Genomic DNA, 57,288 nt, shown 5'->3' on the forward strand with positions numbered 1-57,288 from the left:
CTCTTTCTCATCGATTCTCCCTTCAGTGACAGCCGGTGAGCGTTGTGCATCAGCCGGTCCAGGATCGCATCTGCCAGGGGTGTTGTCCCCCAAGCTCGCGTACCACTCTTCCGTTGGTAGTTGACTGACCACTACCGTCGAGTATTTTCCATACCGATCATCCATGATCTGCCTGCTGGAGGCGTGATCCAAGCCAACATCCTGGCGGTAGTCCGGCCCACACTCAGCGTTTGAGCATTTGCAGCAATGGCGGTAAGGGAGACCGGAGTCGTCAGATATCTGCTTGAAAAAACGACATGTAGAAGTATCCAGTATTGTTGCCAGCTGGGTTGCTTTCTATGCTCTTGTGGTCAAATGACGCCAGCCGTCCATCGTATGATTCTTTGGACTGGGGCCAAGGGAGCGAACAAGGATACCGAATGGCAAATCCCAAAAGTCTGATATTCCAACTGCATAAACATTGGGACGTCATCGAAGCATTGGTTCGGGCTTCGCGGGAATGGCCTGCTTTCGATGAGGCGATGGTGCTGAGGCTAATTGGCAAGTCCAGCCGGGGCAGTGACAGCGAGCCTGAGTGTGGAGAAATCTTGCGCAGCCTATGTAGCAGCGATGTCCTGCAGTGGCTTGAGCGAACCGATACCCTGCAGGTCAACCCCTTGGTGCAAGAGTTTGCGCGGGGGCTGTTACGTGAGCATGAGTTAGGGCTTTCTGCCGTGCTCAAGGCGCGTATCGAGGCCATCAAACAAGCGACAGCACAAATACTGGAAGGTTCTGAACCACTCAATCCCGATTATTTGCGTCAGGGCTCAGCCAAGATGTCAGACCTGTTGCGGCAGATCAGTTTGCAATTGGATCAGGATCGCCATGCCATATTGGAGCTGGCCGAACAGGCTAAATCCGCGGATGCAGCCATGCCAATAGCGCAACGTTATCGCTCAGTGCTTGAAGCCTATGACCAGTATGTGGAGCCCATGAACGAGATGATGGACTCCGGGCTTGCGGGCAACTTCTATCCCTTTCTGGAGCAGGCGGAGAGGGCTCTGGATCGGGCTGTAGAGGCCATCACCATACAAGGTGGGCTTTATACCCACCAGTTACAGTTGCGTCAGGTTTCTTATCAAGCCAAGGAGTTGCAGCGGTTGGGAAGATTGGTAGCCCAGCAATGTGCCGCCACCTTGCTGCCGCTGCGTGAAGAGCTGCGCGAGCATAATGGCCTGTCTGCCGCCATCAGCCAGTTGTTGGGGCGTGTGCGCAAACGTGGCCTCACGCGAGCTCTGCCGTTGCGCAATACGAAGGGGGCCTTGCCTGTCTGGCGGCAGGAGCGACCGCGACGCGTTAGTGTAGGCTTCGAGGTCAAGGATTTTATGGCCAGCGCCCTGGCGTACATACCGGAACTCATCCGTTTCCCGACGGAGGTCCCCTTCGACGCCTCACTGGTAGAGCCCATTGATGACGAGACCCTCAAACAACACCTGCAAGAGAGCCTGCCAGTGGAGAACCTGATGCTCTGGTTGCTACAGCATTATGGCGAGCAGCCGGATGCCACCTTGTTGCGACTCTACCACGAACTGGTGCGTGAGCCTCTTTGGCTGGCGAGCCTTCACCCAGATAGCACCACAACGGATTTGCAAGAGGTGCTGGTCAGTTATCACCCCAACAGGATCCAGAGATCATGATTACCTCTATTTCGCATCTGGAGTCGCTCGGTGCCCTGAGTGAGCTGTTTCGCCTGTTCAACAGCGGCAAGCACCTCAACCGGGTGGCGGAGCCTGCCCTGTGGGCCGAGCTGGAGCGGTGTCAGGAAAGCTATCAGGCTATTTTTGCCGCCCTGGGGTTTGAGCTTAAAGTCGAGCCACGTGGCTATGCCTGGTTTCATATCGAGGAGTCCGGCAGCCAAGCCAGCAAGACTAGCAAGCGCCTGGCGTTGTTATGGATGTGCTTGTTTGATACCCAGGCTGATGAGGGCAGACCCTTGTCCCGCTTTACGGAGTGGCGGGTAGACAAGGCCTTGCTGGCCAAGGCTCACGAGCATCATCAGGAGATCCTTGAGGCCGAGGGGTTGGAGCTGGATGGCTTCATCGCGTTGCTGGACAGCGCGGTCAAGCTCGGATTTGCGTTGTCACTTAACGGTTATTGGCAGTTATTGCCGGCGGTCTATCGCTATCTGGAACACTTCGAATCGTTGAGCGCATCTGGCCAAGACGATTCATTCGATGAGCCGCAGGGTGGCGAGGAAGATGAATCGGCAGAGGTGGGTTTGGATGAGGAGGAGGAAGCATGATCCAGTACGGGTTTGAGCGTCTGGTATTGTTGGGCAGTGCCGGGTATCAGAGAGCCGAGTTGCCGCTGGATGCTGCCGTCTCACTCATCGCCCCCAATAACACAGGTAAAACCAGCCTCATCAACGCGCTGCAGTTTTTATTGATCATCGACCAGCGACGCATGGACTTTGGCGCCCACGATCTGGAGAAGTCCAAACGATTCTACTTCCCCAACAACAGCGCCTACATACTGCTGGAAGCCTGTCTGCCAGAAACGGGGACCGTGGTGCTGGGATGTGTCGGCAAGGGGGTTAGCCATGACTATCAGTACTTTGCCTACAAGGGAGCGTTGGATCTGGATGATTATCGGTTGGACGGCGGCGCTCTGGTGGCGGAGCCCCAACTGGTAAACCACCTGGCCACGCGCCAGCGGCTGGTGTTTGTCTACAAGAGTCCCAATGATTTTCGCGATGCCCTGTATGGTGGTCGTCGCAAGCGGGCCGCCAGCGAGCCCGATTTCACCCTCTTTCATCTGGAGCATCAATCGGATGCTGCTGCCTATCGACAGGTCCTCACTCGTACCTTACGGCTGGATAGGCTCACCTCGGCCGATGTCAAAAATTATCTGTTGGAAATCTTCAAACGGGACTTGTCGGATGCGGCCATCGACTTTCGGCAAGAGTGGGAAAAGGCATTTAGCGAGGTCAATAGTGAACGGGCTCAGTATCAGGCGGCGGTCAATCAGTCTGCACGGATCCTGAGCTTGGCCAAACAAGTGCAAGAGCGTTTGACGCTCAGAGGCAAGCTCATCGTCTGGTGCCCACAGATAGAAGAAGACCTCAAGCAGTGGCACTCCTACTATGAGTCCACAGCAGAGGAATTGGCAGCCAAGGTGTTGCAATGCGAGACGGCACAAAAGCAATCGGGGAGCCGTATTCAGGAGCTGAGTGTCGAACGGCTCGTAAAACAGCAGTCCCATACTCAGCTGCTGGCGCTCAATCAGCAGCAAGCGGAGCTGGAGCGTCGGTTTACCCTGCTTTCGGGACGTGAGCAACTTGAAACACAGCTGGCGGCGGTCAAGGAGAATTTGGAGGCTCAGATCACCCTGCTGGGGCAGGTCAAGAGCCGCAGCGTAGAGGACATAAGGCGAGATTTACGTCGGCAACAGCAGTTGTCGATGAGCCTGCATCGGCAGCAGGAGACTTTGGCCGACAATCTCTATCGACACATGGCTGAGCATCTGAGTGAAGAGGAGTTACTGCGACTAAACCGGGTGCTCCAGGCCGGAGTGATGCAGTTGGGACCGGCAGATTTCGAACTTGATATGCCCCGGTTGAAACAACAGTTGTCACAGGCGCCGAGCGAGACGCTGATGCTGGCTGGCCTGCGCATTAACCTTCATCGGTTGCATCCCCAGTTTCAGCAACTCAGTGAAGCCGAGCTGGAGGAGCAGATCAGGGATACCGACAGGCATATCGCCAGTTTGGAGGAGCAGCGGCAAACAGCCGAGCAGCGCCATCAGGCCGAGGCACACAAGCAACGATTAGAGCAGGAGCAGCAACAACTGCGGCAGGAGCTGGCCGACTTCGACACCTGGCAGCATCTATTGGCCCAGAGTGACCAGCGAGCAGAGCAATTGATAGCCCATAAACAAGAGCTGGATAGGCTACAGGCCGAGCTGGCAGCGATTAACCAGCAGCAATTGAGCTTGGTTGATCAACTCAATGCTTTGCGACAAGCGCAGATGCGACTGAATGATGAGCATAACGGCATCGTCACCATGCGTAACCAGCGCGAGGATCAGGGGCCAGAATTCGGTTATCTGGAATCTCTTTCCTACCATCCCTGGCTCGGGGGCGCCACCAGCACGCTGGATACCCTATATACCCGTTTGCAGGAATTCCAGGCTGATAGTCGTCAATTGTCGGCGTTGAACAGCGCGTTGCAGCGCGGTTTGCAGGATTTGCACGCTGGCGGACTCACCAAGTATGAACACTGTCCGAATCAGGACGAGGAGTGGAGCCGGATCCTCGATTTCCATCAGATGTTGCCAAAAGAAGCCGAGGCATTGGAGAAGAAGGCCCGCAGTGCCGTGATCAATGTCACCGCCAGCCTTAAACAGCTCAGACAGGGGCTGAATGCTTTCAAGGCGCAGATGCGAGGCTTCAACCGGCTGGTGAGTCAGCGCCAACTGTCCGACCTCAGGGTTTTCAAAATCGAGCCCAGGGATGAAGCACACTTGGTGGAAGCCATCGAAACTCTGCTCGATAAGTCCGCTCAGGTGGAGACGGGGGAGAGCTTCGATCTGTTTAATCAGCAAAGCGTGCTGGATGATGTGCGATTGGATCGCGCCAAACAGACCTTGTTTGATGAGGGCAATGCCCGGCAAGGGCTCCGTGTCGCCGATCTGTTTCGCCTGGAGTTTGTGATAGGTAAGCAGGATCAGCAGGAGGAGTCCTTCACCGAGATAGACAGTGCGGCCTCCAACGGCACCGTATTGATGGCCAAGCTGGTGACCGGGCTGGCCATGCTCCACCTGATGCATCACAAGAACAAGCGCATCCGCACCATCTGTTATCTGGATGAGGCGCTGGCGCTGGATACCCGCAACCAGAAAAATCTGATCGATGTGGCGGCAGAATTCGGTTTTGCCCTGATCTGCGCCTCGCCAGCTCCGTTGACCACGGCACGCTATTGCGTACCTATCCATCACCATGCCGGCAAGAACCATATCAATCGGCAGAGCTGGCTGGTGCTTGCTCCCAAGGAGCGACCATGAGCCGTAGTTTGATCGCCGCCTTGCGCAAATTGCGCCAAGCCCCTGGAGGAGGGCTTGCCAGCTCTCAATTGAGCGAGGGGCAACGACGTGAGCTGAGCAGCTTTGCCCGCGCTACCGGCAGCATACAGATGCGGCCCGAGGGCAGGGGAGTCGTATTTGAGATAAGGCTGCCCGCCGTGGTGGAACACCAGTGGCGACAACTGGTGCCGATAGAGCAAGCCGAATTGGTCGATGGTCTGCCACGCCGAGCGCGTAACATCGCCGCCACTCGCCGTAGCAAGGGGGCAGATCATGGGCATGAGTTCAGCTATCTGCTGTTAAAGGCCGGTCCCGGTCAGGTGGCGTGGCGAGACGATAAAGACAACCGGCTGGACTTGCGACTGAGCACCGATCAACTGGGCGTCGCCGCTCTGACTGTGCACGCCGACAGCACCTGGTATACCGAACATCCGCTATGGCTTGTGGAAAATCAGGCGCTGTTTGACCAGCTGGACTGGCTACCCTGCGCCCAGCCCGCCAGTGTTGCTTATTACAGTGGCCAATTGCCCAACACATTGTTGGATTGGCTCGCCTTGCACCAGCGGGCGCCTGCGATCCACTTCTTTCCCGACTACGACGGAGTGGGTCTGCTCAACTTTGCCCGGCTTCGCAGCCGTCTTGGCCACAGCGTGGCCCTGTGGTTGATGCCCGAGTGGCCATCTCGTCTCGAGCGTTTCGGTTGTACCACACTTTGGCAGGATACCCAGCGCGAATTCAACGCCATGCTGGCACACCCTGCGACAGCCGATTTCGACGTGGAAGTGAAGCAATTGATCCGGTCAATGCAAGCCAGCGGGATGGCGCTGGAGCAGGAAGCCGTGTGGTTGTGAGGAACTGCCCCGTCCGTCTCGCCTGCCTCTTATCTGTCTATTAGTTTGAAAATATCTGCTTGAAAATACGACATGTGCAAAACCCCAGTATCGAAGCGGCTTTGCTCGAACGATATAGTCATCTGGGTTTTAACTGATGACTTGGGAGATAAAGGATGAAGGCGGCGACACGGCATGATTGGCAAGGGTTACAACCATTGCATCGAGATGCGCTCACCCTTCCGCTGAGCCTGCGCTTTCGCGATGAGCAGATGGCCAACATCCGACAGGGATTTATCCCTCCGGCGATGGAGTACAAATGGTTCTGCTATTTCGAAGGAGAAACTCTCCACCTATACCGGAGCTGGACGGGGAGCAAGGCGGCGGAAGTGCTCTTTGTTCGTGACAGTGAAGGTTGGTGGCTGGCATCGAGAATGCGGTTGTCGCTGGATCCTGATCATTTCGGCTGGTCTTTGGAGGAGGCCAAATCGATCATCGAAAGCGAAATTGCCTTTTATGCCGCCGGGCAAGTCCCCGCCGATGGCTTTGCGCAGATGCTGCAAACGGCGTCCCAAGCGGGTTATTTCGGCTCGCCCAGCGTCGTGCATGAATTGCTGTTTCCCTTCTTCCATTGTCTGCTCTGCAAGGGGGTGGCGCCGCATATCGAGGGCATCCCAGCGCGAAGCGTTGCCGATGTTGTGGAGGAAAATAAACGGGTAACGCGTGCGATCAGCAGGCAGACCGGGGAGGTGCACGGCCTGGAGGCGTGGCGCACGGCGGAGCAACTTGGCAAGGCCCTCATCCATTACTTCGAGTTGGATGAGGGGTGGCATGCAGGGGAAGATCTCGCCTTCACGCTCAGTGAGGGGCTGGCTGCCGTCGGCATTCAGGTATCCGAGGTGATCCTGGCCTTTATCCATGCGCCATCTCCCACGCTGGACGGCCTCATTCAGTATTTGAAGGTGATACAGGACTTTGTGGTCAGCGTCATGATGGGCACTAACAGCGCCTATTACCCGGATCTGGTGTTGGCGGATTTCAGCTGGGCGCGTCGCAATGAGTTTGCGGCCCAAGGCCGCGCCATGAGCCACGCGCGAGCGGACGAAGAAGACGTCGAATAGGAAGATGAGCCAACCCCGGGGACCGCATACCATCCCAGCCCGTCGACAAGCTCGACGCCATGCTCAAAGGTGCGGCCGACAAGCCTGTGAACGTCGCCATCCAACGGGATTTTTAATAAACATTCTGCTCAGTTGAGCATCAGCAGGCGGGAGAGTGAGTCACCATCGGTTTCCATGAAATCGGGCGTGTTAGCCTGTTGCACAGTAGTGGCCAGCATAGGCATTGACGCGATTATCGTGGTTATCGCCGGGCAAAAGCACTATTCGCACCACTTACATCTGCCTTTCAAGCACGCTTAAGGAGTATTCATGCAAATCAGCCAGTGGACTACGGAGATCATTGTCATCAGCGTCATCATTGCAGTCGCTTGCTGCGTGATTGGCTACTTTGTGGCGGCGCTGCGCCACGGCAACCGGCTCGGTCAGCTCACTAGCCAACTGGGGCAGGCACAGCAGGCACAGGGCTTGCTGACACAGCAATTGGCACAGGCTCAGGAGCAGCTCAAGGCGGCGGAACAACAATGTCATGGGCAGCAGGTGGAGGCCGGCAAGGTGCAGACCCAGCTAGAGGGTGCCAAAGAGCAGCTGCAAGAGTTGGCGACGCAATTGAGCGAACGTAAGGCTGCCAGCGAGGCCTTGCAGCAGCAGTTGAGCGCGGCCAAGGAGCAGCAACATGACGCGGAGAAGCGTCTGGAGACGGCACAGGCCGAAAACCGTGGTCAGAAAGAGCAGATCGCTGACTTGCGTGAACGCTTGAATCTGGCTGATGGGCAAAACCGAGCAGCCCATGATGAGATCAGCCAGCTCAAGGATAAGTTGGCCAATGAAGGCAAACATGCGCAATCCCTGCAGAGCGCGGAGCGCGAAGTCCGTGAACAACTGGTGGATGTCAAACAGACCCTGAAAGAGCGTGAGAACGCCATTCTCGGCCTGCAGGAGCGGTTGCATCAGGTTGATAACGAACACACCGAGCTCAAGACCACGCTGCAAAAGCGGGAAGAGCACTTCCAGGAGCAGCTGGGTCAACTTGCCGATGCCAAGAAGACACTGGCACAGGAGTTTGAAAACCTCGCCAACAAGATTTTCGACGAGAAGGGCAAGGCGTTCACTCAGAGCAGCCAGATCGGGATCGATAGCCTGCTCAAGCCATTTCGCGAGCAGATCGAAGGATTCCAGAAACGGATCAACGAGGTGCACGATGTCTCGGTGCAAGGCAGCGCTCAGCTCAATGCCGAGATCCGGAAGGTGCTGGAAATTGGTCTGAATATGAGCAAGGAGGCCAACAACCTCACGTCGGCCCTCAAGGGCGATTCCCAGCAGCGCGGAGCCTGGGGGGAAGCGCAACTGCGCCGCACACTGGAGATGAGTGGCCTGATTGAAGCGGCCCACTACGAAGTGCAGAGCAGCTTCAAGGATGCGGAAGGCAAGCACAAGCAGACCGACTATCTGATCAAACTGCCGGATGGCAAACACATCATCATCGACAGCAAGGTTTCTTTGGTGGCTTATGATCGGGCGGTAGCGGCCGAGAGCCCAGAGGCGTATCAGCTGGCGATGGCAGAGCATCTCAAAGCGGTGCGCAAGCATATCGACGATCTGGCATCGAAGGATTACATCAACTTGATTGGCATGCACAGCCCCAGCTTTGTGCTGATGTTCATGCCGATTGAACCCGCCTATATCGAAGCGTTGAAGCACAACAAGGATTTGTTCGAGTATGGATACAACAAGGGCATCGTACTGGTCTCACATACGACCCTGATCCCCATCCTGCGCACGGTATCAAATCTGTGGATGATCGAACGCAGCAATACGGAGGCCCGCGAGATCAGTGAAAAAGCCGGCGACATCTACAACCAGGTCTGCCTTGTTGCCGAACGTCTGAGCAGCTTGGGCGGCACGCTCAACACCGCCAGCAATCACTACAACAACACGGTCAAGGCGCTGGTGGGCAAGCAAGGGCTGTATGGCAAAGTGGAGAGATTCAACAAACTCTCGGCGAAGGCCAGCAAGACACTGCCGCAACTGGACGCCATGCATATGGACTTCGAACAGGATCGGTTGTCATTGATCGTCGAGGCTCTGGAAGAGCCCGGCACGATTGCCATAGAGGAAACGGCGCCGACGGCATAGTCGTTTAACAATGCAGATCACGTAAAACAATCAAGGCGCTACACAGGCGCCTTGATTGTCTGGGTTGCAACCCATTGCCATCGTCGTCCAGCAGACCCCGCCGATAAACGCCGGCTCGGTGATCAGACACCCCGCATCTGCTCCAAAATGCGACATGTGTATGTAACCAGTATCGGCATGGGTATTGAGGCGGCATATACTGGACCCGCTTGAAGAGAGTCCCAGTCAGCCCCAACCAAGGAGCATGTTTATGTCACCTTCGTTACCCCCGCTCGGCGTATTAGCTGGTGCCCTGTTACTGCTGGTGGTCCAGAGTGCCGGGGCCGCCGACTGTACCTATCGCAAAGACAGCCTCGGTAATACCCGCTACCAGTGTGATGATGGCAATAGCGGCACCCTGCGCAAGGACAGTCTCGGCAACGTCAGGGATTCGCAAAGCGGCACCACCTGGCGCAAAGACTCTCTCGGCAATGTGCGCAGCAGCGAAGGCACCACTTACCGCAAAGATAGTCTAGGCAATGTACGGGTCAGCAATCCCAGCACCGGTGAGACCGTCACCTGGCGTAAAGATAGCCTCGGCAACCTGCGGTCCTCCAATGGCACAACTTGTCGCACCAACTCCTTGGGGCAAGTTAGATGTGATGGGCAGAGCACACCGCCAGCAGTGTTGGGCGCAAAGTGAACCCAGACTGTGGTTCTGATCTATTAGACCGCCATGATGAATCGCTGACGCAGCGTACATCTTGGCCAAATAGTAGAAATGATCGATTTGGTGATCTGGCTTCATAGAGCTACCGTGCTCTCAGGCTTAGAATAACACTCTTTTTGATAGCATGAACTGAGCGCCGTTAGGGTCAATAGAGCATTTATGAATAGCGAAGAAGGTGCCAGTTGGCCTTCCCGTACTGCGGATTGTCTGAAATGGCACTGACTCGATTTTTTTACCCCTAACTCTCTGTTAATCTGAGCGTTTTCTGCTAGGTGCCTGCTTACTATGTCTATCGATTACTACAACCAACACGCCGATAGCTTCGTCGAAGGCACGCTGTCGGTCGATATGCAGCCGCTTTACCAGCGCTTCCTGCCTCTGCTCGCTCCCGGCGCTCATATCGTCGATGCGGGCTGCGGCTCTGGTCGGGACAGTCTCTACTTCCGAGAGCAGGGCTTTCAGGTCACTGCGTTCGATGCCAGCGCGGAGCTGGCCCTGCGCGCCGAGCGCCTGCTTGGTCAGCCGGTGCAACTGTGCCGTTTCGATCAGTTCGTGGCTCCCGCGCCGGTCGATGCCATCTGGGCCTGTGCCAGTCTGCTGCATGTTCCCCGTGCCGAATTGGATGCCGTAATGGTCCATCTGTGCCAGCAACTCGCCGACGGTGGTCTGCTCTATTGCTCGTTCAAATATGGGGTAGACGAGACCGAGCGCGATGGCCGAGCCTTCACCCAGTTGGATGAGGCGGGGCTGCAAGCCCTGATAACGCCGTTGCCGCTGAGCGAGGTCGAGATCTGGCAGACTGCGGATCGACGCCCCGGCCGCGAGCAGGAGTGTTGGCTTAACGCCATCGTGCGCAAGGTCGGGTCATGAGTGCACCCGTGCTCATCAGCGGGGGAGAGGCGGGGGATCCGGAGTTCAACGATCCCCTGTTGCCACATCTGCTGGACGCCATCGCCCGTTGTGGCGAGGGTAGCCGCATTGAGTTGTGTGTCTCCTTTATTCGCCAAAGCGGGCTGGTGTTGTTGCGCGGTGCCCTGCACGAGGCGCTGGCGCGAGGAGCACGGCTTCGGGTGATCACCTCGGACTATCTGGAGGTGACCCAGCCGGTGGCGCTGCGCGAGTTGCTCAAATTTGATCCCGCTCGCTCTTGCGCGCTGATCTACCAGAGTCAGGGCAATCGCGGTTTTCACCTCAAGTCCTATCTGTTTGTCCAGCACGCAGCCCAGTACCTAGGCCAGCAAGTTGGCCAGGAAGGGTCGCCAGCGGTGCTCGGTGGTCAGGCGTTTCTCGGCTCCAGCAATATCTCTGCCGCCGCCCTTACCGAGTCGCTGGAGTGGAACTGGTCGCTCAGGGCTGAGCCGAGCGGACCCAGCGAGCCGCATCACAGCCTGCGTCAGCTCGCGGCTCAAATCGAGCGGCTGGCGCAAGACGCGCGGGTCGTGCTCCTTACCCACGACTGGATAGATGGCTACCTCGCTCGCTATCGGCAGAGCGCGCTGCGGGAGTTGCGGGTGCTCACCGGGGATCATCGCAGCAGCGCCGAGCAGCTGCGTGAAGCCCCCATCCCCAACAGCGTGCAGCAAGAGGCGCTGATGGCGCTGCAAGCCGCGCGGGCACAGGGGCATAAACGGGGCGTGGTGGTCATGGCGACCGGCCTTGGTAAGACTTGGCTCGCGGCTTTTGATGTGCGCCAGATGCAGGCGGCCCGCCTGCTGTTTGTTGCCCATCGGGAGGAGATCCTGACCCAAGCGCGCCAGACCTTCTTGCACATGGCGCCGCAGGCAAATTCTGGCCTCTATCACGGTCAGCAGCAGGATGAGGCCGACTGGTTGTTTGCCTCCATCCAGACGCTGGGCAAGAGTCGGCATCTGCTGCGCTTTGCACCGGATCACTTCGATTACGTGGTGGTCGATGAGTTTCATCATGCCGCCTCACCCTCCTACCGGCGCTTGCTAAACCACTTCAAGCCCCGCTTCCTGCTCGGGCTGACCGCGACCCCTGACCGCACCGATCAGGCCGATATTCTGGCGCTGTGCGACAACAATCTCGTCTTTGAACGGGGGCTGGCGCTCGCCATTGAGCAAAAGATGCTGGTGCCGCTCACCTATCACGGCATTTTGGATGACACTATCGACTATGCCGCGCTGCCTTGGCGCAACGGTCAGTTTGACCCCCATGCGCTGGAGAGTGCCTTCGCCAGTCAGAAGCGGGCTCAGCACGCCCTTAGCCAGTGGCGACGTTTACGCCAGCAGCGCACGCTGGCCTTCTGCATCTCGACCCGTCATGCCGATTTTATGGCCAGCGTCTTCCAGCAAGCCGGAGTGCGGGCGGTAGCCGTCTATGCGGGCTCCCGTCAGGGGCGACAAGCCGCCCAGGAGCAATTGGCCGCCGCCGAGCTCGATATCATCTTCTCGGTAGATTTGTTCAACGAAGGCACCGACTTGCCCGCCATCGATACCGTGCTGATGCTGCGTCCCACCGAGTCGCGCATCGTGTTCCTGCAACAGTTGGGGCGGGGCTTGCGCCTCTATCAAGGCAAAGAACGCCTGGTGGTGATCGATCTGGTGGGCAATCACAAGGCGTGTCTCTACAAGCCTCAGCTGCTGCAAACGCAATTGACCTACTCGCCAACGCACGCAAACAGGGCGATGACGCTGGCGGCAGGTTGTTTTATCAATCTGGATCCCAAGCTGCTTCCGTTGCTAGCGCTGTTAAAAAGGCAGCAGCAACCGACTCTGCTTGAGACCTATCAGATCCTCAAGGAGTACCTCGGTTATCGTCCCACTGCGCGGCAAACCTGGGTTGCCCGGCTGGGTGAGCAACTGCGTTTCGATACCCAAAAACAGGGGGGCTGGTTTGAGCTGCTCGCCCAAGCGGGCGATCTGGGGGAGGAGGAGCTGCGCGTGCTGAACCGGCACGGCGACTTTCTGCGTGCGGGGGTGGAGAACACCGCGCTCAACAAGAGCTTCAAGTTGATCCTGCTATTGGCCTTGCTCGAACTCGACGGTCTGCGTGAGCCACCCACCTTGGCAGCGCTGGCCAGCCACTCCCGTTACCTGTTCGAGCGGCATCCCGAGCTGGCCCGTCTCGATCTGCCGGCCAAGCAGCAAGCCCTGAGCGCCGACAGCCCGGCTTGGCTCAGTTACTGGAAGAGCAATCCGATCAAGTTCAGCAGTGGCGGCAATCCAGGCGCCAAGGGGGAGTACTGGTTCGAGGTAAGGGAGGATCGCTTCTGCCCACGCTTCGCGGTGAGTGAGGAGGATATCGATCCTCTGCATCGCATGGTGCAAGAGCTGCTGGACTTGCGTCTGGCCCAATATCAGCAGCGCAAAATCGCATCGGCAGCCGCCATTTCCCCTGAGCCCTTCACAACTATCCACGATGAGGAACAGGCGCTGGCGCCTGATGGCAAAGCGCGTCAGGTGACCCTGATTTAAGGCTGGCTATCCGATAGCACGATCAGTGTAAAAACCAGCAGTGTGAAATCAATCAAGGCGCCAGTGGCGCCTTGATTGATTGATGAGATGGTCGGTCACCGCTGGCCGTTACCTAAACAGCCATTCCATATCGTCCTCTTCCTCATCCCACCTCATTTGCTGCTGATCCCAGCGGGCCGCCAGATAGGGTTTGAGGGTCTGCAGGGTGGTGATCTCGGCCAGCTGGGCAGTCAGGTGGTCGATATCACGCAGCAAATAGTCCCGATGTTCGGCAAAGGCCTGCTCGGTCTTTTTCTTGGATGATTGCTTGAATTTGTGCAGCACCGCGCCCATTAGCCCGTCTTGCCCGCCGTAGTAGCTGACTTCGAGCTCGCGTAGCTGGCGTTTCAGCATCGGGTTGAGGTAAGCGAGGTTCTCGTCACTGAGCAGGTTATCGAACTCGGGCAGGTGGGTGTGGGCCAGCTGCAACAGGGTGAACATCTCTTTGTTTTCCCAGGCCTGGCTGAGTTGGCCCATGATGCGGGTCTTTTCCGCCTGCATGACGGGGTCGGGTTCCCGATCCGGGTGCAGCGCCAGGGCGAGTTTGCGATAGAGCTGCTTGAGGCTGGATTTGCTGAACAACTGTTCGATGCGCGCCTCTTCCTCTTGCTCACGACGGGTGCGCGCGTGGGCAAAAGCATCTTGCTGCTCAGTGCCGAAGAGAGGCTCATCGGCAAACAACTCATCATCGTCGAAGCGGGCATCCTCTTCTTTATCGACGGTGTTGCACTCTTCGGCCATATGCTGGCGCGCCGCATTCATCATGTACTCGTTCAACCGATCGGGGTTTTTGAGCATCTCGCGCAAGGTATCGATGTCATCGGGGCAGTGGCCACAAGTCTCCATCAGCATCTGGGTAAGAACGTCACACTGATAGTCGAGCTGTTCGTCATCCATGTGCAGGGCGGTATTGGTTTGGATTTGGTGAAAGAGGGGAGCCAAATCCATCTCGCCACGAAACGGATTGGACTCGATATAGCTGATGAGATCGTGGATCCAGTGGTGCAAGGTCTCCCGCTGCCACAGGGTAAAGCTCTTGCGAGCCGTAAAATCGACCAGGCGCTTGGCGAGGGCAAAGATGAGCTCGCACTGTTGACGCTCAAGGGGTTCTATTTCGCTGGTGAAACGCTGATAGATATCGCGGCCGTTGAGGGCTTGCTTGTCGATCTTTGCCTGTAGCTTTTCGAGCGCTTGCCAGTTGCGGTGGAAGAGATCGAGGGCGGGGTTGCCCGTCGCGGGGGAGGGCTGGCGAGCGGGCTGCTTGCGACCCGGATGACGAAGAGACATAGGCCGCCTCCATGGGCGTTAATTGATTCGCTAAAACAAAAAACCGGCGCGGGGCCGGTTTATCGCCGCGCATAAATTGCGCGAAGTCTGCCTTGCTGATGAGTTGCCGGCCATATTCAAGCCTTTCATTTCTTTCGCAACAGATAGCAACAACAGAGAAATAATGGGGTGGCTGATGGGGCTCGAACCCACGACAACCGGAATCACAATCCGGGACTCTACCAACTGAGCTACAGCCACCACTGAAATCATCGCCATTTTGTGTCTGCCAAGGCGTGGCCAAGGTCATCTTGAGATAATCTGCCGAATGGACGATAAGTCACACTCTTCGTCAATAACTCAATGATTTAAAACACATTTTAAATGGCGCGCCCTGCAGGATTCGAACCTGCGACCCACGGCTTAGAAGGCCGTTGCTCTATCCGACTGAGCTAAGGGCGCTCGGTATCAACACGTCTTGACGACGAGTCGATGAACATGGTCGGTGATAAAGGATTCGAACCTTTGACCCTCTGGTCCCAAACCAGATGCGCTACCGGACTGCGCTAATCACCGAAAATCCCTGACCAGCATAGCGACAAGCGTCGTACTGGGCAACGGGCGGGCATCATAGCCAAGCGTACGGGCCAGCGTCAACGTATTTTTCCCCCAGTAAATTCAAGTGCCTACTTATTGCCCGCTACAGGCCTGGCGTGCGTCTGCCGCTAACACCCCGGCTAAAAAAATGCGACAATGCGCGGCAGTTGAACACATGGTGAGTGGAGAACGATGTCTGCCAAAATCATAGATGGAAAACAGGTTGCGCAAACGATTCGCAGCCAGGTCGCGGCGCAAGTCCAACAGCGGTTGGCGGCAGGGAAACGGGCTCCAGGGCTGGCAGTCATTCTGGTGGGGGCGGATCCGGCCTCTCAGGTCTATGTCGGCAGCAAACGCCGGGCGTGTGAGGAGGTGGGTTTTCTCTCCCGTTCCTATGACCTGAGTGCAACTGCCAGTCAGGAAGATCTGCTGGCGCTGATCGACCAGCTGAATGAAGATAGCCACGTAGATGGCATTCTGGTTCAGTTGCCGTTGCCGGATCACTTCGATACCACTCAGGTGCTGGAGCGGATCCAGCCTGACAAGGATGTTGACGGTTTCCACCCCTATAACGTAGGCCGTCTGGCCCAACGTATTCCGGCGCTGCGCCCCTGCACCCCGAAAGGGATCATGACGCTGATTGAGACCACCGGCGTGAAGACGCATGGTCTGCATGCGGTCGTGGTGGGAGCGTCCAATATAGTGGGGCGTCCCATGACCCTCGAATTGCTGCTGGCGGGCTGCACGACCACGACTTGTCACCGCTTTACCCGGGATCTGGAAGATCAGGTACGCCGTGCCGATCTGCTGGTTGTTGCGGTCGGCAAGCCCAACTTCATTCCGGGCGAGTGGATCAAACCGGGCGCGCTGGTGATCGATGTGGGTATCAACCGCCTGGCTGATGGTTCACTGGTCGGCGATGTGGAGTTTGAGACGGCGCGCAGCCATGCTTCTTTCATTACCCCGGTACCCGGTGGCGTGGGCCCGATGACGGTAGCCAGCCTGATGGAAAATACCCTGATCGCCTGCAGTGAATATCACGACTGATCGTGACTGGCGATAACCCTGTGATCCCGTGAGGAGGCAGGACGCGCCAGAAATCTGACAATAAAAAACCGGTTGCTCAAAGAGGAACCGGTTTTTTATTTATCCAACGGGTGTTATTTACATATTTTGTGCTTCGTTTGGCACAATCACAGAAGCGTGATTTCCTTTCGGCCCCTGTTGCAGTTCAAAATTGACGGCCTGACCCGCTTTCAGGGTCTTGTAGCCCTCCATTTGAATCGTGGAGTAGTGAGCGAAGATATCCTCACCGCCCCCTTCCGGACAGATAAACCCAAATCCTTTTGCGTTGTTAAACCACTTAACTGTGCCGGTTGCCATACTTCTACATCCTTTTATTGATTACCCAGAAGTCGTTGAGTAACCTGCGCCAGCCCTTTATAACTAGGGACATGAGCCCGTAGCAGACGGGCACAGATTAGCAAGTAACCAATCTAGTCCAACTTTTGAGCGAGTCAAGAAGTTGTTAACAGCTGATGTGATCTGGTTAACAAGTCTATTGACAACCTTGTGTTAGACGGTAGTAATCTAGAGGTACCAAAGCGCGATTATGAGCAAGCAGAAAGAACTCTTTGCTAATGAAGAGATTGCAGAAGCAGAGAAAACCAAGCTGCAGCCGCCACCCATGTATAAGGTTGTGTTGAACAACGATGACTATACGCCGATGGAGTTTGTGGTGGAGGTGCTGCAAAAGTTCTTTGGTATGGATTTGGACAAGGCGACTCAGGTCATGCTGAGTGTGCATTATAGTGGTAAGGGTGTCTGCGGCATGTTTACTGCAGAGATCGCCGAAACCAAGGTTGTCCAGGTCAACACCTATGCACGTAACAATGAACATCCACTGCTCTGTACTATGGAAAAGGCTTGAATCTGATGACTTGATGGCGAGTGTGACACCACATTGTAGCTGTACTAGGGGAGGTGCCTATGTTGAATAAAGATCTAGAAAAGACGCTGAACGAGGCGTTCAAACTGGCCCGTGACGAGCGCCACGAATTCATGACTGTCGAGCACCTGTTGTTAGCCCTTCTGGATAACAGTTCAGCCCATGAGGCGCTGAGCTCCTGTGGTGCCGATGTCGAGCAGATGCGCAAGGAGATCCGCGCATTTATCACCCAAACTACTCCACTCATTCCGCGCGATGATGAAGATCGTGAAACCCAGCCGACACTGGGCTTCCAGCGCGTGTTGCAGCGTGCCGTCTTCCATGTGCAATCCTCCGGCAATACCGAAGTCAGCGGCGCCAACGTGCTGGTCGCTATCTTCAGTGAGCAGGAGTCACAAGCTGCCTATTTCCTGAAAAAAGCCGAGATCAGCCGTCTCGACGTCGTCAATTTCCTCTCCCACGGGGTGCGCAAGGATAACAAGCCGGATCTCGGCAGCAATAACAATCCCGAGTCTGATGATGATGTCTCGGCCGCCCAGATCGAGAGCTTTGCCACCAACCTGAACCAGCTGGTGCTGGAAGGGCGCATCGATCCACTGATTGGCCGTGATCAGGAGCTCAACCGCACCATTCAAGTGCTCTGTCGCCGTCGCAAGAACAACCCGCTGTTGGTGGGTGAAGCTGGCGTGGGCAAAACTGCCATTGCCGAAGGGCTTGCCTATCGCATCGTCAAGGGTGATGTGCCCGAGGTGATTGCGGGCAGCACCATCTATTCGCTGGATATGGGTTCTCTGCTGGCGGGTACCAAATACCGTGGTGATTTCGAGAAGCGCCTCAAGGTACTGCTCAAGCAGATTGAACGTCAGGAAGGGGCGATCCTCTTTATCGACGAGATCCATACCATCATCGGTGCCGGTGCGGCATCTGGTGGTCAGCTGGATGCGGCCAACCTGATCAAGCCGCTGCTCTCCAATGGTTTGCTTCGCTGTGTGGGATCCACCACCTATCAGGAGTATGCCCAGATCTTCGAGAAAGACCGTGCGTTGGCGCGTCGCTTCCAGAAGATCGATATTGTCGAGCCGACTATCGATGACACCACGCGTATTCTGATGGGGCTCAAGAGCCGCTACGAGGCTCACCACGGCGTGCGCTACACCGCCAAGGCGATCCGGGCGGCTGCCGAGCTCTCTGCCAAGTACATCAATGATCGTCACTTGCCCGACAAGGCGATCGACGTGATCGATGAGGCCGGTGCCGGTCAACGGTTGCTGCCAGCGAGCAAGCGCAAGAAAGTGATCAATGTGCAGGAGATTGAGTCCATCGTTGCCAAGATTGCCCGTATTCCGGAGAAATCAGTCTCCTCCTCTGATAAAGAGGTGCTGAAGCACCTGGAGCGCAATCTCAAGATGGTGGTCTTTGGTCAGGACAAGGCCATTGAGGTGCTGGCTGATGCGATCCGCCTGTCACGCTCGGGCCTTGGCAACGAGCGTCGCCCGGTTGGCTGCTTCCTGTTTGCTGGCCCCACCGGTGTCGGTAAAACAGAGGTGACCCAGCAGTTGGGCAAAGCATTGGGTGTCGAGATGCTGCGCTTTGATATGTCCGAGTACATGGAACGCCATACCGTATCTCGCCTGATTGGCGCGCCTCCCGGCTACGTCGGTTTTGAACAGGGTGGTTTGCTGACCGATGCGGTGATCAAGCATCCCCACTCGGTGGTGTTGCTCGACGAGATTGAGAAGGCTCACCCGGATGTGTTCAACCTGCTGTTGCAGGTGATGGACAACGGTACCCTGACCGATAACAACGGGCGCAAGGCGGATTTTCGTAATGTCATTCTGGTGATGACCACTAACGCTGGCGTTCAGGAGACCCAGCGCAAGTCGATTGGCTTCCAGCAACAGGATTTGAGCCACGATGCCATGGCGGTGATCAACAAGACCTTCAGTCCGGAGTTTCGTAACCGGCTTGATCACACCATCTGGTTCAACCATCTCGATATGACGGTGATCCATCAGGTGGTCGACAAGTTCATTGTCGAGTTGCAGGTTCAACTGGATGCGAAGGGAGTCTCTCTCGAGGTGTCCGAGCGTGCCCGCCACTGGTTGGCAGAGAAGGGATATGACAGAGCCATGGGTGCCAGACCGATGGGTCGGGTGATCCAGGAGCACCTCAAGAAACCCCTGGCCAACGAGATCCTGTTCGGTTCACTGGTTGACGGGGGGATAGTGAAGGTTGAGTTGGTAAATGACAGCCTCAGCTTTGATTTTCAGGTCAATGTTGAAGCTGTTTCCCACTAAGCGTCAGTGATCAGAAAACGACAAAAAACCCCAACCGACAGGTTGGGGTTTTTTGCTGAATTCCTGGCTTAGCGAGAGCGGAAAACAATACGTCCCTTGGAGAGATCGTAGGGAGTCAGTGCTACCGTTACTTTGTCTCCAGTCAGGATACGAATGTAGTTTTTGCGCATCTTGCCTGAAATATGAGCGATAACCACGTGACCATTCTCCAGTTCCACACGGAACATGGTATTGGGCAGGGTTTCGAGAATAGTGCCCTGCATCTCAATACTGTCTTCTTTAGCCATTGAATCCTCTTGATAAGCCACAACAAAAAACCGCTGGATCATGCCGGATTTAAGGCTATGTGTAAAGTTTACTCGGGCTTGGTGTCGATATTTTTCCATTCCCCCTGAATTAACAGCTCGTGAGGGAGGTAATTGCGCTTGTAATTCATCTTGCGGCACGCCTCCACCAGGTAGCCAAGATAGAGCCAGCTTCGCCCGGTTCGCCTGGCCAGATCAAGCTGGCAGAGGATCGCAAAAGTGCCCAGGGAGCGATCGGCATAGTCCGGATCGAAGAAGGTGTACATGGCGCTGAGGGAGTGGGGCAGCAGGTCTGTGGTGGCCACGCCGATAAGACGGCCCTCCTTGCGCATCTCCAGATAGAGCGGCGGCATCCAGTCACAATGGAGAAAACCGCGATACTGGCTGCGGTTGGGGGGATACATGCTGCCATCGTGATGGCGTTCGCGGATATAGCGTTCGTAGAGCAGGTAATACTCGGGCTTGTCATCGTAGCTCAGGACGAGCTCGATATCTTTGTTGAGCTGGCGGATCCGCTTCTGGCCGCGGCTGGGACGAAAGCGTTCGCTGTGAATACGAAGGGATTGGCAGGCATGGCACGCCGGGCAGTGGGGACGATAGATGTCATTGCCACTGCGGCGAAAACCGGCTGTCAACAATCGCTCGTAGCCGTTGGCGTTGAGCAGATTGTGATCCATCAGCACCAGCAACTGTTCCTGCTCATGATCCAGATAGCTGCAAGGATGCTTGGGGGTCAGCCCAACCTTGAGGATCACTTCTTCAGTCATAAGCTGATCTCTCCCTCTTGCCAGCAGGAAGCCAACAGTGGTTGATGGCCAAGGCGCGCCAGCTCGGCCAGAAAACGGGCTCTTGGCCATTCCTCGATACCCAGGGTCGCCAGAAACGGGTTTTGCATCTGGCAATCGATGAGGGCGCCGCGATGGCGGACGAAGTGGCGACAGAGTGCCACCATGGCCAGCTTGGCGCCGTTATCGATGCGGCTGAACATGGATTCACCGCAAAACAGTCGGCCGATAGAGAGGCCATACAGTCCCGCTTGCAGTTCTCCCTCCTGCCAGATCTCGATAGAGTGGGCATGACCCAGCCGGTGCAGTTGCTGGTAGGCCTCGATCATGGGTTGGCTGATCCAGGTGCCATCAGCGGTGCGACGAGGGGCGGCGCAGGCGGTGATGACTTCATTAAAGGCGCGATTGACGGAAATATCGAATGGGGTACGGCGGATAATCTTCTGCAATGTCCGCCCCACATGGAGTTGGTCTGGACGGATCACCCCGCGGGGATCCGGTGACCACCACAGGGTCGGCTGGTGGGGTTCATTCCACGGGAAGATCCCCTTGTGGTAAGCTGCCAGCAATCTGGCCGGGGAGAGATCTCCGCCGATCGCCAGCAAGCCGTTGGGCTCTTCCAGCGCATGGCTGGGGTCGGGAAACCAGCAAAGCTCATCATCCAGTTGGGTAAGATAGCGAGACATAAGGCGACGAGGTTCATAGATGAAGGCCATTATCCTGATAGTATCCAGCTTGCTCTGCTTTGTCACGGCGCCCGCCGGGGCAGAAGTCTACCAGCGCAATACCGCGCGGCCGGTCAATCAGGTGGTGTTTGGCCAGGTCGAAACGGTGCGCAATATTACTCAGCGCCAGATCCTGGAGTCCGAGCACTCTGGCTGGAAGACGTTGGGCGGTGCCGTGCTGGGCGGCCTGCTTGGCAACCAGTTTGGCGGCGGTCATGGCCGTGAAATCGCCACCGCCGTCGGCGCGCTCGCGGGAGCTGCAGCTGCGCAGCAATACCAGTCCGGGGAAACCGTGGTGGAAAACAAGCTGGTGGAGCTGTTGATCCGCAACGAGCAAAATGCCCTTATCAACGTGATCCAGGATTATGATCCCGCCATGGTCTTTGCCAATGGGGACAAGGTGCGCATTCTCTATTTCGATGATGGGGTGCGGGTCGACAAGACTTACTGACTTTCGATAGTCATGGTGATGGGGAGACTGTGGCAGGAAATGAACCCGCAGACTCTCCTGCTGGAAAGTCTGTCGGGCGGTAATACACGGGACTGATGCCCTGAGGATTCAGATAGCCGTCTCTTGAGAGACTATCTTGTCGCGACCGGTGTTCTTTGCCTGATAAAGCAGCCGGTCTGCTTCGCTCAGCGCCTCGTCCATGGATACCCGCCCGACGCTGATCACGCCGTAACTGGCGCGCACAAACAGCGGGGTCTCCGGTGACAGGGGTTGCTGGCGCAGCTGCTGACGCAGCCCTTCAAGACGCTTGATCAACACGGGGACGGTGCAGTGAGGCACCATCATGGCAAATTCCTCTCCGCCAAAGCGGGCGATCATGGCATCGGGGAAGAACTGGGTCAGTAGCCGGGTCAGGTGGCAGAGCAGTTGATCGCCGATGGCATGGCCCCAGTGATCGTTGACCTGCTTGAAGTGATCCACATCGAGCACACAGAGTGCGAGTTGTGTCTGCTGGCGTTGATGCTCTTCAAACCATTTTTGCCCTTCGTTGAACCAGTAACGCCGGTTGTAGAGACCGGTCAGGTAGTCACGATTGGCTGACTCCTGAATGCTGTTGAACTGTTCGAGCGCTTCCAGATTGTGGCTGACCCGGCACTGCAGCTCTTCTGGCTCGAACGGCTGGTTGAGAAAGTCGTTGGCGCCCTGCTTGAGGTAGCGAGCAGAGAGACCGCGCTTGTCCGAGACCGAGATCCCGATGATCGCGAGTTGCTGCTTGCTGTAACGCTCTCTCAGCATCCTCACCAGACTGATGCCATCGATATCCGGCATGTAGTAGTCGACCAGTGCCAGTCGAATGGCCGGGTGCTGCTCCAGCATCGCCATCGCTTCACGGGCATGGCTTGCCTCATGCACCTGCAACAGCTGTTTGCGCAACTGGGCCATGGTGCGGTGGCGGGAGGTGCGTGAGTCATCGACCACCAGCACTTCGATGGACTGGTTGAGATAGAGGCGGTGCACCAGACTGACGGCATATTGCAGCGAGTGGCGCGAATCCTTCATCACATAGTCCAGCACGCCGGTTTCCAGCCAGGCGGCACGTTTATCCTCGCTGATGTCGGCAGTGAGGATCACCACCGGCAAACCCCGCTCCAGCAGCTCGTTCACCGCCTCGCCACGGGGAGCATCCGGCAAGGTCAAGTCCACCAGTGCGACCACATACTCCTCGCCCCGGCAGTGACGGGCACCTTCGAGGGTATCGAAGGCGTCAATCTCGAGGCCAGTCTGCTGGGCAATGGCCTGAGTGAGCATACGGCGAATGGTCAGGCTATCTTCGACAATCAATATCTTCTGTTTCATTAGACTCCTTAAATGAAAAAAGGCATACCGACTGGTATGCCTTATATCACATCTTGCGCGCGTTTATTGTGCGTCGAGATAACGCTCGGCATCGAGGGCTGCCATGCAGCCGGTACCGGCCGAGGTGATGGCCTGACGGTAGTTGTGGTCGGCCACGTCACCGGCGGCAAACACCCCTTCAATGCTGGTCTGGGTGGCAAAACCGTCCAGCCCGCCACGTACTTTCAGATAGCCGTTTTGCATCTCCAGCTGGCCATCGAAGATCTGGGTATTGGGCTGGTGGCCGATGGCGATGAAGACGCCCATCAGCGGCAGCTCGCTGGTGCTGTTGTCCTGAGTGTTGCGCAGGCGCACACCGGTGACCCCCATCTGATCCCCCAGCACTTCGTCCAGAGTCTGGTGGGTGTGCAACACGATGTTGCCGCTCGCGACCTTGTCGTGCAGACGCTTGATCAGGATCTTTTCGGCACGGAACTCGTCGCGGCGGTGGATCAGGTGCACCTTCTTGGCGATGTTGGCCAGATAGAGGGCCTCTTCCACTGCGGTGTTACCGCCACCGATCACCGCCACTTCCTGATTGCGGTAGAAGAAACCGTCACAGGTCGCACAGGCGGAGACACCGCGGCCCTTGAAGGCCTCTTCGGAAGGAAGGCCCAGATACTTGGCGGAGGCGCCGGTCGCGATGATCAGGGCATCGCAGGTGTACTCGCCGTTGTCCCCTTTGAGGCGGAATGGGCGCTGGGTCAGTTCGACACTGTTGATGTGATCAAACAGGATACGGGTATCGAACTTCTCTGCATGGGCTTTCATACGCTCCATCAGCGCCGGGCCGGTCAGACCTTCCGGATCACCTGGCCAGTTCTCCACTTCGGTGGTGGTGGTCAGCTGACCACCTTGTTGCATGCCGGTGATGAGCAGGGGATTGAGGTTGGCGCGGGCGGCGTAGACGGCCGCTGTGTAACCGGCCGGGCCTGACCCTAAGATCAGCAATTTGCTGTGAGTGACTTGGCTCATGATGTAATTTCCGGGATGTGATGAGTTTGCGCGATTGTAGGTAATTCGTGATCCGCGGTCAAAGGCTGGCGAGTCGATTGCACTAATCGTGTGCGCAAGCGGTGACAGCGCAAAACAAAGGGATAAAAAAAACCGCCCATCGCGGGCGGATTTTCACTCATCGTTGACTGGCGCAGGCCAGCGCAGATCAGTTCAGCAGGGTCAGGGCATCCGTATGGGCAAGGCCATGAGCCACGGCTACCTCCTTGCAAGTCAGCTTGCCATTCATCACGTTGAGGCCATGACGCAGGTGTACGTCTGACAACAGGGCGTCGCGGTAGCCTTGTTGTGCCAGCTTGATGATAAAGGGGAGGGTGGCATTGTTGAGCGCCACGGTCGAGGTACGGGCTACCGCCCCCGGCATGTTGGCAACGCAGTAGTGCACCACCTCATCGACGATAAAAGTAGGATCTTCATGGGTGGTGGCGTGGGAGGTTTCCACACAGCCGCCCTGATCGATCGCCACATCGACGATGGCAGAGCCCGGCTTCATGCGCGCAATATGGTCACGGCTGACAAGTTTTGGCGCAGTGGCACCCGGCACCAGCACGCCGCCGATGACCAGATCCGCGGCCAGCAGATGGCGCTCCAGGGTCTCGCTGTTGGAGTAGACCACCTTGGCCGCGCCCTGGAACTCGTTATCGAGACGGCGCAGGGTATCGACGTTGTTGTCGAGGATGGTAACATCTGCACGCAGGCCAATGGCCATGCGGGCTGCATTGGAGCCGACCACGCCGCCGCCGATGATCACCACCTTGGCCGGCTCGACACCGGGTACGCCGCCGAGCAGCACCCCACTCCCGCCGCGCGATTTTTCCAGCGCCTGGGCACCCGCCTGAATAGACATGCGTCCGGCCACTTCCGACATGGGGGCCAGCAGGGGCAGGCCGCCACGGCCGTCGGTGACAGTTTCATAGGCGATGCAGATGGCGCCGCTTTGCAGCAGAGCTTCGGTCTGGGCCAAGTCTGGCGCCAGATGCAGATAGGTGAACAGGGTTTGACCCGGACGCAGCATGGCACATTCGACAGGCTGAGGTTCCTTGACCTTGACGATCATCTCGGCTTTGGCGAAAACCTCTGCTGCAGAGGCCAAAATTTCGGCGCCAACAGCGATATAATCTGCATCGCTAAAGCCAATGCCGTTTCCGGCACCGCTTTGGACGAAAACAGTATGGTTTCGTGCTGTCAGTTCACGTACACTGGCCGGAACCATGCCTACGCGGTATTCATGGTTTTTTATCTCTTTAGGTACACCGATAATCATGCTATCCCTCGTCTATAGATTGGTGTTTCATGTTGCCAAAATGTTAACCAACATTTGCGCCTAGTATATTCAGGTATTGACAGGATTTGTGACCATAATTATAAAATGACTGGTGATTCTTACCAAAAAATAGCCAAAGGATGGAATAAAATGATGGAAGCTAAGAGTCGGCTAAAGGATTTGGACAGGATTGACCGCAACATTCTTAATGAACTGCAAAAGGATGGCAGGATTTCGAATGTTGAGTTGTCCAAACGAGTTGGCCTGAGTCCTACACCGTGTCTGGAACGGGTTCGTCGCCTCGAGCGACAAGGTTATATCGAAGGATATGCCGCTATTCTGAACCCTCATTATCTGGACGCATCTCTGCTGGTGTTTGTAGAGATAACCCTCAATCGCGGGGCGCCTGATGTATTTGAACAGTTCAACAAGGCTGTTCAGGTACTCGAAGAGATCCAGGAGTGTCATCTGGTCTCCGGTGACTTTGACTACCTGCTCAAGACCCGAGTCAGCGACATGTCGGCTTACCGCCGTCTGTTGGGGGAAACCCTGCTGCGTCTGCCCGGTGTCAATGACACCCGCACCTACGTGGTGATGGAAGAGGTCAAGCAGAGCAGTCGTCTGGTGATCAGCACCCGATAAAGCAGGTTATGCCGTGGTTTCTTTTCCATATGAGACACCATGACAGCCAGAAACGAGCGGCCGGTCCGCTCGTTTCTTCTTGTAAAGATAATTGCAAATATGGCCCCGTCCCATCAGGCTCTGGCTGACAATCGGTGGGCTTTTCGGGGATACTAGGCCCCCTTATTTCCTGCATTACATGTTTTCAGAAAGGAGCCGGAGTTTGGCCGATAAAAAGCTGTTTACTCCTTTATCAGGTACACAACGGATCTTCGAAGCCGTCTTGATCGCCATCACCCTGATGGCTGCTTATCTTCTGCTTGCCCTGTTGTCCTATCATCCCGCTGATCCCGGCTGGTCCCAGACCTCCTGGCAAGGGGAGGTGAAGAACCTCGCCGGTAGTGCCGGTGCCTGGCTCGCCGACATCACCATGTTTACCTTTGGTGCCTTCTCCTATCTGGTGCCGCCGCTGGTGGTACTGCTGGGCTGGAGTCTCTTCTGGCGGCCGAGCCGTCTGCTCGATGTGGATTACCTCACCCTGGGGGTGCGGATCATCGGCTTTATCCTGACCGTGCTCGGCATGTCGGCCATTGCCAGCATGAACTTCAACGATATGCAGAACTTCTCCGCCGGTGGTCTGGTGGGGGATGTGATCGCCTCCGCGGTGGTGCCGCTGTTTGGCGGCGTCGGGGCCAACCTGATGCTGCTCTGCTTTGTGGCAACCGGTATCACCCTGTTTACCGGCTGGTCCTGGCTCACCATCGTCGAGCAGATCGGCGCGGCCTGTACCGGTTCGGTCAGCGCCGTTTACCACTTCCCTACTACCCTCGGTCGCTGGCTGACCGGTGGCTGGCGTCAACCCCGCAACGAGGGGCCGGATCCCTTGCTGGAAGGCGGGGTAGGTGCTATCGCGTTTGATGATGAGGAAGATGAGCCGCACACCAGCTGGACCCGCCGACCCAAGGCCAAGGATCAGAAGGCCGCCGCCGAAGAGTGGCTGCCGGAACTCGACGACGATACCTTCGAGTTCGACCCGCAGTTTGATGATGAAGATGACGAGCCGGCTCCGGCTGCCAAGCCCAAACGTGCGGTGGCGGCAGCCAATGGTCGCCGTCAACCGGTACTGGCTGTGGCCGATGACGATGATGAAGACGATCTGGATCTGCCGTGGGCTGAAGGGGACGATGAGGTCGCCGCACCGGTGGCCGTGGCACCGAGCAGGCCCAAGCGTCGTCCGCAATCAACGATGCCCCCGTTGCCAAGCATCGAGCTGTTGGACAGACCGCCTGCCAAGACCCAGATGATGAGCAAGGATGAGCTGGATCGCATGGGCCGTCTGGTGGAAGCCAAGCTCGCCGACTACAACGTGCAGGCCAAGGTGGTCGGTGTCTATCCGGGCCCGGTCATCACCCGTTTCGAGCTGGATCTGGCGCCGGGCATGAAGGCGAGCAAGATCACCAACCTCTCGCGCGATCTGGCCCGTTCCCTCTCTGCCAGCAGTGTGCGGGTGGTTGAGGTTATCCCGGGCAAGACCTTCGTCGGTATCGAGCTGCCTAACCGGGTGCGCCAGACCGTCTACCTGCGCGAGACCCTCGACTGCGATGCCTTCCGCGACAGCCGCAACCCGCTTACCATGGGCCTGGGTCAGGACATCGCCGGGGAGCCGGTGGTGGTGAATCTGGCCAAGATGCCGCACCTGCTGGTGGCCGGTACCACAGGTTCCGGTAAGTCGGTGGGGGTGAACACCATGATCATCTCCATGCTCTACAAGTCATCCCCCGATGACCTGCGCTTCATCATGATCGACCCCAAGATGCTGGAACTCTCGGTCTATGAAGGGATCCCGCATCTGCTGACCGAGGTGGTGACCGACATGAAGGACGCCGCCAACGCCCTGCGCTGGTGCGTGGGCGAGATGGAGCGCCGTTACAAACTGATGTCGGCAGTTGGCGTGCGTAACCTCAAGGGCTACAACGACAAGGTGCTGGCTGCTATCGAAGCGGGCGAGCCGCTGCTCGACCCGCTGTGGCGTCCGGGTGACTCCATGGATCAGATGCCGCCGGAGCTGGAAAAACTGCCCCACATCGTGGTGGTGGTGGACGAATTTGCCGACATGATGATGATCGTCGGCAAGAAGGTGGAAGAGCTGATTGCCCGTATCGCCCAGAAGGCGCGGGCGGCCGGTATTCACCTCATTCTGGCGACCCAGCGTCCGTCGGTGGATGTGATTACCGGCCTTATCAAGGCCAACATCCCGACCCGTATTTCGTTCCAGGTGTCGAGCAAGATCGACTCGCGCACCATCATCGATCAGGGCGGGGCCGAATCCCTGCTCGGCATGGGCGACATGCTCTACATGCCGTCCGGTACCTCCAACCCGACCCGGGTACACGGTGCCTTCGTCGATGACCACGAAGTGCACAAGGTGGTGGCGGACTGGAAACTGCGTGGCGAGCCGAACTACATCGAGGAGATCCTCTCCGGTGAGTCGGGTGGCGAAGGTGGCAGCGGCGAATACGGCGGTGGTGGCGATGAAGAGCTGGACCCCCTGTTCGACGAAGCGGTCGCCTTTGTGGTGGAGTCCCGCCGTGGCTCGACCTCCAGCGTCCAGCGCAAGTTCAAGATTGGTTACAACCGGGCCGCCCGTCTCATCGAGCAGATGGAGAATCAGGGCATCGTCAGCTCACCGGGTGGCAATGGTCAGCGCGACGTGCTGGCACCGCCGCCGGTGCGGGACTAAGCCTCACCGTTTCATACTATCCCTGGCCATGCCCTCCGCGGGCGTGGCCTTTTATCGAGAGCCTCTTTATGAAGATCGTGATGAAAAAACAACTGTTGATGGGTACCGTGCTGTTGATGGCCAGCAGTCAGGTGTGGGCCGATGCGGCCAGCGATCTCAAACAGAAGCTGGCGGGTGTCAGCCTCTTCTCCGCCAAGTTTGCCCAGACCGTCTATGACAGCAAGGGCAAGGAGCTGCAAAAGGCCAGCGGCGATCTGCTGGTGCAGCGGCCAAACCGTTTCAACTGGCACACAACCTCGCCGGACGAGAGCCTGATCGTGGCCGATGGTCAGGATGTCTGGGTCTATGATCCCTTCGTCGAGCAGGTCACCGCCCTCAAGTTGAAAGATGCGGTGCTCAACACCCCCTTTATTCTGATCGCCGGCAATGACGACAAGTTCTGGAAGAACTATGACGTGACCCAGCAGGGGGATGTCTACACCGTCACCAGCCGCAACAAAGATGAGCTGATCGCCTCCTTCCGTGTCACCTTCGATCGGGCCAACAACATCAGCCGTTTCGATGTGAAAGAGGCGCAAGGGCAGTGGAGCGAATTCACCCTGAGTAGCTTTAACCGCAAGCCGGTGCTCAAGGGCAACGAATTTGTTTTCAAGATCCCGAAGGGGGTCGAGCTGGACGATCAGCGCTGATGAGCAGGCGGTCGTTGGATTTCTCGTCGGACCGTTTTTCCATGGCGGTATCCGTGATACTGAACGGTCAATACAGATGAGCAACTTGTCGCTGGATTTCTCATCGGACTTTCGTCCGCTGGCGGCCCGCATGCGGCCGCAAAACCTCGACCAGTATATCGGTCAGCAACATATCCTGGGGGCTGACAAGCCCCTGCGCAAAGCCATTCTGGCGGGGCACTGCCACTCGATGATCCTGTGGGGACCGCCCGGTACCGGCAAGACCACGCTGGCGGAGCTGATGGCTCACTACTGCCAGGCGGAAGTGGAGCGACTCTCTGCGGTCACCTCCGGCATCAAGGAGATCCGCGCCGCCATTGACAAGGCGAAGGAGAACAGTTGGCGCGGGGTGCGTACCATCCTGTTCGTGGATGAAGTGCACCGCTTCAACAAGAGCCAGCAGGATGTGTTCCTGCCTCACATCGAAGATGGCACCATTACCTTTATCGGTGCCACCACTGAAAACCCCTCGTTCGAACTCAACAACGCACTGCTCTCCCGGGCCCGGGTCTATCTGCTCAAGCGGCTGGAAGAGAGCGATATCCTCGCCATGATTGATCAGGCGATGACCGATCCCCGTGGTCTCAATGATCCGGCACTCACCTTCGCCCCCGGCGTCAAAGAGGCGCTGGCCAAGGCGGTGGATGGGGACGGACGAAAATCCCTCAACTATCTGGAACTGTTGGCCGACATGGCCGAAACCGATAGCGCAGGGGCGCGGGTGATCGACAGCGGTCTGCTCGCTGCCGTGGTGGGGGAGCATGTGGCCCGCTTCGACAAGGGGGGGGATCACTTCTACGACCTCATCTCGGCGGTGCACAAATCCATTCGCGGTTCGGCGCCGGATGCGGCGCTCTATTGGTACGCCCGCATGGTGAGCGCCGGTTGCGATCCCCTCTATATCGCCCGTCGCTTGTTGGCGATTGCCTCGGAAGATGTGGGCAATGCCGATCCCCGTGCCATGCAGGTTGCCCTGTCGGCCTGGGATTGCTTCCATCGGATCGGTCCGGCGGAAGGGGAACGAGCCATCGCCCAGGCGATCGTCTATCTCGCCTGTGCCCCGAAAAGCAATGCGGTCTATACCGCCTGGAAGGCGGCGCTCCATGATGCCAAAAACCTGCCTGACTTCGAGGTGCCGGTACACCTGCGCAATGCTCCGACCAAACTGATGAGCGATCTGGGCTATGGCGCCGAATATCGCTACGCCCATGACGAGCCGGGCGCCTATGCCGCGGGCGAGCAGTATTTTCCGCCGGAGCTGGCGGGCAAGCAGTACTACCAGCCCACCGATCGCGGTCTGGAAAAGCAGATCGGCCAGAAGCTCGACTATCTCCATGAACTGGACCGGCAGAGCCCGCAAAAACGGGGTCGCTAGTCGCGTGTTTTCTCCTGCTGGATGAAAAGTGGTCAGACACTGGAAAAATGGGGTGTCTGACCCCACAAGTCGGCAAAAACGACCCAAATAGTCCCTGTTCGGGCGGGGGGGCGGTCTGCTACACTGCCCGTCTGACCCCGTTGGTTTCGGCCTGATACCATCTTCTTGATTTCGAAGGCCCGATTCTGAACACGATTGGGGTGCGCCAACCGATGTTAACTTCCGGATCTGTTTCCCAGCCCGTCATGATGACTCAGGCCCAGATCCCATTTTAAAAAAGTAGGTAAACCATGCTGGATCCCAAATATCTGCGCAGCGATATCGAAGAGGCTGCCGCTCGTCTGGCGACACGCGGTTACGTTCTGGACGTAGCGGCTGTCAACGCTCTGGAAGAGAAACGCAAGGATCTGCAGTCCCGTACCCAGGAGCTGCAGGCCGAGCGCAACGCCCGCTCCAAATCCATCGGTGAAGCTGCCCGTCGTGGTGAAGATGTTGCCCCGCTCAAGGCCGAAGTGACCAAGATCAACGACGAGCTGGAAACCAGCAAGGTCGAGCTGGATGCCCTGTTGGCCCAGCTGAAAGCCATCGCCGACGCCATCCCCAACCTGCCGAGCGAGACGACTCCGGTGGGTCGTGACGAGAACGACAACGTGGAAGTGCGCCGCTGGGGTACCCCGCGTCAGTTCAGCTTCTCGGTGCGTGATCACATCGATCTCGGTGAAGCGGCCAAGGGTGTTGACTTCAAAAATGGCGTCAAGCTCTCCGGTGCCCGTTTCGTGGTGATGAAGGGGCAGATTGCCCGTCTGCACCGCGCGCTGGCCCAGTTCATGCTGGATCTACACACCCTGCAGCACGGTTACACCGAGTGCTACGTGCCCTATCTGGTCAACCCGGATAGCCTCTATGGCACCGGCCAGTTGCCCAAGTTCTCCCAGGATCTGTTCAATACCGGGATTGAGGGCGAAGGGGAAGATGAAGGCAAGATGCGCAAGTTCTCGCTGATCCCGACCTCAGAAGTGCCGCTCACCAACATGGCCCGCGACGAGATCTTCGACGAGCAGGAACTGCCGATCAAGATGACCGCCCACAGCCCCTGCTTCCGCTCCGAAGCGGGCTCCTACGGTCGTGATACCCGTGGTCTCATCCGTATGCACCAGTTCGACAAGGTCGAGATGGTTCAGCTGGTTCACCCGGAGCAATCCTGGGAAGCGCTGGAAGAGATGGTGGGTCACGCCGAGAAGGTGCTGCAACTGCTGGAACTGCCGTATCGCGTGATGGCACTCTCTACTGGTGACATGGGCTTCTGCGCCGCCAAGACCTACGATCTGGAAGTGTGGCTGCCAGCCCAGAACACTTACCGCGAGATCTCCTCTGTCTCCAACTGTACCGACTTCCAGGCGCGCCGCATGCAGGCTCGCGTGCGTATCGACGGCAAGCCGCAGTTGCTGCACACCCTGAACGGCTCCGGTCTGGCGGTGGGTCGTACTCTGGTCGCGGTGATGGAGAACTACCAGCAGGAAGATGGCCGCATCGCCATCCCGGCTGCGCTGCAATCCTACATGGGTGGCCTGACCCACATCGGGTAAGCTCACACCGCTGACCACAACGCCATGGCATTGCCATGGCGTTGTGCATTCTGGCGCCGGTCAACCGTTTTAGTGCTGAAAAAATGCGGCTTTTCGGCGCCGCTTTGAACAGTTAACACATTTTTATCAAGCAATGCACAATCGTTTTTGTTAGACTGCGCCGCAATTTCGCAGGACATCTTTTTCTATGGTCTGGATTGATTACGCCATCATCGGCATCGTCGGTTTTTCTGCTCTCATCAGCCTGGTGCGCGGCTTCGTCAAGGAGGCCATGTCTCTTGTCACCTGGTTTATCGCCTTCTTTATTGCCAGCCATTTCTATCCCGATCTTGCCGTCTATTTCACCTCGTTCTCCGACGCGCTGGTGCGCAACGGTCTGGCCATCGCCGCCCTGTTTGTAGCGACCCTGATCCTCGGCAGCGTGGTCAACTATGTGGTGGGCCTGTTGGTGGACAAGACGGGTCTCTCCGGTACCGATCGGGTGCTGGGGGTCTGCTTCGGTGCAATTCGCGGGGTGCTGATCGTCAGTGCCCTGCTTTTTTTCATGGATACCTTCACCAGCCTCTCCCAGAGCGACTGGTGGGTGGCGTCCAAGCTGGTGCCGGAGTTCAAGCCGGTGATCCAGTGGTTTTTCGGGTTCATGTTGAACTCATCCAGTTTTCTTAAACAGGTATAGTGACTTCGAGGTAGCAAAGACATGTGTGGTATTGTCGGTATAGTTGGCACCACCCCCGTCAATCAGGCCCTCTACGACGCCTTGACGGTGTTGCAGCACAGGGGACAGGATGCCGCCGGGATCGTGACCATTGAGAGTGGAAACTTCCGGCAACGCAAGGCCAATGGCCTGGTGAAGGACGTGTTTGAAGTGCGCCACATGCAGCGTCTGCAAGGGAACATCGGCATAGGTCATGTCAGATATCCCACCGCAGGCAGCTCAAGTGCCGCTGAAGCCCAACCTTTTTATGTGAACTCGCCCTACGGCATGGTGCTGGCCCATAACGGCAACCTCACCAACGCCAAGGAGCTCAAGGAGCAGCAGTTCAAGGTCGCCCGCCGTCACATCAACACCACCTCCGACTCGGAAGTGTTGCTGAACGTGCTGGCCCATGAGCTGGATCGCTGTGACAAGATGGCGCTGCGCCCCGAAGATATCTTCGCGGCGGTGCGCAGAACCCATCAGCAGATCCGCGGCGCTTATGCTGTGGTTTCTCTGGTGATTGGCCATGGCCTCATCGGCTTTCGTGATCCCAACGGCATTCGCCCGCTGATCCTCGGTCGTCGTCAGGACGAGCAGGGTCAGGTGGAGTACATGCTCGCCTCCGAGAGCGTGGCGCTCGACGCCATCGGTTTCGAGACGGTGCGCGATATTGCGCCGGGTGAAGCCATCTACATCACCGAGCAGGGCCAGCTCTTCTCCGAGCAGTGTGCGGAGAACCCGCAGATGAGCTCCTGCATCTTCGAATATGTCTACTTTGCCCGTCCCGATTCGTGCATCGACAAGGTCTCGGTCTACGCTGCCCGCCTCAACATGGGTCGCAAGCTGGGTCAGAAGATTGCCCGCGAATGGGAAGATCTCGACGTCGATGTGGTTATCCCCATCCCCGAGACCTCCTGTGACGTGGCGCTGGAGATCGCTCACACCCTCGACCTGCCATACCGTCAGGGCTTCGTAAAGAACCGCTACATCGGCCGTACCTTCATCATGCCGGGCCAGACCCAGCGCAAGAAGTCGGTGCGCCGCAAGCTCAACGCCATTGGCTCCGAGTTCAAGGGCAAGAAGGTGTTGCTGGTGGATGACAGCATAGTGCGCGGTACCACGTCCGAGCAGATCATCCAGATGGCCCGTGAAGCAGGGGCAGCCAAGGTCTACTTCGCTTCGGCTGCGCCGGAAATCCGCTTCCCCAATGTTTACGGTATCGACATGCCCACCGCCAACGAGCTGATCGCTCACGGCCGTGAAGTGGAAGAGGTGTGCAAGCTGATTGGCGCCGATGGCCTGATTTTCCAGGATCTGGAAGATCTGGAAGAAGCAGTACGGGAGATCAACCCGGATCTGCGTCACTTCGAGACCTCGGTGTTCAATGGCCACTACGTCACTTCCGATGTGGATCAGTCCTACCTGGATCACCTCAACGCCCTGCGCAACGATGACACCAAAGCGGTGCGTGAATGGCAGGAAGGCACCAGCAATCTGGAAATTTTTAACGAAGGCAGTTAAACGTTTGCGGTTTTGCCGGATGGGATAGCGAGATGGGGGCCAGTGGCCCCCATTGTCGTTTCTGCCGCGCACGGGCAGAAGGGGGAGGGAATATCTGTTTGAAAAACATCCGTTTATTTTGCCGGATATGGGCATGGTCAGCGGGATCCGCTAGCATAGGCGGCAACATATATGACCGATACGCTTTTAACCGGCGTGTTTAACAAACGAGAGTTCAGATGGATGATCTGCTAGCCCCAGTGCGCCAGTTTTTGCAGTGCGAGACCCCGGATGAGTGGGTGGAGATGGCGCGGGATCCGGCCCGTTTGCCGACCCTGCTCATCGATCACGCCAACTGCGAGACCAAGGCCGCACTCACCGCCCACAGTCTGGTGCGCCGCTACTGCCTGCCCAAGGGCAAGCGCCATCTGCTGCCCAAGCTGGAGTTTTATCGCGAGCTGGATGCCATTCCGGAGAAGGCCGAGATCCTGGGCAAACGCAGCATGGGGGAGTCTGATCGCACCGTCTTTGCCGAGCTGGAACGCAATCCGCTGCTGTTTCCCATGGTGCGGCTCATTCAGGAGGAGCTGCATCACTTCGAGCAGGTGCTGGAGATCATGCAGGCCCGCGGCATCGAATACGGGCCGGTGACGGCCTCCCGCTATGCCCGCCAATTGATGCAGCATGTGCGCACCCATGAACCGGCCACCATAGTCGACAAGATGATCATCGGCGCCTATATCGAGGCCCGCTCGTGCGAGCGGTTTGCCAAGCTGGCGCCCCATCTGGACGAAGAGCTGAGCCGCTTCTACGTCTCCTTGCTGCGCTCCGAGGCACGTCACTATCAGGATTACCTGAGCCTGGCCGAACAGTATGCAGGGGAGGATATCAGCGAGCGGGTGGCCTTCTTTGGCAAGCTGGAAGCCGAGCTTATCTGCTCGCCGGATCCGCAGTTCCGGTTCCATAGCGGCCTGCCTGTCACATCTGACAGTTGTTGACGCACAGGGGGCAAACTACTATTGCCCTGTTCCTACTACGAGCGACAAGTAGTTACTTTTGAGCGCAATTCCCGGCCCCGAGCCGGGATCTTTTTTTCTGCCGTACGTCCTTCCTGCATGTGGCGCTCTATGCTGAATCCCTGGCTATTTTTGCGTCTTCCCCTTGCGATGAAATCCTGTTCGATCAGCCGGTTATTGTGGCGATAAAGTGCTCATTCAGGTGGCTCACCCTTGTAGAAACGGGCGAAACCGTGTACTTTTTTGCCTTCGCAAGATTTGAATAACCAATCAATAGGAGCGTGTATGCGCATTGTTCTGTTGGGGGCTCCGGGCGCCGGCAAAGGTACTCAGGCTCAGTTCATCATGGAAAAACACGGTATTCCCCAGATCTCCACCGGAGACATGCTGCGTGCGGCGATCAAAGCGGGTACCGAGCTCGGTCTGAAAGCCAAAGCTGTGATGGACGCAGGTCAGCTGGTCTCTGACGACATCATCATCGGTCTGGTCAAAGAGCGCATCGCTCAGCCGGATTGCGCCAAAGGCTTCCTGTTGGACGGTTTCCCGCGCACCATTCCCCAGGCGCAAGCCATGAAGGACGCCGGTGTTGTGGTTGATTTCGTGCTGGAGTTTGCTGTGCCGGACGAAGAGATCGTCAAGCGCATGAGCGGCCGTCGCGTTCACTCCGGCTCCGGCCGTACCTACCACGTGGTGTTCAACCCGCCGAAAGTGGAAGGCAAGGATGACGTGACCGGTGAAGATCTGGTGATCCGCGCCGACGACGAAGAGACCACAGTACGCAAGCGTCTGGATGTATATCATCAGCAGACCGCGCCGCTGATCGGTTTCTACGGCAAAGAGGCAGAAGCGGGCCACACCCGTTACGTCAAGATCGACGGCACCCAGCCGGTTGATCAGGTCAGCAAGCAGCTTGCCACCATTCTGGGCTGATCTTTGCTGCCGGCACAGTTTCCCGTGCCATCAGATAAATAAAGAGAAGGGCCCTGCGGGGCCCTTTTTGCATAATGACAGATAGACAGGAAGCCAACGTGACCACGAAAACCGGAATATTGCTGGTCAATCTGGGTACCCCAGCCGCACCGACCACCGCTGCCGTCAAAGCGTTCCTCAGCCAGTTCCTGCACGATCCCCGTGTGGTGGACCTGCCCCGTTATCTCTGGTGCCCGCTGCTCCACTTCATTATCTTGCCGACGCGCTCGCCCAAAGTGGCCAAGCTCTATCAGCAGGTGTGGACCGAGCAGGGCTCGCCGCTGATGGTGATAAGCAAGCAGCAGCGCGCCGCGCTGGAGCAGGAGCTCAAGCGGGAGGGGGTCGAGGTGCCGGTGGAGCTGGCGATGACCTATGGTTCCCCGTCAGTGAATGATGGCTGGCAGGCGCTCAAGACCAAAGGGGTCAACCGGGTGATCCTGTTGCCGCTCTATCCGCAATATTCGGTCAGTACCACCGCCTCGGTCTTCGATGCCTGGGGCAAGGCGATGAAGAAGGAGCGCAATCTGCCGGTGGTGCGGCTCATTCGTGATTATCACGCCCATCCCGAATACATTCAGGCACTGGCCATGAGCGTGCGCCGTCACTGGGAGCTGCACGGCCAGGGTGATCACCTGCTGATGTCGTTCCACGGTATTCCCGAGCGCTATGAGAACGAAGGGGACCCATATGGTCACCAGTGTCGCCATACCGCCACCCTGCTGGCCGAGGCGCTCGGGCTGGCGGCCGGGCAGTGGACGGCCAGCTTCCAGTCCCGCTTTGGCAAGGAGGAGTGGCTCAAGCCCTACACCGACGTGACCATCGCCGGTATGCCTGCAGCGGGCATCAAGCGGCTCGATGTGATTTGTCCGGCCTTCGCTGCCGATTGCCTCGAAACCCTCGAGGAAATTCAGGTACAGAACCGGGAGATCTTCATGGAGGCCGGTGGCGAGCGGTTTGAATATATTGCGGCCCTCAACAGCGATCAGGCCCACATCAGAATGATGGTCTCGCTCATCTGCCGCGAACTGGCATGAGTGATCGACAGTCAGTCAAACAAGGAGTCGAGTCATGGTACATATCACGCTGATTTACGCAGGTCTGCTGGGGCTGCTGTTTCTGGGGCTCTCCTTCTGGGTGGTCAGACGCCGCGCCCAGTTCGGGGTGATGATAGGGCAGGGGGAAGCCCCCGAGCTGCTGGCGGCGATCCGGGCTCACGGCAATTTTGCCGAGTATGTGCCGCTGACCCTGCTGCTGATGGCGCTGTGCGAGCTTTCCGGTGCCGGTGCGCTCTGGCTGCATGCCGGTGGCGCCATGCTGCTGGCTGGTCGCATCCTTCATGCCATCGGCATCCAGATCCCCAAAGCCCCCAATGTGCCCCGTTTTCTGGGCACCTTGCTGTTCTGGCTCGCCCTCGGACTCTTCTCGGTGCTGGCTCTGTTGCAGGGCGTTGCGGCATTCTGAAAGCTGGCCGCATTTTTGTACTTCAGAACCACCCCGGGCGGGGTGGTTTTTTTATGGTGAAAAGGCAAACGTTTTTCCTTGCGGCCCTTGTCTATACTGACTCCATTATTTAAACAGGGCGACTTTTCGGGACGGCGGATTGTGTTAAAATCCCGCCCCTCTTTCCCCCAGAGCACAGAACATTGCCATGAAATTTCCCGGTCAGCGCAAGTCCAAACACTACTTCCCTGTCGACAGACGCGATCCCCTGGTGCCGCAAAATCCCCTGTTAACCGAGCTGGGCAAAGCCTACGTGGTCGGGATTGATCAGACCCTGGTTGATATCGAAGCCCATGTGGATGAAGCGTTTCTGACCCGTTATGGTCTGAGCAAGGGGCACTCCGTTGTCATCAACGACGACGTGGCCGAACGCATTTATGACGAGCTCAAGGCCAACAACATGGTGGTGAGCGAGTTTGCCGGTGGCACCATCGGCAACACGGTACACAACTACTCGGTGCTGGCCGATTCCCACTCCATCCTGCTGGGTGTAATGAGCCAGGACATTCGCATCGGCTGCTACGCCTATCGCTATCTGTGCAACACCTCTTCGCGCGTCAATCTGGACTATCTGCAGCCGGTGGATGGCCCCATCGGTCGTTGCTTCACCTTCATCACCGAGTGTGGCGAGCGCAGCTTCGGCATCAACGCCGGCAAGATGAACCAGCTGGATGTGCAGCACATTCCGGAGGATGTAATCAAGGGGGCCTCTGCACTGGTGATCACCGCCTATCTCGTGCGTGGTGACGATGGTGATCCGATGAAAGAGGCCGCGATGGCCGCCGTCCGTTATGCCCGCGAGGCCGGTATTCCCGTGGTGCTGACTCTGGGCACCCGTTTCGTCATCGACGAAAATCCCCAGTGGTGGCGTGACTTCATTGCCGAGAACGTGACCGTGCTGGCGATGAACGAAGACGAGGGTGAAGCCCTGACCGGCATCGCTGATCCGCTCGGTGCTGCCGACAAGGCGCTCGACTGGGCCGACATGGTGCTCTGTACTGCTGGCCCCATCGGTCTCTATATGGCGAGCTACACCGACGAGGATTACAAGCGCGAAACCACCCATACCTTGCTGCCTGGCGTGATCCCCGAGTTCAACATGTATGAGTTCAGCCGCCCGATGGCCCGCGCCAAGTGCCGCAAACCTGCCCGCATCTACTCCCACATCTCCCCGTACATGGGTGGCCCGGAGAAGATCAAAAACACCAACGGGGCAGGGGATGGCGCGCTCTCTGCCGTGCTGCACGACATGGTCGCCAACTCCTATCACCGGATGAATGTGCCTAATTCTGCCAAGCACACCTCCGAGTTCCTGACCTACTCCTCACTGGCCCAGGTGTGCAAATATGCCAACCGTGTCAGCTACGAGGTGCTGGCCCAGAGCAGCCCCCGTCTCTCCCGCGGTTTGCCGGAGAAAGAGGACAGCCTGGAAGAGGTTTACTGGGAGCGTTGATCTCCTGAATCTGCAAGGCGCCTCCATCGGGAGGCGTTTTTGCAGGCTAATGGGGGTTATCCCGGCTTTTTTCCAGTAATAACCCCAATATGCTTGAGTCCATGTCGCTTTTGCGACACCATTTGGCCATCGTATTGTCGCCCGACAATGCCGCAGCACCCGAAAGAAAGAGAGAATCCCATGAGCATGCTTAACGACAACCTTGACGCCAATTTCCAACTGTTTATCGAACAAGTCCGCGAGTCGGGTCAGGTGTGGGGTCTGCGCTATGGGGAAGACTGGGTCGTCTGCCGCTCCGCCGAATTTGAAGACGCCGACGTGATGCCGCTCTGGTCTGCCGAAGAGGACGCCCGTCTGCACTGCGTCGACGAGTGGGCCGATTACGAGCCAGAAGTGATCGACCTGGAAGAGTTTCTCGATATCTGGATCAACGATCTGGATGAAGATGATGTGCTGGTCGGCCCGAACTGGAACGCCGATCTGGAAGGTCAGGAGCTCGAGCCTATCGAGCTGGCCAAGGCACTGGTTGAACTGGACGCCTGAAAGCGCCTCCATTGATGGCCTGAACGTACAGGCCATCAAGATAAAGACCGGTATTCGTGAGGATACCGGTCTTTTTTATGGCCGAATATCCAGATTGATGAGTTAAAAGCCGATTTGCCTTTGCACCTGTCAGGGGGATGGTCCATCATCAACCTTTTGCCAAGGGAGGAGCGCCATGTTTGTATTCGACGTAACGGGAGCTGCGGGTGAGAAGGCCAGCATTCGGGTGCAGGCACTGGACTGGGCGCAAGCCGGGCCAGTGACCTTCCAGTGCGATGACGATCAGCTGGCGGTCGTACTCCTGAGCGGTTGTCGTTGCGATGCGGTGGGCTTTTTCAATCTGCTGGCGGGCTGCAAACCCCTCTATATCGAGCAATGGCTCAGCTATCTGCAGGAGAGTGGCCGCATTGGCAAATGGAGCCATCAGACCGAGAGTCCCGCCGATGGGGAGTATCTGGCCAGAGCCGGTCTGGAGCACGATGAACTCAATACCCTGCTTGGCCAGGTTTATCAGGTGGCGGGGTTCAATCGCCTGCAAATCAACCGTTACCTCAAGAATCGCCACAACCCCACCACGCTGGCGACCCGTTACGATCAAAAAGAGCTGGAGCGCTATCGCCAGCTCAATGACATCATTCTGACCCTTTTGAAGCTGAAGCATCCTCAGTAAAGAGCCCCAGCTGGCTGATATCCGGTCGCAGCGGTTGCGGCCGGGCGATCAGATAGCCCTGCAAACCATCCACGTACATCCCCTGCAGCAGCTGTTTCTGGCCAAGCTGTTCCACCCCCTCTGCAATCACCTGACACCCCATCCGATGTGATACATCGACGATCATCCGCACGAACTGCTGGTTGGTCTGATCCTGTTCCAGCCCGGTAATAAGGGCGGGATCCAGCTTGATGTAGTCGGGCTTGAGCTCGCGAAACAGGGTAAAGGAGCCGATCCCCTTGCCGAAGTTGGCGATAGCCGAGCGGCTGCCGTTGCGGCGCAGCAGCTCGAACACCCGCTTGGCGCCGGTCAGGTTGCGCTCCAGATGCTCCTCATCCAGTTCGAACACCAGATTGGCGCTGGTATTGGGATCTTTAAGCAGCTGGCGGTCAAGCCAGATCAGGAAGGTGCTGTTTTGCAGCAGGTTGGGGGAGAGGTTGATCCCCCAGCGACTCTGGTTGGCACCAAAGGCCCGGTACTGGCGCATGATGTGGGTAATGACCAGCTGCTCCAGCCGCATCACCATATCCAGCCGCTGCGCCATGGCAAACAGGGTGTCGGTGGGCAGGGCGGTGCCGTCGTTGCCGCTGAAGCGGGTATAGATCTCGTTGTAGGCCAGCATGCTGCGGTGCAGCGGCTGGATCGGCTGGTAGGTAAAGCTGAGCCGCTCCTGCGCCAACACCTCGGTCAGCACCTCGCGCCAGTGGTGTTGCCCCTGCAGATCGGAGACGTTGTCATCCTGCTGGATGGCCCAGCCGTTGATGGTCTCGGTTTGGGCGCGGGCCAGCGCCAGATCCGCTCTGGCCAGTACCGCTTCGATTTGCTGACCGCTGCTGAGCTTGGTGAGGCCGGAGTAAGCGGTGCTCTCCAGCTCGTGCTGATCCTGATAGTGATCGAAGGCCGCTTTCAAATCCTGCCCCAGCAGATGAGGGGGGATATTGGCCACCGGCTGCACCAGCACGGCGAAATCGGCCCCCGAGATGCGATAGACCTGATTGCCCGGGAAGCGGCTAACCACCCGCTTGATGAGGGCGGCCATGTCCTTGATATAGGCATCACCAGACTGGAAGCCGCGCTGGGCGTTGATCTTTCCAAGCTCGGTGGCGCGGATCAGCACCAGGGTGGCGGTCTGGGTGTCCTGATCCCGCTGCAGCAACTCGGTCATGTCGCGGCGAAAGGCGTGGCGGTTGAGTAGCTGGGTCAGCTCATCGGTGGTGGCCAGATTGCTGAGCTCGGTCAGCTGGCGATGGGCGCTCTGCTCGGCGCTTTCGAACTGCTCCAGCAACTGTTGCAGCACCTCGCGGGAGGCGAGCTCATCGAGCTGGGAGGGATCCCGGCTTCTGAGCGCCTTGACCCAGGTGAGCTCCTGATGCTGGAGCAGGCCATCCAGGGTACGAATGGCCAGCATCAGCAGCAGGATCATGCCAAGCAGTGTGGTGGCCACAATAATGGCCAGGGTGAGCGGTGTGCTCTGAAGGGCCAACCAAACTGCTTGCAGTAGCAGCAGGGGTATGGTCACTATGGTGGCGATGAGAAACAGGGAACGTCCGAGCTTGTGAACCATCTTGTCATCCTTGAAGTGGCTGCTTTATGGGGGAATTTTAACCAAGCTGGCGGAGCAAAGCATGCTATTCCTCGCAACTTGGTTAAAAGGGTCAATTGGGATCGGTTAAATGTGAGTGAAACCACTTTCACAGCTACCGAATCAGGCGAAGATGAGTTGAAAATAGATCAAACAAGGCAGAGGTAAATCATGTTGTTAGAGCCCGAAAATAGTGCCAAAGCACGACAATTACTGAACCAGAGTATGGCACTGGTGCTGGCAGGAGGGCGTGGCAGTCGCCTGAAACAGTTGACCGACAACCGTGCCAAGCCTGCCGTCCATTTCGGTGGCAAATTCCGGATCATTGATTTTGTGCTCTCCAACTGTATCAACTCGGGGATCCGCCGCGTTGGTGTAGTCACTCAATACAAATCCCACAGCCTGCTGCGTCACCTGCAATCGGGCTGGTCCTTCCTGCGTTATCAGATGAACGAATTCATCGATCTGCTGCCGGCCCAGCAACGGGTGGACGAGGTGCACTGGTATCGCGGCACCGCCGATGCCATCTATCAGAACGTCGATATCATCCGTGACTACGGCCCCAAATACATAGTGGTGCTGGCGGGGGATCACATCTACAAGATGGACTATGCCGCCATGCTGCTCGACCATGTGCGCCTCGGCGCCAAGGTGACGGTGGCCTGTATCGAGGTGCCAAGAGCCGAGGCATCCGCCTTCGGGGTGATGGACATCGACGAGCAGCGCAAGATCCGCGCCTTCGTGGAGAAACCGGCCAATCCGCCCGCCATGCCGGGTTGCGAGGATCGTTCGCTGGCCTCCATGGGGATCTACATCTTCGAGGCGGAGTACCTCTATCAACTGCTGGAAGAGGACATTCTCAATCAGGACTCCAAACACGACTTCGGCATGGATCTGATCCCCCGTATCGTGGAGGAGGGGCTGGCGTTTGCGCACCCCTTCAGCATGTCCTGTGTCGGCGCCCGCGAGGGGCAAAAACCCTACTGGCGTGACGTGGGCACCCTGGATTCGTTCTGGGAAGCGAACATGGATCTCGCCTCCGTGTTGCCCGAGCTCGATATCTACGATCAGAACTGGCCCATCTGGACCAGCCAGACCCTGACGCCACCGGCCAAGTTTGTGCAGGACCGCAATGGTCAGCACGGCATGACCATCAACTCCATGTTCTCGGGCGGCACCATCGTCAGCGGATCGTTCGTGCTCAACTCGGTGCTCTTTACCAATGTGCGGGTGCACTCCTTCTGCACCCTGGATCAGGCCATCATCTTCCCCGGGGTAGAGATCGGTGCCGGTTGCCGTCTGCGTCGGGTGGTGGTGGATAAAGGTTGTGTCCTGCCCGATGGGCTGGTGGTGGGCGAGAATGCCGATGAGGATAGCCGCCGCTTCTACCGCTCCGAGCAGGGGATCGTGCTGGTGACCAAGGAGATGCTGGACAAGCTGGTTTGAGGAAGGTCCTTGAAACTGTGTCAGACGCTGTAATGCAAAGGGAGCCAAGTTGGCTCCCTTTTTCATGCAGGTGAATGGTGAATATTACTCGCTAACCACCGCTTTGGCGGCCATCACCATGGCGGTGCCGTGCTTGCCACCGGCGGCGGTCACTTGCGGTACGCCATCTTCGTCGGTGTCGCTGCCGGCACCTTCGATGATGTTCTCGCCGGAGTCACCGATCCACTCGGCCATCTGCATGCCACCGTTGACGGTGCCACGGAACCAGCTGACGTACTGACCGGTCAGTTTGGCCAGCTCCAGCTCGGGCGCCTTCTCGGCCCCTTCGTTGCGCAGGTTCAGCATGGCAGAGCGCAGGGCGCCGGAGATGGCAGCCTGGGTCCAGGGGGTGTATTCACCCTGTTTACCCGCCAGCCAGGTGCCCGCTTTGGCATTGAAGTAGGCCTTGTCGGTGGCGATGAACAGCTCGCGGGCGGCAGTGCGGTACTTGGCATCGGAGGTAGCGAGGAATGCAGCGGTCAGACCACGGATGGCTGCGAACTGCGCATCGATGGAATAGCCAGCATCGAGCTTGCCACCCAGGGTGATGCCGTCATGCACCAGGCCATTCTTGCCCTTGAGATTGGCAAGGATGAAATCGGCCTGTTTGCGAATAAGCTCAAGCGCCTGCTGACCCTGCTGGGTCTTGAGGTTCAGCTCGCCATTGTCACCGGCGGCATAACCGACCGGCAGTGCGTCCTGAGCGCGCTGGAAGATCTGCAGGGCGACCAGTGCGTAAGCAGCGTCAAAGGTCGTGACGTGCTTGCCCTGTTTGCCTGCCTGCCAGCTGTCGACCAGGGTGCCGCTCTTGGCATCAAAGTGCAGGGCGGCCAGGTTCTTGAAGGTGAGGTTAGAGAGATTGATCGCCAGCGAGAAGGCATCGCTGCCCGCGATGGCTTTGCCCAGGTCATTGGCCTGGTTGGCAGTCGGTGCGGCGGCAAACGGCGCGCCGTCAAACACGGCGTGGAAGGCTGGGTTCTGGTTGGTGTTGGCGCTGCGCTGATCGCTGAAGGCATAGAACTCGGAGAGCGGCCACAGCATCATCCAGGCATCGCGCAGCTGGGCGGAGCCATCCACCACCTCCAGCTTGCCGATGGCACCGGCATCGTTGTTGCTGGTTTCGGTCACTTTCACCTGATGGGGGAAGTAGATCACGCCTTTGGCCGGATCGTACTGCGGGGTGATTTTGGCGCCCAGTTGCTTGCCATCGAAGCCGAGCTGGTTCTGCATGATGGCCAGCTTGTCGATGGATTGCTCGGTCAGCATCATGCCGTTGAAGCCGTCAGCGGCAGAGACGCCCAGCTTGTGCTTGCCATCCTGATCCATGGTGGCGGAGGCGGCTTCTACCTCTTCATCGCTCTCGGCCACGTGCATGCCGCCGAGGAAGTCTTGCGACCACATCACCTCTTTGAGCAGGATGCCGCCCACGGCTGCGGGCACCAGCAGGTTGTCACTGCCGCTCCAGCGCAGGGTGCTGTAGTCACGGAAGTAAGCGGGCACCTGGGTCTTGACGCTCTTCTCGGTGCCTTTGGCGGTCTTGATGGTGATCTGGTCGCCATTGACCGGAGTGGTGTTAACAGCCTGGGCAAACTCCGGATTGGCGGAGGCGTAGGGCAGGGAGAGGGGATACATGCCCTGCGGCACTTCATCGGCCGGGAAGCCAACCGCATCGGCCATGGCCAGCACCCGTTGCCCCAGAGAGGCCATGGTGCCACCACGGGCCAGGTTTTGCGGCCCGTTCACCAGATGTGGGCCCATGCCGGATTGGTAGTTGAGGGCGTACATCGCCTCTTCGGAGTACTCGTAGGATTCGATGCCGGCAGCGAAGTCGAACGGGGTTGGCTCATCGGCACGGTTGGCATCCAGCACGTCCAGATCCAGCCCCAGCGCTTCGGCCAGCGGCTCACCGGAGAGCTCGAATTCGGTATAGGCCAGCATGTTGGCGGCGGTATTGAATGTCTTGTCTTCGACCTTGACGGCAGCGTGTGCGGCGCCGCTGATCAGTGCGCAGGCGATCGCCTGAACCAGTACGGTTTTTCTCATGTCCCTTCTCACCATTGGTTGGTTTTATTATTGACGCTTCTCATGACGAATCTAAATGAGAATGGTCTGCATTATGCTGTGTTGGAGGGGACTTGAGAAGTAAAAAACCGCCCCATTCGGCTGCACGTTAAACCGGATGTGCGTTGTCGAAGAGGGCGGTTATCTGTTTATTGCGATGAAAGTGCCAGTGCGGCGGTGATCAGAGCACCTTGAACGGGATGACCAGACGGCCCGGCTCTACCTTGAGGGCTTCAACCTTGTCCTTGATCCTGGCTTCGTTCTTGCGGCTGCTGTCGAGGCGGTAGACCGGGGTCTGCGACAGGAACAGGGAGAGCGACTGATTGAAGGTGGGCAGCAGTGGGGTGAGGGCGGCCCCGATATCGGCCGGCTCGGTCTTGACCGAGATCAGTTCAAGGTCGCGCAGATAGATGGCGCCCTGATCGGCCACATAGTCGGGGCGGGCACTCAGGGCAAAGCGGATCTTCATCTGCTGGCTGCCAAGGGGGCTGCTCACCTGCAGGTCGCCAGCGGCGTCCAGCTCGATGCGATCCGCTTGTTTGCGGCCGATACGGCTCTGCATCTCATCCAGACGGATCTTGCTCGACATGATGCCGGGGATCCCCAGCTGTTTTTCAAAAGAGACCTGATCTTTGAGGTACTGGTTGATTTCGGCCTCGCTGACATTGTACTGGGTCAGGGAGCAGGCCCCCAGCAGTAGGGCGAGGGGGAGTAACAACAGCTGTTTCAACATGATGGATTCCGCGTGGGCAAATATGATGGCGCTATCTTACGCGATAACGGGCGTGGAATGAGAGCCTCATACCGTGGGAAATCACGGTCTTGCTGCATTCCCGATTGTTTTTTGGCAACCGCCGGGTTCATCATCGACGGGTGAGCGGAATAAGGCAGATCTGTTTGCTGCGGGCATGGGTCTACGCCTGAGCAGAGAGAAGAGAACAGAGAGCGAGAAGAGCACAGAGAACGAGGAGAGCGCAATGGTTCGGATGGGCAAGGTTGGCCGCAGGGTGCTGCTGTGGCTTGGCTGCATGATGGGGCTCTGGAGCCCGTCGCTGTGGGCCGAGGTGAAGGTGATCCCGGTCTTCGAGGCGCAGGCGGCGGTGCAGACTCTCAAGGAGATCTATCCCCAGCTGGGGGTAAGCGCCATGGGTAACCAACTGGTGCTGAGCGGGACGCCAGCCCAGCTGCAGGAGGCCGAAGCGACGTTGGCGCAGATCAACCAGCCGCCGCAAAGCCTGCTTATCGAGTGGCGGGTGGATGGGGCTGCCAGCGGTCAGCAACTGGGGGGCTCAATCAGCCGCGACGAGGCCAAGCGGCAGTGGCTGCTCGATGGCAACGCCCAACAGTACCAGCGCAGCCAGAACGACAGCTGGCAGGTGCGTGGACTTTCGGGTCGTCCCGTGCTGCTGCAGATGGGCTCCTATCAGCCGGTGACCTTCTATCAGTGGCACGGGGGCGCCGTGGTGGGGATGATGCCGCTGGTGAACGGCCTCTATGCCACGGCCACCTTGATTGGCGATCGGGTGCAGATTGCGCTGAGCAGCGAACAGGCGAGGCTGGAGCAGGGAACTATCAATCGTGGGCAGAGTGCCACCGAGGTCAGTGGAGCCCCGGGCCAGTGGCTGACGGTGGGGGAGCTATCCACCAGCTCTGCGGATCAGGGGAGCCGCCTCGGCACCCAGCTACAGGGAGCGCGAGGCAGCCAGAGCGAGCGCCAGACCCTGCAGATCCGGGTCACTCGCCAATAGGGTGTCAGCCCCGTCAGTGGGGCTGGTCTGCGGCATATTCCCGCAGTTGGCGGCTGCGCAGCAGATACCAGAGGGACCAGAGGCTGGCGACCAGCACCAGTGCGGTGGGCCAGCTGAATGACCACTTCTGCAGATTGAGGCTGTGCAGTTGCATCAGCACACCGCTGACGGCAGAGCAGAGCAGCAGCAGCGGGCTGTGGCGCCGGAGTCTGGCGCGAATGCTCTGGGTCTGCTGATAGGTGCCCCCACAGGCGAGCAGCGCCAGCATGGCGGGTACATCGGTCAGCAGGCTGATGTAGAGGGTGATCTTGTCCGGATAAAAGAGGATCAGGATCTCGCTGCCGCTCTCGCGGGTGACGCCAGCCATCAGAAAGAGCCAGACCGAGCGGGTCAGCAACAGGGCGATGGGCCAGAACCAGAGGGGCGGGCGCAACTGGCCGTGATCGTCATATCGGTGTTCGGGGTAGAGGGTCATGGTTGCCCGTTAGCCACTTGAATGGAGTGATAGAGGCGATATGGGGCGACGAAGCGCCCTTTGCAAGGCGTTGGGATCAGCGCAAATTAATCGGGGGGCCATGCCCCCCAATCCATTTCTTCAGATATCGCAGCGCGCATCGGCGGCGTTACAACCAGCCTTTGCGCTTGAAGAAGAGGCCGGTGCCGAGCGATGACATCACCATCAGCACCAGTGACATGGGATAACCATACTCCCAGGCGAGCTCCGGCATGCGGCCGAAGTTCATGCCGTAGATGCTGGCGATCAGGGTCGGCGGCAGGAAGATCACGGCGGCTACCGAGAAGATCTTGATCACCTTGTTCTGCTCCAGATTGGTCACCCCCATGGAGGCCTCCAGCTGGAAGTTGATCTTGTCGAACAGGAACTGGGTGTGGGGCAACAGCGATTCTACGTCATGCAGCATCTCGTCGATCCACTTGTTCTGCTCCAGGCTCATGCGCTGGCGCAGGCTGCGCTTGAGGAAACGCAGGGCACGGCGGGTATCGTGCAGGGAGAGACGGATCTGGCCGTTGGCCTCTTCCTGTGCCATCAACTCTTTGAGCATGGGGTTGATCTGATCCGGCTCGAAGATCTGATCGGCGGTGTTTTCCAACGTCTTGTAACCATCTTCGATAAGGTCGGAGAGGTACTCCACCTTGAGGTTTTGCACCTCCAGCAGGATATCGAGGGCATCCTCCACTTCCAGCCGATCCTGGCGCATATAGTGGCGCAGCAGGCGTACCAGCCCGATGTCATCTTCACGAATGCTGATCAGCAGGTTGTTGCGCAGGGTAAAGGAGACGTGGACACCCTTGGTGTCACGACCGATCCGCTGGGGAAACAGGGAGTGAATGTGCAGACCATCGGTATCCCAGTAGAAACGGGCGGATGCTTCGATGTCGTCGAGCTCTTCCTTGTCGGGAACCTCTTCCAGGAACAGGCCCGTCAACCATTCTCGCTCTGCCGTGTCCGGCTTGTAGGCATCCAGCCAGACCGTGTTGTCAGGTACTATGTCGTCAGGCCCGAGCGTGACTATGTCCAGCACCTTGTTATTGAGAATGTAGGCGGTGATCATCTGTCCCCCCTTAAAAAGTCATGGGTAATCAGGGATGGTTGCACAGGTCATGCGGCCTTAGATCGCTGCAGAAGGCGATCCCGTGGATAAGCAGATCGGGCCGATGGAAAACCTGAATGCGGCGAACTATACAGGGGCGGGCCGCGCTTGTCAGGGGCTATTCATCAGGGATCCAGCCTGTTTGTTCAAAAAAACAGCGAGGTCGGATCACCTGAGCGGCCATGCGGGGGAGAACCCGCCTTTGGCAGGGGGGAAGGATTTCTGAGGCTGCCTTTTGCTATCGTCCCGCTTCATCACATATTGGGATAGTAGGGCCCGGATCCCCCCTGTGGCGGCGTCCAGACGATGTTTTGGGGCTGAGCATCCTTGATGTCACCGCGTCTTGGTATCGCCGTATTCCATCACATATTCGGATAGTTCGGCCCTGAGCCCCCTTGGGGCGGTGTCCAGACGATATTTTGACTGGGATCTTTAATGTCACAGGTCTTGCAGTGAATGCAGTTGGCGGCGTTGATCTGCAGTTTGGCCGCACCTTCCGTGTCCAGTACTTCAAACACCCCGGCCGGGCAGTAGCGTTGGGCAGGTTCGGCCCAGGTGGGCAGATTGACCTCTACCGGAATGCGCTCGTCCTGCAGCTTGAGGTGGCAGGGCTGATCCTCGTCGTGACTGGTGTTGGCGAGATACACAGACGAGAGCTTGTCAAAGCTCAGCATGCCATCGGGTTTGGGGTAATGGATGGGCTCGCAGCGGCTGGCCACGCGTAGCTGACGGTAATCGGGAGCCTTATCGAGCAGTTTGAAGGGCGAGTTTGTGCCAAACAGCTGCTGCTCCAGCCAGTTGAAGGCACCGCCCAACCAGGGACCATAGCGGTGAAGAGCCACGCCGAAGTTGCGCGCCGCCTTGAGCTCGCGAGCCAGCCAGCTCTGTTGCAGCTCGTCGCCATACTGGGCCAGATCCCGGCCCCCCTCATCGCCACCCCGCAGTGCCATCGCGACGGTTTTTGCCGCCAGCATCCCCGATTTCATGGCGGTGTGGATCCCCTTGATGCGGGAAAAGTCGAGGGTGCCCGCATCACAACCGATGAGCAGGCCGCCCGGGAAGTGCATGCGGGGCAGGGCGTGCCAGCCCCCCTTGGTGATGGCGCGGGCGCCATAGCTGATACGCTCCCCATCTTGCAACAGGCCGGCGATGAGCGGGTGATGCTTGAGGCGCTGGAATTCGTCGAACGGGCTGAGCCAGGGATTCTGGTAGTTGAGATCGACAATCAGCCCGACCGCGACCTGATCCCCTTCCATCTGATAGAGATAGAAACCACCCTGGCTATTGCCACCCCCCTGCTTGCCAAGGGGCCAGCCACTGCCGTGCAGCACTTGTCCCGCGTTGCCCCGACCAGCAGGCAGTTGCCACAACTCTTTGAAGCCGATGGCGTAGTGTTGGGGCTGGGCGGGGTTTTCCAGATTGAAGTTGGCGATCAGCTGTTTGCCCAGATGGCCGCGAGCCCCTTCTGCAAAGAGGGTATAGCGGCCATAGAGCGCCATGCCGGGCACATGATCCGGTTTCGGGTTGCCAGCGCGATCCAGCCCCAGATCGCCGGTGATCACCCCCTTGACCCGGCCCGCCTCCATGATAAGTTCGCTAGCGGTAAATCCCGGGTATATTTCGACTCCCAGTTTTTCCGCCTGCTGGCCGAGCCAGCGGCAGAGATTGCCAAGACTGACCACATGACAACCCTGATTATGCATCCGGGGCGGCACCGCCCAGGGGGGCAGTTGCAAGGAGCGTTGCTCGCTTTGCAGCAGATGCACCTGATCGTCGCTGACCGGCACGCCGAGCGGCGCTTGCTGCCAGCAATCCGGCAGCAGCTCTTGCAGGGCGACGTGATCAAACAGGGCGCCGGAGAGCAGGTGGGCGCCAATTTCCGCTCCTTTCTCCAGCAGACAGACAGAGAGAGTGGCATCCTGCTGTTTCAGGGCGATGGCGGCAGTGAGCCCCGCCGGACCGCCGCCGACGATGACGACATCAAATTCCATTGCTTCCCGTTCCATCTTGCCTCTGCGCTCTGGTTGGCCTAGGGTAATGCTGGTAGTTTACGTAAACGTAAAGCTGTTGTAAGTAAAACTGAGCAAGAAAAAGCAAAAAATCAGGCAAAAGCGTACTGCAACAAACGCAGAGGCAAACGAATGAATTCAATCCAAACAGACGAGGCATGACCCCATGAAGCTGCTGGTCGCGATCAAACGGGTAGTCGACTACAACGTCAAGATCCGGGTGAAAGGAGACGGCTCCGACGTGGAGCTCGCCAATGTGAAGATGGGGATCAACCCCTTTTGTGAAATTGCGGTGGAGGAGGGGGTCAGGCTGCGGGAAGCGGGTATCGCCAGCGAGCTGGTGGTGGTGACCTTCGGCCCGGACGCGGCCGCCGAGCAACTGCGCCATGCGCTGGCACTGGGAGCGGATCGGGCGCGCCATTATGTGACTGACGAAGCGCTTGCACCGCTGACCGTCGCCCGCGCCTTGTTCAAGGTGTGTGAGCAGGAGCAGCCGGATCTGGTACTGCTCGGCAAGCAATCCATCGATTCTGACAACAATCAGGTAGCCCAGATGCTGGCGGCCCTCAATGAGTGGCCGCTGGCGACCTGCGCGTCAGCCATCAAGGTGGAAGCTGGAGAGCTGCTGGTGACCCGCGAAATCGACGGTGGCCTCGAGACCCTAGGCATGCCGCTGCCTGCGGTGGTGAGCGCCGATCTGCGTTTGAATGAACCGCGTTTTGCTTCGCTGCCCAACATCATGAAGGCCAAGCGCAAGCCGCTTGATAGCGCCCCGTTCTCGACACTCGCCGTTGAGGTGGCCAATCAGACCCGTTTGCTCGGGGTGATGGCGCCGCCAGCTCGCAGCGCCGGGATCAAGGTGGGCTCGGTGGACGAGCTGGTGGACAAACTCAAACACGAAGCGAAGGTGCTGCCATGAGCGTGCTGATCATTGCCGAACATCATCAGGGCCATCTGGCCGATAACGTGACACAACTGGTCACCGCCGCCGCATCCATCGGCGGTCAGGTCGATCTGCTGTTGCTGGGTCAGGGGCTGACCGAGGCGGGTGAACAGGCGGCGGCCATCGGCGGTGTCGACAAGGTGTTGCTTGCCGAGCATCCCCTGCTGGCCGACGGGCTGCTGGATGGGGTCGACAAGCTGCTGGCCAGCTGGTGTCAGGGTTACAGCCACTGCCTGATGGCGGCGAGCGCCATGGGCAAGGCGCTGCTGCCACAGGTGGCGGCGCGGCTCGGGGTGGAGATGCTCTCCGAGGTGATGGCTATCGAGAGCAGCGATACCTTCCTGCGCCCCATCTATGCGGGTAATGCCATTGCCAGAGTGGCAAGCTCGGCGCCCGTCAAGATGATGACGGTGCGGGCCACCGCGTTTGCCAAGGCGGCGACGGGCGGGCAGGCGCTCATCGAACGCTTGGCTGTGCCCGAATTCGCGGGCCGTACCCGGCTGGTCGAGCGCCGCGCGGTGCGCTCCAGCAGGCCCGAACTGACCGCCGCCCGGGTGGTGGTCTCCGGTGGGCGCGCGCTTGGCTCCAAGGCGCAATTTGCCCTGATTGAGGCGCTGGCCGACAAGCTGGGTGGCGCGGTGGGGGCGTCGCGAGCTGCCGTTGATGCGGGATATGTCGCCAACGATCTGCAAGTGGGGCAGACCGGCAAGGTGGTGGCGCCGGAGCTCTATATCGCGGTCGGTATTTCGGGGGCTATCCAGCATCTGGCGGGGATGAAGGAGTCGAAGGTGATCGTGGCCATCAACAAGGACAGCGAGGCACCGATCTTTCAGGTAGCGGACTACGGGCTGGTGGGGGATCTCTTCACCCTGCTGCCGGAGCTCACCGCCAAACTGTAAATTTGTCAGAAACGGCGCAGCTGTGGTCGTTTATGCGCGCTGCCCGCCATTTCTGTGCATGTTCCCTGCAAGCCCTGACCCGTTCAGGGCTTTTTCTGCTGCAAGGGGGATGCAGAGTGACGGTAAAAGGTTGAGCCAGCTCCCAAAAAGCCTTTGATCCTGTGGCGGCTCTTGTGTAAAACCTGACAAGTCATCGATTACTCTCATCCACTCACGGAAAGCGTCATGAGCAAACAGATTTACAACTTCTGCGCCGGCCCCGCCATGCTGCCGGTTGAAGTCATGGAGCGCGCCCAGCGCGAATTTTGTAATTTTCAGGGGCTGGGAGCCTCGGTCATGGAGCTTTCCCATCGCGGCAAGCCCTACATGGCGGTGGCCGAGAAGGCTGAAGCGGATCTGCGCGAGCTGCTGGCTGTGCCGGATAACTACAAGGTGCTGTTTATGCACGGTGGTGGTCGCGGCCAGTTCTCCGCCGTGCCCATGAACCTGCTGGGTGGCGCCAACAAGAAGGCGGACTTCCTGCTGACCGGTGTCTGGTCCCAGAGCGCGGTGGATGAAGCCAAAAAGTATGGCGATATCCAGACCTTCCAGGGGGTTGCCAAGAACGAGCAGGGGATCTCCCACCTGCTGCCGACCCCGGCGTTTCGCGCCGATGCGGCCTATGTGCACTACTGCCCGAACGAAACCATCGACGGCATCGAGATGTTCGACATCCCGGCCACCGGCGAGGTGCCGCTGGTGGCGGATCTCTCCTCCACCATTCTCTCCCGTCCTATCGACGTGAGCCGCTTTGGCATCATCTATGCCGGTGCCCAGAAGAATATCGGGCCGTCCGGGCTTGCCATCGCCATCGTGCGCGATGACTTGCTGGATCAGGCGAGAGCCGATGTGCCCTCGATTTTCGATTACAAACTCACCGCCAAGAACGACTCCATGTTCAACACGCCGCCCACCTACGCCTGGTATCTGGCCGGCCTGGTGTTCGAGTGGCTCAAGGAGCAGGGTGGCCTCGAGGCGATGGAAGCGCGCAACAAGGAGAAGGCGGACTTCCTGTATGACTATCTCGATCAGTCGAGTTTCTATGGCAATCAGGTGGATGTCAGCTGCCGTTCGCGAATGAACATCCCGTTCCAGCTGAAGAATGCCGAGCTGGACAAGCAGTTCCTGGCCGAATCGGAAGCGGCTGGCCTGCTGGCCCTCAAAGGACACCGCATTGTCGGCGGCATGCGCGCCAGCCTCTATAACGCCATGCCGCTGGAGGGGGTGAAGGCCCTGGTCAGCTTTATGGATGGCTTTGCCAAGCGCAACGGCTGAGAAGAGAGCCCCTATGTGTTTGCTGGCGGCCTCTCGTGACAACTCGTGAGCCGCTTCCAGCTATTGCAGTGATTCAAGACGCCGGGGATACCCCGGCGTCTTTTTTTCAACAGAACCAGCGCGCTGGCGTTTGCCGTGCGATTTCCCCTGAAAGTGCCCTTGCCGAGCGGGACGCAGGCTGTTAACGTCCGGACAGGCGTTTATTTTGAGATAGCACAGGAAGTCTATGAATTCGTTGCGTTTGGAACCCATTTCTCGTGTGGCCGGTGAGGTCAATCTGCCCGGCTCCAAGAGTGTCTCTAACCGTGCGCTGCTGCTGGCGGCGCTGGCCCGTGGCACCACCCGTCTGACCAACCTGCTCGACAGCGATGACATTCGTCATATGCTGGCTGCGCTGACCCAGCTCGGGGTCAAGTACAAGCTCTCCGCCGACAAGACCGAGTGCACCGTGCACGGTCTGGGCCGCAGCTTTGCGGTGAAAGATCCGGTCAATCTGTTCCTCGGCAACGCCGGTACCGCCATGCGTCCGCTCTGCGCCGCGCTGTGTCTCGGCTCCGGTGAATATACTCTGGGCGGCGAGCCGCGCATGGAAGAGCGTCCCATCGGCCATCTGGTGGATGCCCTGCGTGAAGCGGGTGCCCATATCCAGTACCTGAAAAAAGATGGCTATCCGCCGCTGGTGGTGGATGCCAAGGGGCTGTGGGGCGGCGATGTGCACGTCGATGGCTCCGTTTCCAGCCAGTTCCTGACTGCCTTCCTGATGGCGGCGCCGATGGCGGCCGGTGATACCCGGATCCACATCAAGGGAGAGCTGGTCTCCAAGCCCTACATCGACATCACCCTGCACATCATGAAGCAGTTCGGGGTGGTCATCGAACACGACAACTACAAGCTGTTCTACATCAAGGGCAACCAGACCTATATCAGCCCGGGTGACTTTCTGGTGGAAGGGGATGCCTCCAGCGCCTCCTACTTCCTCGCGGCGGGCGCCATCAAGGGCAAGGTGCGGGTCACCGGCATCGGCAAGCACAGCATTCAGGGGGATATCCACTTCGCCGACGTGCTGGAGAAGATGGGCGCACGCATCACCTGGGGCGATGATTTCATCGAGGCTGAGCAGGCGCCGCTGCACGGGGTGGATATGGACATGAACCATATTCCCGATGCAGCCATGACCATCGCCGTTGCCGCGCTGTTTGCCGAGGGGCCGACCTCCATTCGTAACATCTACAACTGGCGGGTAAAGGAGACCGATCGTCTGCACGCCATGGCAACCGAGCTGCGCAAGCTGGGCGTCGAGGTGGAAGAGGGGAATGACTTCATCACCGTGACCCCGCCGACCCAGCTCAAGCACGCCGAGATCGATACCTACAACGATCACCGGATCGCCATGTGCTTCTCGCTGGTGGCGCTGTCGGATACCCCGGTCACCATTAATGATCCCAAGTGCACCTCGAAGACCTTCCCGGATTACTTCGACAAGCTGGCCAGTATCAGCCAGCGTGGCTGATCACTGACAAACCCGTCATCACCGACGCTTCGGGCCCGCGCTGAGCGGGCCTTTTTGCCTTCCTCGCCTGTATCGCCATTTCGTCTAGCATCATTTAAATAACTTGCAAGGTTGTCGCGCAAAATAGTTTTGTGGTTGCTGTAATTTCCTATTTACACGCGCGCTGTCGCGGGCTATGTTGAGATTTCTTAATCGCAGTCATCTAGCAGGAAGCCTTGTCATGCAGCATCAAACCGACGACGTTCGTATCAGTGAAATCAAAGAGTTATTACCCCCGGTTGCGGTGCTTGAGAAGTTTCCGGCTACCGAGGTGGCCTCGTCCACCGTGTTTGAATCCCGTCAGGCCATTCACAATATCCTGGCTGGCGAAGATGATCGTCTGCTGGTGGTGATTGGTCCTTGCTCCATCCACGATCCGGTGGCCGCGCTGGAGTACGGCAAGCGCCTCAAGGCGTTGCGTGACGAGCTGAAAGGTCAGCTGGAAATCGTGATGCGGGTCTACTTCGAAAAACCGCGCACCACAGTGGGCTGGAAAGGGCTGATCAACGATCCGTACCTCGACAACAGCTGCAAGATCAACGACGGTCTGCGCATTGGTCGCAAGCTGTTGCTGGATCTCAACGACATGGGGCTGCCGACGGCCTCCGAATTCCTCGACATGATCACCCCGCAATATGTGGCGGATCTGATGAGCTGGGGCGCGATCGGTGCCCGAACCACCGAATCCCAGGTACACCGCGAGTTGGCCTCCGGTCTCTCCTGCCCGGTGGGCTTCAAGAACGGCACCGACGGCACCATCAAGGTCGCCATCGATGCCATTGGTGCCGCCAGTGCGCCGCACCACTTCCTGTCGGTCACCAAATACGGTCACTCCGCCATCGTGGCGACCCGCGGCAACCCGGACTGTCACATCATCCTGCGCGGCGGCCGTGAGCCGAACTACAGCGCGGCCCATGTCAGCGAGGTAGTGAAGGGACTGGAGAAAGCCGGTCTGCCGCAGAAGGTGATGATCGACTTTAGCCACGCCAACAGCAGCAAGCAGTTCAAGAACCAGATGGTGGTGGCCGAAGATGTGGCCGATCAACTGCGTGCTGGCAGCAAGGCGGTGTTTGGTGTGATGGTGGAGAGCCATCTGGTGGAAGGGCGTCAGGATCTGGTGGAAGGGTGTGAACTCACCGTTGGCCAGAGCATAACAGATGCCTGCATCGGTTGGGCCGATACCGAAGTGCTGCTGCGCAATCTGGCGGATGCCGTAGCAACCCGCAACGCCCGTTAAAGCATGCTCTGCGGCGTTGTTGATAGTGAACACGCAAGGC

The 57,288-nt window shown here is 58.2% G+C and carries 50 protein-coding genes, 3 tRNA genes and 1 pseudogene; 35 read left to right on the forward strand and 19 right to left on the reverse strand.

Going from position 1 to position 57,288, the window contains the following annotated elements; all coding sequences use genetic code 11:
• Nucleotides 1-171: pseudogene (locus PG888_RS11260) on the reverse strand (ATP-binding protein); the annotation flags it as partial.
• A gap of 248 nt (nt 172-419) precedes the next feature.
• On the opposite strand from PG888_RS11260, the gene PG888_RS11265 reads away from it, so the two are divergent.
• From PG888_RS11265 to PG888_RS11305, 9 genes are all read left to right on the forward strand, one after another.
• Entirely contained in the window at nt 420-1,676 is a 1,257-nt protein-coding gene (locus PG888_RS11265) for a hypothetical protein (RefSeq protein ID WP_103858836.1), read from the forward strand.
• Nucleotides 1,673-2,281 carry a condensin complex protein MksE gene (locus PG888_RS11270; protein WP_005330555.1) on the forward strand — a complete coding sequence of 203 codons (609 nt, stop codon included), beginning with the start codon at nt 1,673-1,675 and terminating at the stop codon, nt 2,279-2,281. The genes PG888_RS11265 and PG888_RS11270 overlap by 4 nt, the downstream gene beginning before the upstream one ends.
• Nucleotides 2,278-5,040 carry a hypothetical protein gene (locus PG888_RS11275; protein ID WP_197971467.1) on the forward strand — a complete coding sequence of 921 codons (2,763 nt, stop codon included), beginning with the start codon at nt 2,278-2,280 and terminating at the stop codon, nt 5,038-5,040. The genes PG888_RS11270 and PG888_RS11275 overlap by 4 nt, the downstream gene beginning before the upstream one ends.
• Nucleotides 5,037-5,909, forward strand: coding sequence for a DUF7281 domain-containing protein (locus tag PG888_RS11280; protein WP_128313233.1), 873 nt, complete (start codon nt 5,037-5,039; stop codon nt 5,907-5,909). Before PG888_RS11275 ends, PG888_RS11280 begins: the two co-directional genes overlap by 4 nt.
• A 155-nt stretch (nt 5,910-6,064) precedes the next feature.
• Nucleotides 6,065-7,009 (forward strand): hypothetical protein, encoded by a 945-nt coding sequence (locus PG888_RS11285; RefSeq protein ID WP_021140991.1) that lies wholly within the window; start codon nt 6,065-6,067, stop codon nt 7,007-7,009.
• 309 nt (nt 7,010-7,318) lie between these two features.
• Complete coding sequence (gene rmuC / locus PG888_RS11290) at nt 7,319-9,142, forward strand: DNA recombination protein RmuC (RefSeq protein WP_005330548.1); 1,824 nt, start codon at nt 7,319-7,321, stop codon at nt 9,140-9,142.
• A gap of 250 nt (nt 9,143-9,392) precedes the next feature.
• On the forward strand, nt 9,393-9,824 hold the full coding sequence (locus PG888_RS11295) for a hypothetical protein (protein ID WP_021140579.1): 432 nt from the start codon (nt 9,393-9,395) through the stop codon (nt 9,822-9,824).
• Between the two features lie 312 nt (nt 9,825-10,136).
• A complete protein-coding gene (locus PG888_RS11300; protein WP_005330546.1) occupies nt 10,137-10,721 on the forward strand; it encodes a class I SAM-dependent methyltransferase in 585 nt (194 codons plus the stop codon).
• Nucleotides 10,718-13,288, forward strand: a complete 2,571-nt coding sequence (locus PG888_RS11305) for a DEAD/DEAH box helicase family protein (protein WP_246875594.1) — start codon at nt 10,718-10,720, stop codon at nt 13,286-13,288. The genes PG888_RS11300 and PG888_RS11305 overlap by 4 nt, the downstream gene beginning before the upstream one ends.
• Nucleotides 13,289-13,396: 108 nt before the next feature.
• Here PG888_RS11305 and PG888_RS11310 read toward each other — a convergent pair whose 3' ends face one another.
• From PG888_RS11310 to PG888_RS11325, 4 genes are all read right to left on the reverse strand, one after another.
• Entirely contained in the window at nt 13,397-14,614 is a 1,218-nt protein-coding gene (locus PG888_RS11310; protein WP_104453005.1) for a J domain-containing protein, read from the reverse strand.
• Nucleotides 14,615-14,778: 164 nt separating this feature from the next.
• Nucleotides 14,779-14,854: transfer RNA gene (locus PG888_RS11315), tRNA-His, on the reverse strand.
• Nucleotides 14,855-14,978: 124 nt separating this feature from the next.
• A tRNA-Arg gene (locus PG888_RS11320) sits at nt 14,979-15,055 on the reverse strand.
• Between the two features lie 37 nt (nt 15,056-15,092).
• Nucleotides 15,093-15,169, reverse strand: a tRNA-Pro gene (locus PG888_RS11325).
• A gap of 213 nt (nt 15,170-15,382) precedes the next feature.
• Between PG888_RS11325 and folD the strand changes: the two genes are divergently transcribed.
• Complete coding sequence (folD, locus tag PG888_RS11330; protein ID WP_182937645.1) at nt 15,383-16,237, forward strand: bifunctional methylenetetrahydrofolate dehydrogenase/methenyltetrahydrofolate cyclohydrolase FolD; 855 nt, start codon at nt 15,383-15,385, stop codon at nt 16,235-16,237.
• 117 nt (nt 16,238-16,354) lie between these two features.
• On the opposite strand, the gene cspD is transcribed toward folD, so the two are convergent.
• Nucleotides 16,355-16,573 carry a cold shock-like protein CspD gene (cspD, locus tag PG888_RS11335; RefSeq protein ID WP_005300025.1) on the reverse strand — a complete coding sequence of 73 codons (219 nt, stop codon included), beginning with the start codon at nt 16,571-16,573 and terminating at the stop codon, nt 16,355-16,357.
• 229 nt (nt 16,574-16,802) lie between these two features.
• On the opposite strand from cspD, the gene clpS reads away from it, so the two are divergent.
• Both clpS and clpA read left to right on the forward strand, forming a co-directional pair.
• Entirely contained in the window at nt 16,803-17,120 is a 318-nt protein-coding gene (gene clpS / locus PG888_RS11340) for an ATP-dependent Clp protease adapter ClpS (RefSeq protein WP_005337111.1), read from the forward strand.
• Nucleotides 17,121-17,179: 59 nt separating this feature from the next.
• Nucleotides 17,180-19,435, forward strand: a complete 2,256-nt coding sequence (clpA, locus tag PG888_RS11345) for an ATP-dependent Clp protease ATP-binding subunit ClpA (RefSeq protein WP_042657877.1) — start codon at nt 17,180-17,182, stop codon at nt 19,433-19,435.
• Nucleotides 19,436-19,503: 68 nt separating this feature from the next.
• On the opposite strand, the gene infA is transcribed toward clpA, so the two are convergent.
• The 3 genes from infA to aat form a co-directional block, all read right to left on the reverse strand.
• Complete coding sequence (gene infA / locus PG888_RS11350) at nt 19,504-19,722, reverse strand: translation initiation factor IF-1 (protein ID WP_005300033.1); 219 nt, start codon at nt 19,720-19,722, stop codon at nt 19,504-19,506.
• Nucleotides 19,723-19,790: 68 nt separating this feature from the next.
• The gene (locus tag PG888_RS11355) at nt 19,791-20,507 is read right to left on the reverse strand and encodes an arginyltransferase (protein WP_042062220.1); all 717 of its coding nucleotides are present in this window, start codon (nt 20,505-20,507) and stop codon (nt 19,791-19,793) included.
• Nucleotides 20,504-21,211, reverse strand: coding sequence for a leucyl/phenylalanyl-tRNA--protein transferase (gene aat, locus PG888_RS11360; RefSeq protein WP_042062222.1), 708 nt, complete (start codon nt 21,209-21,211; stop codon nt 20,504-20,506). The genes PG888_RS11355 and aat overlap by 4 nt, the downstream gene beginning before the upstream one ends.
• A gap of 19 nt (nt 21,212-21,230) precedes the next feature.
• On the opposite strand from aat, the gene PG888_RS11365 reads away from it, so the two are divergent.
• Entirely contained in the window at nt 21,231-21,701 is a 471-nt protein-coding gene (locus PG888_RS11365) for a glycine zipper 2TM domain-containing protein (protein ID WP_182937644.1), read from the forward strand.
• A gap of 108 nt (nt 21,702-21,809) precedes the next feature.
• On the opposite strand, the gene PG888_RS11370 is transcribed toward PG888_RS11365, so the two are convergent.
• From PG888_RS11370 to ald, 3 genes are all read right to left on the reverse strand, one after another.
• A complete protein-coding gene (locus tag PG888_RS11370; protein WP_182932480.1) occupies nt 21,810-23,057 on the reverse strand; it encodes a diguanylate cyclase in 1,248 nt (415 codons plus the stop codon).
• 63 nt (nt 23,058-23,120) lie between these two features.
• A complete protein-coding gene (gene trxB, locus PG888_RS11375; RefSeq protein ID WP_042062225.1) occupies nt 23,121-24,071 on the reverse strand; it encodes a thioredoxin-disulfide reductase in 951 nt (316 codons plus the stop codon).
• A 187-nt stretch (nt 24,072-24,258) separates the two neighbouring features.
• Nucleotides 24,259-25,374, reverse strand: a complete 1,116-nt coding sequence (gene ald, locus PG888_RS11380; protein WP_042657883.1) for an alanine dehydrogenase — start codon at nt 25,372-25,374, stop codon at nt 24,259-24,261.
• Nucleotides 25,375-25,524: 150 nt separating this feature from the next.
• On the opposite strand from ald, the gene lrp reads away from it, so the two are divergent.
• The 5 genes from lrp (at nt 25,525) to serS (ending at nt 32,424) form a co-directional block, all read left to right on the forward strand.
• Complete coding sequence (lrp, locus tag PG888_RS11385; RefSeq protein ID WP_005300047.1) at nt 25,525-26,016, forward strand: leucine-responsive transcriptional regulator Lrp; 492 nt, start codon at nt 25,525-25,527, stop codon at nt 26,014-26,016.
• Nucleotides 26,017-26,218: 202 nt separating this feature from the next.
• Nucleotides 26,219-28,735, forward strand: coding sequence for a DNA translocase FtsK (locus PG888_RS11390; protein ID WP_042657884.1), 2,517 nt, complete (start codon nt 26,219-26,221; stop codon nt 28,733-28,735).
• 80 nt (nt 28,736-28,815) lie between these two features.
• Entirely contained in the window at nt 28,816-29,424 is a 609-nt protein-coding gene (gene lolA, locus PG888_RS11395; RefSeq protein WP_042063852.1) for an outer membrane lipoprotein chaperone LolA, read from the forward strand.
• Nucleotides 29,425-29,500: 76 nt separating this feature from the next.
• Nucleotides 29,501-30,838, forward strand: coding sequence for a replication-associated recombination protein A (locus tag PG888_RS11400; RefSeq protein WP_270693375.1), 1,338 nt, complete (start codon nt 29,501-29,503; stop codon nt 30,836-30,838).
• Between the two features lie 290 nt (nt 30,839-31,128).
• On the forward strand, nt 31,129-32,424 hold the full coding sequence (serS, locus tag PG888_RS11405; RefSeq protein ID WP_270693376.1) for a serine--tRNA ligase: 1,296 nt from the start codon (nt 31,129-31,131) through the stop codon (nt 32,422-32,424).
• A 2-nt stretch (nt 32,425-32,426) separates the two neighbouring features.
• On the opposite strand, the gene PG888_RS11410 is transcribed toward serS, so the two are convergent.
• Nucleotides 32,427-32,603, reverse strand: a complete 177-nt coding sequence (locus PG888_RS11410; RefSeq protein WP_162626921.1) for a hypothetical protein — start codon at nt 32,601-32,603, stop codon at nt 32,427-32,429.
• A gap of 8 nt (nt 32,604-32,611) precedes the next feature.
• Here PG888_RS11410 and PG888_RS11415 point away from each other — a divergent pair, with 8 nt between their 5' ends.
• From PG888_RS11415 to PG888_RS11455, 9 genes are all read left to right on the forward strand, one after another.
• A complete protein-coding gene (locus tag PG888_RS11415; protein WP_042657886.1) occupies nt 32,612-33,100 on the forward strand; it encodes a CvpA family protein in 489 nt (162 codons plus the stop codon).
• 21 nt (nt 33,101-33,121) lie between these two features.
• Nucleotides 33,122-34,642, forward strand: coding sequence for an amidophosphoribosyltransferase (gene purF, locus PG888_RS11420; protein WP_058051778.1), 1,521 nt, complete (start codon nt 33,122-33,124; stop codon nt 34,640-34,642).
• 218 nt (nt 34,643-34,860) lie between these two features.
• Nucleotides 34,861-35,619, forward strand: coding sequence for a tRNA isopentenyl-2-thiomethyl-A-37 hydroxylase MiaE (gene miaE, locus PG888_RS11425; protein ID WP_005346385.1), 759 nt, complete (start codon nt 34,861-34,863; stop codon nt 35,617-35,619).
• Between the two features lie 303 nt (nt 35,620-35,922).
• Complete coding sequence (adk, locus tag PG888_RS11430; protein WP_042657889.1) at nt 35,923-36,567, forward strand: adenylate kinase; 645 nt, start codon at nt 35,923-35,925, stop codon at nt 36,565-36,567.
• Between the two features lie 98 nt (nt 36,568-36,665).
• Nucleotides 36,666-37,640 carry a ferrochelatase gene (hemH, locus tag PG888_RS11435; protein WP_270693377.1) on the forward strand — a complete coding sequence of 325 codons (975 nt, stop codon included), beginning with the start codon at nt 36,666-36,668 and terminating at the stop codon, nt 37,638-37,640.
• A 34-nt stretch (nt 37,641-37,674) separates the two neighbouring features.
• Nucleotides 37,675-38,067 carry an MAPEG family protein gene (locus PG888_RS11440; RefSeq protein WP_270693378.1) on the forward strand — a complete coding sequence of 131 codons (393 nt, stop codon included), beginning with the start codon at nt 37,675-37,677 and terminating at the stop codon, nt 38,065-38,067.
• Nucleotides 38,068-38,254: 187 nt separating this feature from the next.
• Nucleotides 38,255-39,559, forward strand: a complete 1,305-nt coding sequence (locus PG888_RS11445) for an inosine/guanosine kinase (RefSeq protein WP_042063841.1) — start codon at nt 38,255-38,257, stop codon at nt 39,557-39,559.
• A gap of 180 nt (nt 39,560-39,739) precedes the next feature.
• A complete protein-coding gene (locus tag PG888_RS11450) occupies nt 39,740-40,102 on the forward strand; it encodes a DUF2750 domain-containing protein (protein WP_005337077.1) in 363 nt (120 codons plus the stop codon).
• Nucleotides 40,103-40,277: 175 nt separating this feature from the next.
• Nucleotides 40,278-40,772: a hypothetical protein gene (locus tag PG888_RS11455; RefSeq protein WP_042063839.1), complete on the forward strand. Its 495-nt coding sequence runs from the start codon at nt 40,278-40,280 to the stop codon at nt 40,770-40,772.
• Here the strand turns inward: PG888_RS11455 and PG888_RS11460 are convergent.
• On the reverse strand, nt 40,735-42,375 hold the full coding sequence (locus tag PG888_RS11460) for an EAL domain-containing protein (RefSeq protein WP_182970888.1): 1,641 nt from the start codon (nt 42,373-42,375) through the stop codon (nt 40,735-40,737). The two genes, PG888_RS11455 and PG888_RS11460, sit on opposite strands and share 38 nt — an antisense overlap.
• A 189-nt stretch (nt 42,376-42,564) precedes the next feature.
• On the opposite strand from PG888_RS11460, the gene glgC reads away from it, so the two are divergent.
• The gene (gene glgC / locus PG888_RS11465) at nt 42,565-43,839 is read left to right on the forward strand and encodes a glucose-1-phosphate adenylyltransferase (RefSeq protein ID WP_042063835.1); all 1,275 of its coding nucleotides are present in this window, start codon (nt 42,565-42,567) and stop codon (nt 43,837-43,839) included.
• Between the two features lie 84 nt (nt 43,840-43,923).
• Here glgC and PG888_RS11470 read toward each other — a convergent pair whose 3' ends face one another.
• A complete protein-coding gene (locus PG888_RS11470) occupies nt 43,924-45,921 on the reverse strand; it encodes a hypothetical protein (protein ID WP_182970889.1) in 1,998 nt (665 codons plus the stop codon).
• Nucleotides 45,922-46,120: 199 nt separating this feature from the next.
• On the reverse strand, nt 46,121-46,672 hold the full coding sequence (locus PG888_RS11475; protein ID WP_139708309.1) for a lipoprotein: 552 nt from the start codon (nt 46,670-46,672) through the stop codon (nt 46,121-46,123).
• A 295-nt stretch (nt 46,673-46,967) separates the two neighbouring features.
• Between PG888_RS11475 and PG888_RS11480 the strand changes: the two genes are divergently transcribed.
• Nucleotides 46,968-47,687, forward strand: a complete 720-nt coding sequence (locus PG888_RS11480) for a hypothetical protein (RefSeq protein ID WP_419370270.1) — start codon at nt 46,968-46,970, stop codon at nt 47,685-47,687.
• 13 nt (nt 47,688-47,700) lie between these two features.
• Here PG888_RS11480 and PG888_RS11485 read toward each other — a convergent pair whose 3' ends face one another.
• A complete protein-coding gene (locus tag PG888_RS11485) occupies nt 47,701-48,162 on the reverse strand; it encodes a DUF2919 domain-containing protein (protein ID WP_182970891.1) in 462 nt (153 codons plus the stop codon).
• Nucleotides 48,163-48,310: 148 nt separating this feature from the next.
• Entirely contained in the window at nt 48,311-49,258 is a 948-nt protein-coding gene (gene corA / locus PG888_RS11490) for a magnesium/cobalt transporter CorA (protein WP_005337059.1), read from the reverse strand.
• Between the two features lie 82 nt (nt 49,259-49,340).
• On the opposite strand from corA, the gene PG888_RS11495 reads away from it, so the two are divergent.
• Nucleotides 49,341-49,523 (forward strand): hypothetical protein, encoded by a 183-nt coding sequence (locus tag PG888_RS11495; RefSeq protein WP_075112394.1) that lies wholly within the window; start codon nt 49,341-49,343, stop codon nt 49,521-49,523.
• Nucleotides 49,524-49,659: 136 nt separating this feature from the next.
• On the opposite strand, the gene PG888_RS11500 is transcribed toward PG888_RS11495, so the two are convergent.
• A complete protein-coding gene (locus tag PG888_RS11500; protein ID WP_182970892.1) occupies nt 49,660-51,303 on the reverse strand; it encodes an electron transfer flavoprotein-ubiquinone oxidoreductase in 1,644 nt (547 codons plus the stop codon).
• A gap of 169 nt (nt 51,304-51,472) precedes the next feature.
• On the opposite strand from PG888_RS11500, the gene PG888_RS11505 reads away from it, so the two are divergent.
• The 5 genes from PG888_RS11505 (at nt 51,473) to aroG (ending at nt 57,248) form a co-directional block, all read left to right on the forward strand.
• A complete protein-coding gene (locus tag PG888_RS11505; protein WP_270693379.1) occupies nt 51,473-52,225 on the forward strand; it encodes an electron transfer flavoprotein subunit beta/FixA family protein in 753 nt (250 codons plus the stop codon).
• The gene (locus PG888_RS11510; protein ID WP_270693380.1) at nt 52,222-53,148 is read left to right on the forward strand and encodes an electron transfer flavoprotein subunit alpha/FixB family protein; all 927 of its coding nucleotides are present in this window, start codon (nt 52,222-52,224) and stop codon (nt 53,146-53,148) included. Before PG888_RS11505 ends, PG888_RS11510 begins: the two co-directional genes overlap by 4 nt.
• A gap of 225 nt (nt 53,149-53,373) precedes the next feature.
• On the forward strand, nt 53,374-54,462 hold the full coding sequence (serC, locus tag PG888_RS11515) for a 3-phosphoserine/phosphohydroxythreonine transaminase (protein WP_270693381.1): 1,089 nt from the start codon (nt 53,374-53,376) through the stop codon (nt 54,460-54,462).
• A gap of 226 nt (nt 54,463-54,688) precedes the next feature.
• Nucleotides 54,689-55,972, forward strand: coding sequence for a 3-phosphoshikimate 1-carboxyvinyltransferase (gene aroA / locus PG888_RS11520; protein WP_182937634.1), 1,284 nt, complete (start codon nt 54,689-54,691; stop codon nt 55,970-55,972).
• Nucleotides 55,973-56,192: 220 nt separating this feature from the next.
• Complete coding sequence (gene aroG / locus PG888_RS11525) at nt 56,193-57,248, forward strand: 3-deoxy-7-phosphoheptulonate synthase AroG (protein ID WP_139708301.1); 1,056 nt, start codon at nt 56,193-56,195, stop codon at nt 57,246-57,248.
• The last annotated feature ends 40 nt before the right edge of the window (nt 57,249-57,288 follow it).

The sequence above is a fragment of the Aeromonas sp. QDB23 genome (assembly GCF_027707745.1).
Taxonomy (GTDB): domain Bacteria; phylum Pseudomonadota; class Gammaproteobacteria; order Enterobacterales; family Aeromonadaceae; genus Aeromonas; species Aeromonas allosaccharophila.

Excerpts from the sequence above, each read along its gene's own strand:
- PG888_RS11265 (WP_103858836.1), top strand. The coding sequence starts at position 420 with ATGGCAAATCCCAAAAGTCTGATATTCCAACTGCATAAACATTGGGAC.
- PG888_RS11270 (WP_005330555.1), top strand. The coding sequence starts at position 1,673 with ATGATTACCTCTATTTCGCATCTGGAGTCGCTCGGTGCCCTGAGTGAG.
- PG888_RS11275 (WP_197971467.1), top strand. The coding sequence starts at position 2,278 with ATGATCCAGTACGGGTTTGAGCGTCTGGTATTGTTGGGCAGTGCCGGG.
- PG888_RS11280 (WP_128313233.1), top strand. The coding sequence starts at position 5,037 with ATGAGCCGTAGTTTGATCGCCGCCTTGCGCAAATTGCGCCAAGCCCCT.
- PG888_RS11285 (WP_021140991.1), top strand. The coding sequence starts at position 6,065 with ATGAAGGCGGCGACACGGCATGATTGGCAAGGGTTACAACCATTGCAT.
- rmuC (WP_005330548.1), top strand. The coding sequence starts at position 7,319 with ATGCAAATCAGCCAGTGGACTACGGAGATCATTGTCATCAGCGTCATC.
- PG888_RS11295 (WP_021140579.1), top strand. The coding sequence starts at position 9,393 with ATGTCACCTTCGTTACCCCCGCTCGGCGTATTAGCTGGTGCCCTGTTA.
- PG888_RS11300 (WP_005330546.1), top strand. The coding sequence starts at position 10,137 with ATGTCTATCGATTACTACAACCAACACGCCGATAGCTTCGTCGAAGGC.
- PG888_RS11305 (WP_246875594.1), top strand. The coding sequence starts at position 10,718 with ATGAGTGCACCCGTGCTCATCAGCGGGGGAGAGGCGGGGGATCCGGAG.
- PG888_RS11310 (WP_104453005.1), bottom strand. The coding sequence starts at position 14,614 with ATGTCTCTTCGTCATCCGGGTCGCAAGCAGCCCGCTCGCCAGCCCTCC.
- folD (WP_182937645.1), top strand. The coding sequence starts at position 15,383 with ATGTCTGCCAAAATCATAGATGGAAAACAGGTTGCGCAAACGATTCGC.
- cspD (WP_005300025.1), bottom strand. The coding sequence starts at position 16,573 with ATGGCAACCGGCACAGTTAAGTGGTTTAACAACGCAAAAGGATTTGGG.
- clpS (WP_005337111.1), top strand. The coding sequence starts at position 16,803 with ATGAGCAAGCAGAAAGAACTCTTTGCTAATGAAGAGATTGCAGAAGCA.
- clpA (WP_042657877.1), top strand. The coding sequence starts at position 17,180 with ATGTTGAATAAAGATCTAGAAAAGACGCTGAACGAGGCGTTCAAACTG.
- infA (WP_005300033.1), bottom strand. The coding sequence starts at position 19,722 with ATGGCTAAAGAAGACAGTATTGAGATGCAGGGCACTATTCTCGAAACC.
- PG888_RS11355 (WP_042062220.1), bottom strand. The coding sequence starts at position 20,507 with ATGACTGAAGAAGTGATCCTCAAGGTTGGGCTGACCCCCAAGCATCCT.
- aat (WP_042062222.1), bottom strand. The coding sequence starts at position 21,211 with ATGTCTCGCTATCTTACCCAACTGGATGATGAGCTTTGCTGGTTTCCC.
- PG888_RS11365 (WP_182937644.1), top strand. The coding sequence starts at position 21,231 with ATGAAGGCCATTATCCTGATAGTATCCAGCTTGCTCTGCTTTGTCACG.
- PG888_RS11370 (WP_182932480.1), bottom strand. The coding sequence starts at position 23,057 with ATGAAACAGAAGATATTGATTGTCGAAGATAGCCTGACCATTCGCCGT.
- trxB (WP_042062225.1), bottom strand. The coding sequence starts at position 24,071 with ATGAGCCAAGTCACTCACAGCAAATTGCTGATCTTAGGGTCAGGCCCG.
- ald (WP_042657883.1), bottom strand. The coding sequence starts at position 25,374 with ATGATTATCGGTGTACCTAAAGAGATAAAAAACCATGAATACCGCGTA.
- lrp (WP_005300047.1), top strand. The coding sequence starts at position 25,525 with ATGATGGAAGCTAAGAGTCGGCTAAAGGATTTGGACAGGATTGACCGC.
- lolA (WP_042063852.1), top strand. The coding sequence starts at position 28,816 with ATGAAAAAACAACTGTTGATGGGTACCGTGCTGTTGATGGCCAGCAGT.
- PG888_RS11400 (WP_270693375.1), top strand. The coding sequence starts at position 29,501 with ATGAGCAACTTGTCGCTGGATTTCTCATCGGACTTTCGTCCGCTGGCG.
- serS (WP_270693376.1), top strand. The coding sequence starts at position 31,129 with ATGCTGGATCCCAAATATCTGCGCAGCGATATCGAAGAGGCTGCCGCT.
- PG888_RS11410 (WP_162626921.1), bottom strand. The coding sequence starts at position 32,603 with ATGTCCTGCGAAATTGCGGCGCAGTCTAACAAAAACGATTGTGCATTG.
- PG888_RS11415 (WP_042657886.1), top strand. The coding sequence starts at position 32,612 with ATGGTCTGGATTGATTACGCCATCATCGGCATCGTCGGTTTTTCTGCT.
- purF (WP_058051778.1), top strand. The coding sequence starts at position 33,122 with ATGTGTGGTATTGTCGGTATAGTTGGCACCACCCCCGTCAATCAGGCC.
- miaE (WP_005346385.1), top strand. The coding sequence starts at position 34,861 with ATGGATGATCTGCTAGCCCCAGTGCGCCAGTTTTTGCAGTGCGAGACC.
- adk (WP_042657889.1), top strand. The coding sequence starts at position 35,923 with ATGCGCATTGTTCTGTTGGGGGCTCCGGGCGCCGGCAAAGGTACTCAG.
- PG888_RS11440 (WP_270693378.1), top strand. The coding sequence starts at position 37,675 with ATGGTACATATCACGCTGATTTACGCAGGTCTGCTGGGGCTGCTGTTT.
- PG888_RS11445 (WP_042063841.1), top strand. The coding sequence starts at position 38,255 with ATGAAATTTCCCGGTCAGCGCAAGTCCAAACACTACTTCCCTGTCGAC.
- PG888_RS11450 (WP_005337077.1), top strand. The coding sequence starts at position 39,740 with ATGAGCATGCTTAACGACAACCTTGACGCCAATTTCCAACTGTTTATC.
- PG888_RS11455 (WP_042063839.1), top strand. The coding sequence starts at position 40,278 with ATGTTTGTATTCGACGTAACGGGAGCTGCGGGTGAGAAGGCCAGCATT.
- PG888_RS11460 (WP_182970888.1), bottom strand. The coding sequence starts at position 42,375 with ATGGTTCACAAGCTCGGACGTTCCCTGTTTCTCATCGCCACCATAGTG.
- glgC (WP_042063835.1), top strand. The coding sequence starts at position 42,565 with ATGTTGTTAGAGCCCGAAAATAGTGCCAAAGCACGACAATTACTGAAC.
- PG888_RS11470 (WP_182970889.1), bottom strand. The coding sequence starts at position 45,921 with ATGAGAAAAACCGTACTGGTTCAGGCGATCGCCTGCGCACTGATCAGC.
- PG888_RS11475 (WP_139708309.1), bottom strand. The coding sequence starts at position 46,672 with ATGTTGAAACAGCTGTTGTTACTCCCCCTCGCCCTACTGCTGGGGGCC.
- PG888_RS11480 (WP_419370270.1), top strand. The coding sequence starts at position 46,968 with ATGATGGGGCTCTGGAGCCCGTCGCTGTGGGCCGAGGTGAAGGTGATC.
- PG888_RS11485 (WP_182970891.1), bottom strand. The coding sequence starts at position 48,162 with ATGACCCTCTACCCCGAACACCGATATGACGATCACGGCCAGTTGCGC.
- corA (WP_005337059.1), bottom strand. The coding sequence starts at position 49,258 with ATGATCACCGCCTACATTCTCAATAACAAGGTGCTGGACATAGTCACG.
- PG888_RS11500 (WP_182970892.1), bottom strand. The coding sequence starts at position 51,303 with ATGGAACGGGAAGCAATGGAATTTGATGTCGTCATCGTCGGCGGCGGT.
- PG888_RS11505 (WP_270693379.1), top strand. The coding sequence starts at position 51,473 with ATGAAGCTGCTGGTCGCGATCAAACGGGTAGTCGACTACAACGTCAAG.
- PG888_RS11510 (WP_270693380.1), top strand. The coding sequence starts at position 52,222 with ATGAGCGTGCTGATCATTGCCGAACATCATCAGGGCCATCTGGCCGAT.
- serC (WP_270693381.1), top strand. The coding sequence starts at position 53,374 with ATGAGCAAACAGATTTACAACTTCTGCGCCGGCCCCGCCATGCTGCCG.
- aroA (WP_182937634.1), top strand. The coding sequence starts at position 54,689 with ATGAATTCGTTGCGTTTGGAACCCATTTCTCGTGTGGCCGGTGAGGTC.
- aroG (WP_139708301.1), top strand. The coding sequence starts at position 56,193 with ATGCAGCATCAAACCGACGACGTTCGTATCAGTGAAATCAAAGAGTTA.